The following is a 57035-nucleotide window of genomic DNA, read 5'->3' on the forward strand; positions in this document are numbered from 1 at the left end:
CCCCGCGCCGAGCCTCCTACGCCCCGCGCCGAGCGTCCTACGCCCCGCGCCGAGCCTCCTACGCCCCGCGCCGAGCCTCCTACGGCCGACTCCTAGAGCTGACCGACCGGCCGCGTCCCGGCGACGCCGCGCACGGCTGATCCGGTAGACCACGCTCGCCCGCAGCGGACCTTCCGGTACGGTCGGGTCGTCGAGGCCTCCTAGGTGCTCCCGGACCTCGGGGTCGGCGTTCATTGCCGCCCAAGGGGCGAGGTCGGCGTCGCGCCAGGGGCGCAGCAGGAGGCGTTCGGTCCGCAGCAGGGTGGGTTTCTCGGCCACGCCCGAGCCAGGGCGAGCAGCCGCTCGAAGGCAAGCGCATGGGCTCGCCGAACAGGACGGGGTCAAGACGGGTCAACGGACGGGCGAGTGGTGCCAGTGCCCGGTTCGCGGCGCATGAGGACGTCCACCGGGTGCTCGGACTCCAGGACGAAGCCGAGACGCTCGTAGAGGAGTCGGGCCCGACTGCCCTGGAGGACCACGAGGCGCACCCGGGTGCCGTCCCCGTCGCAGCGGGCGAGGAGCTCGCCCAGGACGGCGGTGCCGATGCCCGCGCCCTGGCAGGCCGGAGCGAGAGAGAAGTGCTCCAGCCAGTGGGCGTCCTCGGCCGGGCGGAGGGCGACGCAGCCGACCAGCGAGGAGGACGCTTCGATGATCCGGTTGTGTTCCGGCATGAAGGCGTCCCGGAAGCGTTGCCGGACGCGGTGGGGGTCGTAGCGGCCGAGGCGTTCCAGGTCGGGACGCATGACGACGGCACGCAGCTCGGCCAGGGGCTCGGCGTCGCCCGGCGTCGCGGGACGCAGGCGCCAGTCGGTCACGCGCGGGTCGATCATGGGCGCCCAGGCTGCGACACCGTCAGGTGGCGGCGGTGGTCACGGGCGTGAGGGAGACGACGTCGTAGCGGTCGGGCGTGGTGGGGGCCTTCAGGCAGCTCTCGGGGCGTGCCGGGGTGGCGGCGGAGCGGTGGATCCCGGCCTGCCAGATCCGGCCGTCGCTGTGGCGCACCTGGACGGTCCAGGTGTCCGGGGCGTCGGGGTCCGGGGTCTGCACGACCGTCAGCGCGTCGGCGTCGTCGATCGCGTAGTTCTGGCGGACCGCCAGCTCCGCGGCCTGGCCGGGGCGGTCCCAGAAGGAGCGGCCCCGGCAGAACTCCGGGACGACGCGGCCGTGGTGCGTCGCCTCAAGGATCTCCTTGGCGTCGGGCGGGGTGAGCCGGCCGTAGGTGAAGCCGAAGGGGAGAACCAGCATGGTCGGCGCGAAGCGGTGGCCGCCGAGGTGGGTGACCTCCCAGACCTGGGCGTGGCCCGCGGCGGCGAGTTCGCTCGCCAGCGGGCGGCCGAGCAGCGCGCAGCAGCGGTCGCGGCGGCCGTTGGTGCAGACGAGGGCGAGCGGGTCGCCGTCGTGGGCGGTGCCGAAGTCGCCGTGGTCGCCCGCGCCGATCGCGGCGAAGTCGAGGTCGCGCAGCACGTGCGGGTCGGCCAGGTGGGCGGTGCGGATCCAGCTGCGGCCGGGGGCGGTGTGAGCGAGGTAGACGGCGCGCTCACCGGTCGGCGGGCGGTCGGCGTGCTTGCCGGGGCGACGGATCAGGGCGATCTCGACGCCCGTGCCGCGCGTGAGTTCCTGCAGTTCGCGGCCGAGCTCGGGGTGGAAGTGGCTCTCGGTGAGCGCGCGGGCCCCCCACGGACCGGACTGCTCGATCAGCAGCCAGGCGGCGGCCCGCGGCGCACTGCCCGCCAGCGGTTCCGCCAGCTCCTCCGACACTCTCGCACAGATGCTCACTAGGCAAGGTTAGCCTTACCAACATCACCACTGTCCAGCCGAGTGGCCCCGTCTGAGAGCCGCCTCCGAGCCTGCCCGCCGCGATACCGTCCGTCTCCGGATCAGGCGAGCGGGTTCGGCGCCTCCGTCCACTGGTCCCCGGCCGGCAGGCCGTCCAGCCGCATCAGCGTCAGGGCCTTGACCGGCAGCGGCTCCGCGAGCAGTGCGCGGCGGTCCGCCGGATCGTGGAGCAGCTCGGTTGCCGCGCGCCGGGCCTCGGCGGCGATCACTCGCCACAGCCGGTCCTCGAGCGGGCGGTCGCCCCCGCCGAGACCGGAGACCAGGCCGCCGAAGGCGCTGCCGACCAGCGAACCCAGCAGCTTGCGCCGCAGCACCAGTGGGTCGTCGCTGATGACGTGCCCGGCGACGGGTAGGGGGTGCCCCGAGCCGCGGCCGGAGCCGGGGCCAGAGCCGGAGCCGGGGCCAGAGCCGGAGCCGGTTCGGGAGCCGCCGACCTCCGCCTGGCGGGCCAGACGCTCCGGGCTGACCCGGATGTCGTTCAGGTCCCGGTACAGGAGCCGCACCGGGCGGTCGGCGAGGTCCAGGATGAGCAGCAGGTTCTGCCCGTGCGCTTCGAGCGCGACGCCGCGGTCCCAGAGTGTCAGCAGCGGGGGCCAGGTGAGGCGGGCGAACGCGCCGATCCAGGCGGCCGGATCCTCCGTCTTCAGCGGGTGCGCGGCCAGGGCCGCCAGGGGGACGACGCGCTCGCCGGGGCGAATGCCCGCCGCCGGGGACTCGCGGATGATCACCGCGAGGTCGGCGCAGGGCTCGCCGTCGACCAGGGCGGCGGCCGCCGCGAGGTTGCGGGTGATCCGCAGGGAGCCGCCGAGGGGCGCGACCAGGCGTTCCAGCAGCGCGGAGATCGCGGGTGCGTTGCGCACCGAGCCGCCGGAGATGTCCCGGACGGCGGAGGTCATGCGCAGCGAGAGCGAGGTCTTCAGGTGCGGGCCGCCGTCGAGCGGGGCGAGGGTGCGCACGGACATCAGCGGCGCGGCGGGCAGCGTGCGGCCGCTGGGGACGAGGCCGGTGGGCGCGAGGTCGAGGCCCGGCAGCACCTCCCGGGCCTGCCAGGGGTGGACGGGCAACAGCGTCGCGCCGCGCTCGTCGCGCAGCCACCCGGGCCAGTCCCCGACGGTGAGCGTCCGCTCCGGCGGCAGCGCGAAGAGCTCCAGGGCGACGTCGGCGCCGTGCTCGGGGGCGAAGGCGAGCTGGTCGGCGACGGTGAAGCCGGGGCGGCTGCGGCAGCACGGGTGGTAGGGGTGCCCGTCGACGATCGACCGCTCGGCGGCCTCCAGCGAACCCAGCGGGCCCGCTGCGCCGAGCGGGCCCACCGCGCCGGGCGCGCCGAGCGGGCCGGACCCGTCGGTGGCGATGGCCGCCCTCACGGCGTCCGGGGCGTCCCCCCGGGCCGCCGTGCCGGCGCGCGAGAGCGCGAGCGAGACCACGCTGTGCTCGATCTCCGCGAGCAGGGTGTCGGCACCCGGCAGCGACAGGGCCTCCAGCAACGCGCTCGGGTGGGTGAAGGCGGTGCCGTCGAGGTGGACCGCGTAGCCCGAGGCCGGGGCGTCGACGTCGTAGGCACGCCGCTCGGGACCGCTCAGGCGTGCGCGCAGGCCCGGGGCGAGCGGCAGCGGCTCGATCCGCAGCGCCCGCCACAGTCGTGCCATCACCGCGGCGCGGGCGCCGGGCAGGGCGGCGGCGAACGCGGCGTCGAGATCCGGCCGCACGGCGTGGAGCTCGGCGGCGAAGGCCGCTTCGGCGTGGCGGAGGGCGGTCGGGTGCAATGGGTCCGTGGCGATGTGGCCGCTGGCGCGCATGAAGGTGAGGTACCCCGAATTGGGAAAGGATTCGTCTGGGCAGATCATCGTCTGTCGGATGCGCGGTGGACGAACGGTTCGCTGCGGCGACGGATCGGCCCGCCACAGCGGGGCCGACGGGGTGCGGAGGCAGCTATGAGCGGCGGGGCGGCGGGCGAGCGGGCGGCTCGTGACCAGGCGCGCGATCAGGAGCGCGGGCGCGCTGAGCGCGCAGGGCGCACTCGGACGGCGCACGGCGAGGCACCCGGTGGCGAAACACCGACCGGAGGCGGCCCAGCCCCAGCCCCAGCCCCGGGCGGGGGCGGTGGCGCGGGTGGCGCGCGTGGCGCGGGGCGCGCGTGGAGGGGCTGGGGGCCCGGGGAGGCGGAGGCGGGGACGGCGCTGCTCAACTGCCTGCTCCGGGAGCTGGCCGAGCCGCGTCCCGGTGGTGCGCCGAGGTACCGCCTCAGCGGGACGGGCCGGACGCTGACCGTCGGCGCCGGGCGCTGGCCGCAGCCGCCGCTGGCCGTCGACGGCGTCGCGGTGGCCGGGTTCGACGCGCTGGTGGCCCTGGTCGAGGAGGAGTCGCGGGCCCGAACCGGGGTCGACAACGCGACGCTCGGGGCGGAGATCCGCGACAGCCGCGACGTCGTGGCCGCGTTGCTGGCCGCGCGTGCGGCCGCGTCCGCGCGGGACGAGAAGCCCGTCGACGACCTGTATCTGCGCTCCGAGCAGGCGCTGCTCGCCGGGCACCGCTACCACCCGGCGCCCAAGACGCGCGGCGGCGGCGTGCCGGAGAGCTGGCTGCCGTACGCGGCGGAGGCAGGGGCCCGCTACCCGCTCACGCTGCTGGGCGTGCGCGAGGATCTGCTCGGCGGGGAGGGCACGACCAGCGCGGTTGACGCGCTGTGGGGCGACGCCGCACCGTCCGGCTATCGGGTGCTGCCCGCGCACCCGTGGCAGTTGGCGTTGCTGCGCTCGCACCCGACGCTCGCGCCGGACACGCTGACGGCTTTCGCCGACGGCCGGCTGCGGGTCCTCGGGCGCACCGAGGAGCTCGCGTTCGCGACGTCCTCGCTGCGCACCGTCTATCTGCCGGACGCGGACCTCTCGCTCAAGTTCAGCCTGGAGGTTCGGATCACCAACGACATCCGACGCCTTTGGCTGCGCGATCTGCGCTGGCTGCAGCCGCTCGACGAGGTGCTCGCGGCGCTGCCGACCGCCGCGCACCTGCTGGCCGACCAGGGCTACCGCACGCTGGCCGGGCACGGCGAGGAGGGCTGGGAGGCCTACGCGGTGCTTCAGCGCGAGGGCTTCGCGCACCGTGTGCGGCCGGGGCTCACGCCGTTGCTCGCGGCGGGCCTCAGCGAGGGCTTCGCGGGCAGTCCGCTGGACGGCCTGACGGCCGATCAGGCTCTGGCCTGGTGGTGCCGCTACGTCGAACTCGTGGCCCCACCCGCGTTGGAGGCGCTTCGGGACCACGGTGTCGTGCTGGAGTGCCATCTGCAGAACGTGCTGGTCGCCGTGGACGGCGAGGGCATGCCGGGCCAGGTCCTCTTCCGCGACCACGAGGGCGTGAAGCTGACGACCGACCGCCACGAGGCCCTGCTCGCCCGCTACGGCCCGGACGTCCCCAGCCCTGCGGTGAGCCCGGCCAAGGGCCGGGACCGGCTGTTGTACTGCCTGGTCGTCAACAACCTGTGGGAGATCGCCGGGGCGATCGGCGACCGTCACCCCTCGCTGGCCGCGGAGCTGTGGCCTGCGGCCCGCCGACTGCTGGCCGACCACGCCGACCTGCTCGCCGTCCCCCGCATCCCGGGCAAGACCAACCTCCTGCTGCGCTGGCTCGACGCGGACGGCGGCGACTCGACCTACACCCCGCTGCCCAACCCGCTTGCGGGGGAGGGCTAGGACGGTAGCCTGCCGTCGGCCCGCACGGCTGCGTGCGGGCGGTCACCGCCGCGTTGGCCGCCGCGCTGTTCGAGCGGGGCGCATGTGGTGTTTGGCTCGAGTACGACGGCGAGGGGTCGCGCCGGGTGTGGAGCGCGTCGGCTTCCGGCCGCGGGGAACCCGACTCTACGTCGCGCTGCCGGAGTGAGCGGGGCACGGTGATGGACCCGCAGGTGGTGACGGATCTGCTGGTCCGGGGCAGCCGCAGCGAACCGCTCGCCCGGCTCTCCAGCGCGAGCGGCAGGTGCTGGAGCTGATGGCCGAGGGCCGCTCCAACAGCGCGATCTCGGGCCCGCTGTTCATCAGCGGGAGCTGATCACGCACGAGGGCGGCAGGGCCCGAGAAGCCCTGCCGCCCTTGACGGTTCAGGTCACGACGGTTCAGGTCGCGACGGTTCAGGTCACGCCAGGCCGGCGACCGCCGCGATGTCCTTGGCCAGCGGGACGCCGGAGCCGTCGCGGCGCGGGTCGCGGGCCGGGAGCTCGGCGGGGGAGCCGTTGGCCGTGGCCGCGCGGGCGGGGGTGCTGCCGGCCCAGGCGAACACCAGCTTGTCCTCGCCCTTCAGGAAGCGCTGGCAGCGGACGCCGCCCGTGGCACGGCCCTTGCGCGGGTACTGGTCGAACGGGGTGGCCTTGGCCGTCGCCTGGCCCATGCCGTCGAGCGCGTCCGAGGAGCCCGCGACGGTGACGACGAGGGCGTCCTGTGCCGGATCGACGGCCGTGAAGGAGAGCACCTTCGCGCCGTCGGCCAGCTTGACGCCCGCCATGCCGCCGGCGGGGCGGCCCTGCGGGCGAACCTGGCCCGCAGGGTAGCGCAGCAGCTGGGCGTCGGAGGTGATGAACACCAGGTCCTCCTCGCCCGTGCGCAGCTCGACCGCGCCGACGATCCGGTCGCCGTCCTTGAGGGCGATGATCTCGAACTCGTCCTTGTTGTCCGGCCAGTCCGGCACGACGCGCTTGACCACGCCCTGCTCGGTGCCGAGCGCCAGCCCGGGGGAGGACTCGTCGAGCGTCGTCAGCGCGAGGACGGACTCGCCCGCCTCCAGCTTGAGGAACTCGGCGATCTTCGCGCCTCCGGACAGCGCCGGAGTGTGCGCGCTCGGCGGCAGCTGCGGCAGGTCGATGACCGGCAGCCGCAGCACGCGCCCGGCGTCGGTCACCACGCCGATGTGGCCGCGTGCGGTGGCCGGGACCGCCGAGACGATCACGTCGTGCCGGGCGCGCTTGCCGTCGCCCGCGTCGGCCTCGGCGTCCGCTGTCGGGGCCTCCGCGTCGGCGGTGCGGGCCAGCAGGCCCGTCGAGGAGAGCAGCACGCGGCACGGGTCGTCGGCGACCTCCAGCGGGACCGCGACGGCGGCGACCGAGCCGGCCTCCAGCAGCACGGTGCGCCGCTCGGTGCCGAACTTCTTGGCCACGGCGCCGAGTTCGTCGGAGACGACCTTGCGCAGCACGGTGTCCGACTCGAGGATCTCGGTCAGGGCCGCGATCTCGGCGTTGAGCTTCTCCTGCTCCGCCTCCAGCTCGATCCGGTCGAAGCGGGTCAAGCGGCGCAGCGGGGTGTCGAGGATGTAGGCGGTCTGCGTCTCGGACAGGCCGAAGCGCTCGATCAGGCGCTCCTTGGCCTGCGCCGCGTTGTCGCTCGATCGGATGAGGGAGATGACCTCGTCGATGTCGAGCAGCGCGACGAGCAGGCCCTCGACCAGGTGCAGCCGGTCCTGGCGCTTGCGCCGGCGGAAGTCGCTGCGCCGGCGGACCACCTCGAAGCGGTGGTCGACGTAGACCTCGAGCAGCTCCTTCAGGCCCAGCGTCAGCGGCTGGCCGTCGACCAGGGCGACGTTGTTGATGCCGAAGGTCTCCTCCATCGGCGTCAGCTTGTAGAGCTGCTCAAGCAGCGCCTCGGGCACGAAGCCGTTCTTGACCTCGATGACCAGGCGCAGGCCGTGGGCACGGTCCGTCAGGTCCTTGACGTCGGCGATGCCCTGGATCTTCTTGGCGCCGACCAGGTCCTTGATCTTGGCGATGACCTTCTCCGGGCCGACCGTGAACGGCAGCTCGGTGACCACCAGGCCCTTGCGGCGCGGGGTGACGTCCTCGACGGAGACCTTGGCGCGGATCTTGAAGGTGCCGCGGCCGTTCTCGTAGGCGTCGCGGATGCCGTCCAGGCCGACGACCAGACCGCCGGTGGGCAGGTCGGGGCCCGGGATGTAGCGCATCAGGGTGTCGAGGTCGGCGCCCGGGTGCTTGATCAGGTGCCGGGCGGCGGCGACGACCTCGGTCAGGTTGTGCGGCGGCATGTTGGTGGCCATGCCGACGGCGATCCCCGAGACGCCGTTGACCAGCAGGTTCGGGAAGGCGGAGGGGAGAACCTCCGGCTCCTGCTCGCTGCCGTCGTAGTTGGGCCGGAAGTCGACGGTCTCCTCGTCGATCGTCTCGACCATGGCCATCGCGGCCTCGGTGAGCCGGGCCTCGGTGTACCGCATGGCGGCCGGCGGGTCGTCGTTGCCGAGCGAGCCGAAGTTGCCGTGGCCGTCGATCAGCGGCAGCCGCATCGAGAACGGCTGGGCCATGCGCACGAGCGTGTCGTAGATGGCGGTGTCGCCGTGCGGGTGCAGGCGGCCCATCACCTCGCCGACGACGCGGGCGCTCTTGACGTGGCCGCGGTCGGGCCGCAGGCCCATCTCGTTGGCCTGGTAGAGGACACGCCGGTGCACGGGCTTGAGGCCGTCCCTGGCGTCGGGGAGCGCCCGGGAGTAGATCACCGAGTAGGCGTACTCCAGGTAGGAGCTCTGCATCTCGTCCACCACGTCGATGTCGAGGATGCGCTCCTCGAAATCCTCGGGCGGAGGGGTCTGCGAACTGCGGCGGGCCATCGCGGCGGCGCTCCCTAGGACGGTATGCACGCCTCCGGTCGGACCGGTCGGTGGGCATGGGTGGGCATGGTCGGGGACCATTCTGGACCAGCGCGCTGACAAACCCGGCCACCGCGTCCCCTGCGGGTGCAGCACAATGGGGTTTTCCGGGGTTCACGTCCCGGCGGATACGAATCTCGATCGTGCGGCAGACCGGAAGGATCGACGCGGATGGCCCAAGGATTCACCATCAGTGAGCACACTCTGGCCAACGGGCTGCGGGTGGTGCTCTCCGAGGACCACCTCACTCCCGTCGCCGCCGTCTGTCTCTGGTACGACGTAGGCTCCCGGCACGAGGTGGCCGGGCGCACCGGCCTCGCCCACCTCTTCGAGCACCTGATGTTCCAGGGCTCGGGGCAGGTCAAGGGGAACGGCCACTTCGAGCTGGTGCAGGGCGCCGGCGGCTCGCTGAACGGCACCACCAGCTTCGAGCGCACCAACTACTTCGAGACCATGCCCGCGCACCAGTTGGAGCTGGCCCTGTGGCTGGAGGCCGACCGGATGGGCAGCCTGCTCGAGGCGCTCGACCAGGAGAGCCTGGACAACCAGCGGGCGGTCGTGAAGAACGAGCGCCGCCAGCGCTACGACAACGTGCCCTACGGCACCGCGTTCGAGCGGCTGACCGCGATGGCCTTCCCGGACGGCCACCCGTACCACCACACGCCCATCGGTTCGATGGAGGACCTGGACGCCGCCACCCTCGGCGACGCGCAGGACTTCTTCCGCACCTACTACGCGCCTAACAACGCGGTGCTGGCGGTCGTGGGCGACATCGACCCGGAACAGACCCTGGCCTGGGTGCAGAAGTACTTCGGCTCCATCCCCGGGCACGACGGCAAGCGCCCGCCGCGCGACGGCTCCACCGTGGTCCGCTCCTCGGACGCGCCGCTGCGCGAGCACGTCGTCGCCGAGGTGCCCTCGCGCGCGGTGATGCAGGCCTACCTGCTGCCGCTGGACGGCACCCGCGAGTCGGACGCGGCCGACCTGGCGCTGACCATCCTCGGCTCGGGGGAGTCCTCGCGCCTGTACAACCGGCTGGTCCGGCACGACCGTCTGGCCGTCACGGCCGGCTTCGGCCTGCTGCGCCTCTCCGGCGCGCCGTCGCTCGGCTGGCTCGACGCCAAGACCTCCGGCGAGGCGACGGTCGAGGCCGTCGAGGCGGCGATCGACCAGGAGCTGACCCGTTTCGCGGCCGAGGGCCCGACGGCGGAGGAGCTGGAGCGGGCGCAGGCGCAGATCGAGCGCGAGTGGCTGGACCGGCTCGACACCGTCAGCGGCCGCGCCGACGAACTGTGCCGCTACGCCGTCCTGTTCGGCGACCCGAAGCTCGCCGACACGGCGCTGTCGCGGGTGCTGGAGGTGACGGCCGAGGAGATCCAGGCCGTCGCGCAGAAGTACCTGACGCCGGACAACCGCGCCGTGCTGACGTACGAGCCCACCGCCGGTGCCGCCGACGACCAGACCGCCGACGAGGACGAGGAGGTGCAGGCATGACCATCGCCTCCACCATGACCTTCCACCCGCGCCCCGAGCCGGGGCAGCCCACCCCGTGGAACTTCCCGGCGCCGACGCGGAGCGCGCTGGCGAACGGCCTGACCGTGCTGCGCTGCGACCGTCCCGGCCAGGCGCTGGTCGCGGCCGAGCTGGTGCTGGACGTGCCGCTGGCGGCGGAGCCGCGCGAGCAGGAGGGCGTCTCCACGATCCTGGCGCGCGCCTTCTCCGAGGGCACCGAGTCGCTGACGGCCGAGGAGTTCGCCGGCGAGCTGGAGCGGGCGGGCGCGACCCTGGACGCGCACGCCGACCACACGGTGCTGCGGCTGTCGCTGGAGGTCCCGGCCTCCCGCCTGGAGCGCGGGCTCGCGCTGATGGCGGACGCGGTGCGCGCCCCCGCCTTCCCCGAGCACGAGATCGAGCGGCTGGTCGCCAACCGTCTCGACGAGATCGTCCACGAGCAGGCCAACCCGGCCCGCCGGGCCGCGCTGGCCTTCTACTCCGAGCTGTTCGACCAGTCCGACCGCCTGTCGCGCCCGCGCTCGGGCAGCGCGGAGACGGTCGAGGCGATCGACCGGGCCGCGGTGACGGCGTTCTACGCGGCGCACGTGCGCCCGGCGACGGCCACCCTGGTCGTCGTGGGCGACTTCTCCGAGGTCGACTTCGACGCGGTGTTGGCCGCCACAGTCGGCCGGTGGACCGGCACGCCGGGCACGCACGTGCCGGCCGCGCCTGTGCGCGGGAACGACACCGGGCGGGTCGTCATCGTCGACCGTCCGGGCTCGGTCCAGACGCAGCTGCTGATCGGCCGGGTCGGCCCGGACCGGCACGACCCCGCCTGGGCGGCGCAGATCCTCGGCACCTACTGCCTGGGCGGCACGCTCACCTCGCGCCTGGACAAGGTCCTGCGCGAGGAGAAGGGCTACACCTACGGCGTCCGCGCGTTCGCCCAGCCGCTGCGCTCCGGCGCGGACGGCCAGGGCCGGGCGCTGCTGGCCATCTCGGGCTCGGTGGACACGGAGTCGACGGCCCCGGCGCTCGCCGACACCTGGACGATCCTGCGGACGCTCGCGGCCGAGGGCCTGACCGACGAGGAGCGCGACATCGCCGTGCAGAACCTCGTCGGTGTGGCCCCGCTGCGCTACGAGACCGCGTCTGCGGTCTGCGCCACGCTGGCCGACCAGGTGGAGCAGGAGCTCCCGGACAACTACCAGGCCGACGTGTACCGGCAGTTGGCCGAGACCTCCACGGCGGCGGCGACGGACGCGGTCGTGGCCGCGTTCCCGCCGGACCGGCTGGTGGCGGTGCTGGTCGGTGACGCCTCGGTGATCGAGGCGCCGCTGAAGGATCTCGGGATCGGCGAGGTCACGGTCGTCTCGGCCTGATCCTTTTTCTCGCTCAGGGGCGTGGGATTTCCCGCGCCCCTGAGTCATGTCCACGCCCTTGCGCAGAAATGTGACGTAGGTCACACCCAAGGGCGGGATTTCCGGGGAGAGATTCCCCGTTTAGGTGTTTGAATGGAAAGCGGGGACAGGCTCCCCACTTCAATCCAGCCAGACCAGTCACACCAGCCACACCGGAGGAAGGAGTCACCGTGGTTCAGGTAACCGAGACCGAGAAGCCCGCGGGGCTCCGCCGGCGTGCCGACGCGGCCCGTAACCGGGCCCGCATCCTCGAAGCCGCGCAGGAGGCCTTCATCGAGTACGGCGCGGACGTGCCGCTCGACGAGATCGCCAAGCGCGCCGGGATCGGCAACGCCACCGTCTACCGGCACTTCCCGGACCGTCGCGCGCTGGTGCGCGGCGTCGTCCTGGAGGTCATGGAACGAGCCATCAGCGTGGCCCAGCAGGCCTACGCGGAGGAGAGCGATCCGTTCGAGGCGCTCAGCCGCCTGGTGCACGACTCCGTCAACTGGAAGATCGGCGCCCTGTGCCCGATGCTCTCCGAGTGGACGGACCTGGACGAGCCCGAGGTCTTCGAGACCAAGGAGCGCCTCGACGGCGTCGCCCGGACCATCATCGGCGCCGCCCAGGCGGCCGGCAGCATGCGGGAGGACGTCGGCAGTGACGACGTCTTCATGGCGGTCGCCCAGCTGGTGCGGCCGTTCCCCGGCGCCCCCTACGACAGCCTGAAGCCTTTCGTCCACCGTCACCTGCAGCTGCTGCTCGACGGTCTCCGGGCGCCCGCCCGGACGCCGCTGCCCGGCAGCCCGCAGTCGCTGGAGGACGTCCGTCGCGAGTGCATCCTCGCGGCCGGCCGGCGCGAGTGCCGGTCGTGACGCCCGCGGTCTCGTGACGTCCCAGGGCCGCTGACTCGGTCCACCGTCCGCCCCGAAACCCCGACTTCACCGGGACGACGCCAACTGGCGTGTCCCCCGGTTACGTTCGTACGTCATCGTTTCACGTTCCACACACACAAGTTCGCTCACTGATGACGGCAGCTCTCTGCCGCGCATATACGGGGATATCCTCATGTCTGCTTCCGCACCCGCCGCGTCACTCGACAAGGCCCAGCCCGATCCAAGGCGCTGGAAGGCGCTTATCTTCATCGCCATCGCCCAGCTGATGGTCGTCCTCGACGCCACCGTCGTGAACATCGCACTTCCGCACGCCCAGGCGGACCTGCACATCTCCGACGCCAACCGCCAGTGGGTGATCACCGCCTACAGCCTGGCCTTCGGTGGGCTGCTGCTCTTCGGCGGCCGCGTGGCCGACCTGTGGGGGCGCAAGCGGGCCTTCATCGTGGGCCTGGTCGGCTTCGCGCTGGCCTCCGCCGTCGGCGGCGCGGCCGTCAACTCGACCATGCTGCTCGGCGCGCGTGCGCTGCAGGGCGTCTTCGGCGCGCTGCTCGCCCCGGCGGCCCTGTCGCTGCTTGCCGTCACCTTCACCGAGGCCAAGGAGCGCGCGACCGCGTTCGGCATCTTCGGCGCCATCGCCGGCGCGGGCGGCGCCGTCGGTCTGCTGCTGGGCGGCGCGCTGACCCAGTACACCAGCTGGCGCTGGGCGCTGTACGTCAACATCATCTTCGCGATCGTGGCCGTGGTCGGCTCGCTGGTCTTCGTCCACGAGCGTGAGGGCGAGCGCAACCGCAACCGCCTCGACATCCCCGGCGTGCTGCTGGCCACCTCCGGCCTGGTCGCCCTGGTCTACGGCTTCACCAAGGCCGAGGAGTCCGGCTGGGGCGCCGGCATCACCATCGGGCTCTTCGTGGCCTCCGCGGTGCTGCTCGCGCTGTTCGTCCTGGTCGAGTCCCGCACCAAGGCCCCGCTGCTGCCGCTGCGCGTCGTGCTCAACCGCAACCGCGGCGGCGCCTACCTCGGCCTCGGCCTCGCCATCATCGGCATGTTCGGCCTGTTCCTGTTCATGACCTACTACCTGCAGGGCATCAAGCAGTACAGCCCGGTCATGACCGGCGTCGCGTTCCTGCCCATGGTCGCCGGCATGATCACCGGCTCCACGCAGATCGGCGCCCGGCTGATGAACCGCGTCCCGGCGCGCTGGCTGATGGGCCCCGGCCTGCTGGTCGCCTCGATGGGCATGCTGATGCTCACCCAGATGCACGTGGACAGCAACTACTGGACGCTGATCCTGCCCGCCGAGGTCCTGCTCGGCCTGGGCATGGGCACCTCGTTCATGCCGGCCATGAGCCTGTCGACCATCGGCGTCCAGCCGCAGGACGCGGGCGTGGCCTCCGCGATGATCAACACCTCGCAGCAGGTCGGCGGCTCCATCGGCACCGCCCTGCTCAACACCATCGCGGCGAGCGCGACGACCAGCTGGCTGGTCTCGCACCACTCCAGCGACCCGCGCAACCCGCTGGCGGCGGTGCACGGCTACGACGTCGCCATCTGGTGGGCCGTGGGCATCATGCTCGTCGCCTCGGCGCTGGTCTTCGTCCTGGTCAACGCCGGCCGCCCGGAGCACCACACCGTGGCCGGCTCGAACGCCGAGTCGGACGCGGGCGTCCCGGTCGTCATGCACTGACGCCGAACTGACGCACGGTCGCCGTCGAAGCCCCCGGCCCGGGAAGGGTCGGGGGCTTCGACGTGCCCTGATCGAAAACCCGTTGCGACGGCTCCGCGGCGCATGGGTAGATAGGCGCAGAGACCGGACGTGACAGGCCGGTCCCCTTCCCAGAAATGGGACCGGACGGTGGAGAGGAGGCAGTCCCATGCGGGTCGAGCAGCGACCAGGGCGCTACATCGGCGCCCTCGCCTCCCCGAGGCGACGCCCCTCCACCGTCTGCGGCTTCCGCCGCTGAACCCCGCGCGACCGTGGCGCCTGTGCGCGCCGGTGCGCCCACACACTTGTAGCCTTGTTCCCAGGAGAACAATCCCCATGTCGTACACCGAGATCCCGGGCATCAACGTGCCCATCCGCATGTGGACCGACCCCGCGACGGTCGAGGGCCAGGCCCTGCAGCAGCTGCGCAACATCTCCTCGCTCCCCTGGATCCACGGCCTGGCCGTCATGCCCGACGTGCACCTGGGCAAGGGCGCGACGGTCGGCTCCGTGATCGCCATGAAGGGCGCGGTCTGCCCGGCCGCCGTCGGCGTGGACATCGGCTGCGGGATGAGTGCGGTCAAGACCTCGCTCACCGCCCGTGATCTGCCCGACGACCTGAGCCGGCTGCGCTCGAGGATCGAGCAGGCCATCCCGGTCGGCCGCGGCCTGCACGGCGACCCGGTCGACCCGGGCCGCATCCACGGCTTCGCCGTGGGCGGTTGGGACGACTTCTGGTCCCGCTTCGACGGTCTCACCCCGGCGGTGAAGGCGCGGCGCGAGCGCGCGTTGCAGCAGATGGGCTCGCTGGGCTCGGGCAACCACTTCATCGAGGTCTGCCTCGACAAGTCCGGCGCGGTCTGGCTGATGCTGCACTCGGGCTCGCGCAACATCGGCAAGGAGCTCGCCGAGCACCACATCGGCGTCGCCCGCTCGCTCCCGCACAACCAGAACCTGGTCGACCGGGACCTCGCGGTCTTCATCGCGGCGACCCCGCAGATGCGGGCCTACCGCTCGGACCTGTTCTGGGCGCAGGAGTACGCGAAGCGCAACCGCGCGGTGATGATGGCGCTGTTCCAGGACGCCGTCCGCGCCGAGTTCCGCAAGGCCAAGGTCACCTTCGACCAGATCATCTCCTGCCACCACAACTACGTGGCGGAGGAGACCTACGAGGGGGAGGACCTGCTGGTCACCCGCAAGGGCGCGATCCGCGCCGGTGCGGGGGACTACGGGATCATCCCCGGCTCCATGGGCACCGGCTCCTACATCGTCCGTGGCCTGGGCAACACGGCGGCGTTCAACTCGGCCTCGCACGGCGCGGGGCGGAAGATGTCGCGGTCGGCGGCGAAGCGCACGTTCGGCGTTCGCGACCTGGTGGAGCAGACGCGGGGCGTGGAGTGCCGCAAGGACTCCGGCGTCGTGGACGAGATCCCGGGCGCCTACAAGCCGATCGAGAAGGTCATGGCCCAGCAGACCGACCTCGTCGAGGTCGTGGCCGAGCTCAAGCAGGTTGTCTGCGTTAAGGGTTGATGACATTCACGTGAAGTCGGGCGAGGTCCGCCGTGGGCGGGCCTCGCCCGCGTGCGTGCGCACTGCAGCAGCGGCGCCCGTCGGTGAGGCTGCGTGGGCGTCGCACGGTCCTGCGGCTGGCCGGGCGACGCGCGTCAACTCCGTGAAAAGCAAGTGGAAGAGACGCATCCTCATATAGCCGTGATAGCACGGGCGGACGGTCGGCCACCCGAGCGGCCGATGATACGATCACCTCGCTTTGCGGAGCGGGCGGGTCCACCCTGCACTGGCGGGGGATCGGAGGCCGGCTGTCAGACGCCTGAAGAGAGTCTTATGACGGAATACATCGAGAACCCAGCGCTGTGGGCTCTTGTCGTGCTCCTGCTCATCGTGATCGCCGTCGTCGTCCGCCAGCGCAAGGCGGCCATGGCGTTGAGGCAGGAGATAGCGGGGCTCAGGGAGTACTACTCCGACCTGGAGCACCACTACGTGCAGTCCGTCGCTGCGGCCCAGGAGCAGGCCGAGGAAGCGACGAAGACCGTGCTGAAGTCGGCCATGCGCACCCTGCAGGGTCTGGCCGCCGAGCAGCAGCTGATCCTCTCCCGGCTGCAGACCAAGCACGGTGAGTCGGTCATCCTCCAGGACCTGCTGGAGATCGACCACACCAATTCCCAGTTCGGCCGCCGCGCCCAGTCCATCGCGGTGCTCTGCGACGGCTGGCTCGGCCGCCACCGCGACAACGCCTCGGTCTACGACGTGGTCCGCAGCGCGCAGGGGCGCGTCCGGCACTTCCGGCGTGTGGAGATCCTCTCCCAGGTGGACTTCGGCATCTCCAGCCGCGCCGTTGAGCCGGTTGCGCTGGCGCTGGCCGAACTCCTCGACAACGCCACCAGCTACTCCAGCCCGGACACGGTCGTCGAGATCAACATCCGCGCCGTCCCCAAGGGTGTGGCGATCGTCGTGGACGACGCCGGTGTCGGCATGAACGACGAGGAGCGGGCCCGCGCGGAGCGGCTGCTGAGCAGCGATCGCGTCAAGAGCGTTGCGGGGCTGGGCAATCCGCCGCAGTTCGGCCTCGCCGTCATCGGCGTGCTGAGTGAGCGATTCGGCTTCGAGGTGTCGGTGGACTCCAGTTCACCCTATGGCGGCGTGCGGGCGGTGGTCCTGCTGCCGCACGAGTTGCTGACGTCCATGCCCGAGAAGAAGGCACCGGCTCCTCCCATGACGCGCTCCTCCGTGCCACCGCCCCAGCCGAACGGGCCCGAGCCCGTGCCGGCCTCCCCGACGACCACCGACGGACTGCCGCTGAGAAGGCGCAAGCGTCCGATGGCGATCGTGCCGGGCTCCGCGCCGACCCCGATCGCCTCGGCCCGGTCCGGCGCCGAGACCGCGGCGATCATGGGAGCGTTCCAGCGGGGCACCCGGTCCGGCCGGGCCGCCCGCGGCGACGACGGGGACCAGACGATCAGCACACGTGGGTCAAGCAGTGAAGGGCATGAGTTCTCGTGAACGACGATCTGTCATGGATGCTCGACAGCGCCCTGGAGATTCCCGGGGCCCTGCACGCGGTCCTGATCTCGGCCGACGGGCTCCTCATGGCCCGTACCAAGGACTTCGACAAGGACGACGCCGACCGCGTCGCCGCCGCGATGAGCGGCGTGCAGTCGTTGAGCCGGTCGCTCGGCTTCTTCTGCGAGGACAGCAGCGGCCTGTGGCGCCAGACGCTGGTCGAGTTCGACGGCGGCTGGGTCTTCCTGATCTCCGCCGGTGAGGGCGCCTACCTCGGCGTCTCCGCCGCGCCGGACGTGGACATGCAGAACATCACTTTCCGGATGCAGCAGTTGGTCGGCCAGTTGGGCAAGGTACTGGTCGCGCCACCGCGCGAGAACCTCGGAGTGCGCTCATGAACGGGCCCGACGACTTCGAGCTCGACGCCACGGAGTTAGTGCGTCCTTACGTCATCACCAAGGGACGCCGGCTGCCGGACGACGACCAGCTCTCGCTGATCACCCTCGTGACGGCCGCACCCGAGCAGGTGCAGCGCCCCCTGCGGCTCTCGCCGGAGGAGCAACGGCTGCTGGACCTCTGCTCCGCGGGCTACCTCTCGGTGGCCGAGATCGCGGGGCACACCCGGCTGCCGCTGGGCGTGGTGCGGATCATGCTGGCCGGTCTCACCGAGGCCGGCTACCTGATCACCCGTCCGCCGGTGGCCCGCGCCCGTCTTGCCGACAAGGAGCTCCTTGAGGAGGTGCTCAGTGGTCTCCGGGCCAAGTTTGGGTGAACGACCGAGCCTGCGGTCGCGGGACTACGTCGCCGGCGGCGCCACGCAGACCGCCGTCAAGATCCTGGTCGTGGGTCACTTCGCCGTGGGCAAGACCACGTTGATCGGCTCGATCTCCGAGATCGAGCCGTTGTCGACCGAGGAGACGATGACGCGGGCGGCACAGGACGTGGACGACCTGAAGGGGGTCAGGGGCAAGACCACCACCACCGTCGCCATGGACTTCGGCCGGCTCACCATCAGCGACCGCGTCGTGCTCTACCTGTTCGGCACGCCCGGACAGGTGCGCTTCGTGCAGATGTGGGAGGACATGGCCAGAGGCGCCCTCGGCGCGCTGGTCCTCGTCGACCCGGAGCGGCTCGCCGACTCCTTCGCCGTGATCGACCTGATCGAGCAGTACGGGCTCGACTACGCGATCGCGGTCAACAACTTCGACGGCAACCCCGTGCGTGCCGAGGCCTCGCTGCGGGAGGCCCTCGACCTGCTCGAAGACACTCCGGTCGTCACCTGCGACGCGCGCGACGAGAAGTCGTCGGCGGCGGCGCTGACCACGCTCGTCAGCTACCTGCTGGCCCGCGTCGGCTAGACGCCCACCGAAGTCCCGCTGCCGGAAGGGGTCGTCCCGCGGAGGGACGGCCCCTTCCGGGCTTTGGGCGGGTCTAGGCGCGGTGGTCGCGCGGGGCGGCCGGCACGGGCTGCCTCACCGGCACGGGCTCGTTCAGCAGGCGTGCCCGCCACTGGGTGAGGCCCTGAGCCAGGTCGCTGTCCGCAGGGGCCAGCCGGGGGAGGCAGCGGTCGATGTAGAAGAGGTAGAGCGGGACGAGGTCGGCCCGGAGGAGCTCGGTGAGCTGCTCCGCCGGGGCCGGCCGTCCGTGGCGCGCACGCGTCGCCGCACGGACGAGCTCCGCCGCCACCGGCGAGAAGCCCGCGAGGTGGAGGTCGATGGCGTCGTCGGTCGAGCCCGGCTCCCCGTTGGCGCCGGTGTAGAGGAACCGCAGTGGGAGCAGGACCGCCTTGGTGAACCGCCGGGTGTCCCTCGCCAGACTCGCGGGGCTGTGGAACTCGGCCACGACGGCATCCGTCGCGAGCACCTCCAGCGCGAAGCGGACGCTGTCGGTCAGCAGCGTGTCGGCGGCCGGTCGTTCCACGTCCCGCCGCACGTCCTCGCCCAGGAGCAGGACGCCGCTGATCTTGAGGTCGAGCCGGTCGACGGCCGGGAACCTGCCGTCCTCCCGGTTTCCCCGCAGGGCCGGCAAGGAGCTCCAGAACACCGACAGGCGCTCGTAGGCGGCGTCCGTGTGCTGGAGCTCGCGGGTGACCGCCGCGATGGTCCCCTCGTCGCCCTCGCGCCGGTCCTCAAGGACGAGCCCGAGGTCGATGTCGCTGACAGCGGGCGCGAACCCGCCGTGGGCGAGGCTCCCCAGGGCGTAGGCCGCGACCAGGCGGTCGCCGAGGGTCTGTCGGAACACGCGTGCGCAGTGCTCGGCGATTCCTCTGGCGGAGTCGGAGTCGAGGGCCACGGCGGGGGCTGCGCTCATGCCGGCACGGCGGTGTCGCGGAGCGCCAGCTCGGCGATCCGGTCGGAGACCATGGTGATGATCTGCCAGGCACGGTCGAGCAGGTCGGTGACCTCGCCGAGGTCCCACTCCCCGCGCTCGGCGAGCAGGCGGTAGCCCATCTCGATGTGCTCCTCGTCCGCTTCGTCGTGCAGGGCGAAGTAGGCGTTGCCGGGGAAGGCCAGGGACCCGGCATTGCTGAAGGTGAGGCTTCCGGCCTCGAGCACGAGGTGGGCGAGGACGACCTTGTGCAGTCCGGGCAGGACGCGGAACTGGTCGACGAACCAGGCGGCTCCGGCCTCCACGACCGGGTCCCAGTCGGCGGTACGGCCGGTGTCGTGGCTCTCCACCAGAATCCCGTTGTGGCCGAGCTCCTCCTGCTGGTGCTCGACGGCGAGCTCCCTGAGTTGGGGGTCGGTCTCGAACGCGGCCCGGACGCTGATCATCCGCTGGAACGCGTCCGACCACGGTTTCACGTGGGCCAGCACCGCGTCCTTGGTGGCTGCCGGTGTCGTCGGGTCCTCCAGCAGGACGATCAGGCGGCTGGCGCGGTATGCGTGGACGTGCTGCTCGTTCCTGTCGGCGACGGCCTGCAGGGGCATGGGCAGGGTGGTGGTGGTCATGCGGATTCGACCTCCTGGAGGATTCTTCTGGACTGCCGGGTCGGCCGGCCGGACGGGGCGGTCAACGGGGGGTAGAGCGGGAACCTGAAGTAGACGGACACGTCGCCCTCGTGGCCGCGGGAGCGGTAGCTGACCAGTTCCTGGAGACCCCTGATCCGGCTCGGCGGCTTCGGCGCCACGGCCTGGACGAGGGCGTGGTGACGTTGCGGGTCGAGGCCCTCGTGCGCCATCAGCGCCCCGATCCTGCCTGCGGCCTCCGCGTCGGACCCGGTGAAACTCGACACCCGGAAGTACGTGGTCGACTCGTCGGCGCGGGTGGCGTCGGACCGGAAGGCCAGGCAGGTCAGTGGGGCGTCTCCGGCGGCTTCGGGATCCGTGCCGAGCAGGGTCCGGAAGGCCGAGAGGGCCCTTGCCGGGTCGTGCGTCCGGGCGAGCGAGGCCATCTGCTGAACGACGGCGACGCTGCTGGTGTGGTTGCGGTAGTAGACCTTGGCCCTCGCCTTAGGGCCGGAGTCCAGGTCGAGGGCGAAGAACTCGAGCTCCCGCTCGGCTCCGTCCGCCAGGGTCCCCCGGGCCACCCCTTCGGCGGCGTCGGCCCAGGCGGCGCCCATCCCGAGGCGTTCCATCGCCTCGGTCACCACGGTGAATCGTTTCTGCAGGGCCATGGTGTACAGCCCGAAATAGATCTTGAAGGCCGGCGGATGTCCTGGCCGCCAGGCCAGCGAGTGCCACACGGGCGCGGGCGCCGCCGGTCCGGCGTCGGGCGCGAACACGTCGGCCACCCTCGCGTAGCGGCCCAGGTCCACCAGCGGTTCCGAGGCCAGTCGGCCCGTCAGTTCCGCTGCGGCGGCCCGGTTGGCGGCCGCGGTGATGGGCGTGGAGGCGCCCAGCGCCTCGAACAGGATGCGCAGCTCCGGTCTCCCCCGGGACCACTTCACCGACATCTCGGCGGGGAAACCGTCGCCGGCGACGTACGAGGGGAACGGGCACGACCGCCCGACGGGTATGTCGGCCCACGGTCGGAGCAGATCCCGGACCTGGTCCGTCACCGGGCCGGTCATGGACGTCGGCAGCCCGAGCCCATCGCCCATGTCGACCCAGCGGTCGCGAAGGAACTCCCCGATGGAACGCCCTTCACCCGAGAAGATGCTGTCCACTCACCCATCCGTTCTCCAAGCGCGCCGTCCCTTCCCCGAGCGGCGATTGATCGACCGTCATACGTCGACGAAGGCCGTCGGCGCTGGGGACGGGCACGTCTTCACGGGAGCATCGACGCGACCATTTTTGGCAAACCCCGCTGATATTCCCAAGCGGAACATGCGCAAACCGATCACGATCGGCGCCCGACACGCATCATGACGCACACAAGTGAACTGTCCTGCGGCGCGCCGGAACCACTCCCTCCCCATCGGCCCCATCACTGCCCCGCGCCCCTGGAGCGCAAACCCGGGCGCCGCCCCGGGCGACGTGTGCACAACATCGGCGCCGCAAAACTACTATGGGATGATCTTGGTGGGCTAGTGTCGGCTGCGCGAGCGCCCGGGTTGGGGGCGACAGCACCCCCAACGCCCCGTCCTGGAACGGGAAACGGACGACCCGTCAACCGGTGATACGATCGCACCGATTTTGCGGAGCAGGTGGGTCCACACCCCGCGGTTGCGGGGATTGAAGCAACTGGCCCCTCTGACCAGTCTCGTCAGCTTTTGCTGGCCCGCCGGCTTAGGAGCCCCAGGCAGACATGGACGTTCGCTCTTCCGCCCCGGTGCCCCCGCCCGGCTGCCCCGCCCACTCCTTCGGCAGTCGAGTGCCCATCTACGGACCGGAGTTCGCGGCCGACCCGGAGGCCTACTACTCCTACCTCCGCCACTACGGGCCCACCGCCCCGGTCGAGCTCGCCCCCGGGGTCGACGCCACCCTGGTCACCGACTACCAGACCGCGCTGCGGCTCCTCCAGGACCCGGCCAACTTCCGCAAGGACTCCCGCCGCTGGCGCGACCTCGCCGAGGGCAGGCTGCCCGCCGACAGTCCCGTCGTCCCGACGCTGACCTACCGGCCGAACGCCCTGTTCAGCGACGGAGCCGAACACCTGAGGCTGCGTCAGGCCATCACGGACGCCATGGCCCGCATCGACATGCACCGGCTCGCCCGGAGCACCGAGCAGGTCTCCAACTTCCTCATCTCCCAGTTCGGCCCGCGCGGCTCGGCGGACCTGCTCGGCGACTACGCCAAGCAGGTCTCCCTCATGGTCTTCAACGAGCTGTTCGGGTGCCCCGCCGAGATCGGCGACCGGGTGATGTTCGGCACCTCGGGCATGTTCGAGGGTGTCAACGCCGAGCAGGCGGTCGGCGTGCTGTTCGGCGCCTGCGGCGAACTGGTGGCGCTCAAGCGCAGCCGGCCGGGCGACGATGTCACCTCCTGGCTGCTGCAGCACCACGCCAAGCTCACCGACGAGGAGATGGTGTACCAGCTCGCGCTGCTGCTGGCCTCCGGTTCCGAGCCGCTGCGCAACCTCATCGGGAACACCCTGCACCGGGTGCTCACCGACGACGGGTACGCCAACAAGGGCGGCCTGATCGACGAGGCGATCGACGACACGCTGTGGGAGAACCCGCCCATGGCGAACTTCATGGCGCACTACTCGGCGAGCGACCTGGAATTCGCCGGGCAGCACTTCCCGGCCGGCGACCTCTTCCTGGTCAGCATCGGCGCCGCCAACACCAACCCGGCCCTCACCGCGGCGCGGCAGTCGGGCAGCCGGGCGCATCTGTCGTGGAGTGCCGGGCCGCACGCCTGCCCGTCCAAGGAGCCGGCCCGCCAGATCGCGGTCACCGCGATCGAGAACCTGCTGAACCAGCTCCCCGACGTCGTCCTCGCCGTCCCCGAGCAGAGCTTGGCGTGGCGTCCGGGGCCGTTCAGCCGGGGCCTGGCCTCCCTGCCGGCTCGCTTCACGCCCGTCGAGATCGCGCACCGGGCCGCGCCGACGCAGGCTCCGCAGCCGACGGGGCCGATCGCTCCCCAGCCGGACAAGGCGGACCGCGGCGGTCGCTGGAGCCAGTTCCTCAACTGGCTCAAGGGGTAGTCCGCGGAGCCGGGGGCGCCCCGGGCGCACCCCGTTCCCCCGGGAGCGGCAGCGTGAGCGACGCCCCATGGCTCAGTGTGACCGTGTACTGACTTTTAGTAGCATGTCGCGCGTGGAGAGCGACGGGGACCGGAACGGGACCTCGGGCGTGCGGGTGGTCGTCGTCGACGACCACCCGCTGTTCCGGGAGGGGCTGCGCGCCGCCTTGGAGAGCACCGACGACGTGCGGGTGGTCGCCGAGGCCGAGACGGCGGCGGCCGCGCTGGAGGCGGTGGGGGCCCAGCGGCCCGATGTGGTCGTGATGGACCTGTCGCTGCCGGACGCCTCCGGGATCGAGGCCACCAGACGCCTGGGCCAACTGCACCCCACCGTCCCGGTGCTGATGCTGACCACCTCGGACGACGACGGCAGCCTGCTCGGCGCACTCCAGGCGGGCGCGCGCGGCTACCTGGTCAAGGGCGCGGGCCGGGACGAGGTGCTGCACGCGGTGCGGACGGTGGCGCACGGCGGCGCGGTGTTCAGTGCGGACGTCGCCACGCGGATCTCCGCCCTGCTCACCGGCGGCGTCCGCCGGGAGGCCGAGCAGCTCTTCCCGGGGCTGACCTCGCGTGAGATCGAGGTGCTCGACCTGGTCGCCCGGGGGCTGGACAATCGCCGCATCGCCCGTGAGCTCTACCTGGCCGAGAAGACGGTGCGCAATCACATCTCGCACATCTTCGACAAGTTGCACGTCGCCACCCGGACCGAGGCCGCCGCGCGGGCCCGCGACGCCGGTCTCGGCGAGCCGCCGCGCCCGGCGGGACAGCAGGCGCCCGGCCCGTCGGGCGCCGCGAGGTGACCGGTGCGGGACCGCTGCCCCATGCGCCCGGGACGCCGGGCGCGCCACGATGGACGCTCGCCACGGCGGACGGGGGAGGTCGTAAGAGGGGCCAGGGACAGTGATGGCGGAGCTGAGCGGGACGCCGCGCACGGCGTGGGCCGGGAGCCGACAGATGGGCGCCGCCTACGCGGCCTGCGGCGTGGCGCTCGGCGCGTGCTTCGTCTGGCTGGCGCTGGCCTACACCGGCCTGGGCGGATCGCGCCTGGCCTCGGTGGACTTCGGCATCTTCGGCTCGCACATCCTCTTCATGCTGGCCTGCGCCCTCGCGGGGACGTTCAGCCTCGCCCACCCCTCGGGAGGAACGGTCGGCCGGCTGCTCCTGCTGACCAGCACCGGGGAGCTGGTCGGTCAGGCCATCGGCATCGCGGCGGCGGCCGTGGGGTGCGGCATCGTGGTGCGCACCGGCGTCGTGCTGGTGGGCTACGCCGGTGACTGCCTGTCCATCTTCCTCCTCTACAGCCTGCCGTTCTGGCTCCCTGACGGGAGGCTGCCCGGACGGCGCTGGGGGCGGGCGCTGGTTGTCGGGATCGCCGTCTGGACGCTCTGCGAGGTCTATCTCGACACCGGGACCCAGAGCGACTGGTACGGGATGGCCAACCCGCTTGCCACCGGCCGACCCTGGGTCACCGTCAAGAGCGCCCTGTCGTCCGTCGTCGGCGCGGCCCTGGTCTACGTGCCGGTCAGCCTCTCCGCGTTGGGCTTCCTGGTGCTCGCCGTGAGGGCGTGGCGGTGGCGGGGGCGTCGTCGTCGGGGGCCGGTGCGCAGTTCGGGCCGGTCGCCCCTGCTGCCCGGCGCGCTGCTGCTGGTGGTGGTCCCGTTCCTGCTGCTGACCGTGGGGAGTTACGTGGACTACTTCTTCCCGCTGCCGAGCGCCGCGACCCTGGTGCTCTTCTACAGTCCGCTGGTGCTGCTGCCGTTGGGCCTCGTCTTCTTCTTCGCACGGGACCGCTCCGCGCACCTCGACCGGGCCACCCGCCGGGTGCTGGCCGTGCTCGTCACGCTGGCCGTGCTGGTGGTGGGGTACTTCGCGCTCGCGATCGGGCTGTCCGACGTGCTGCCGGGCACCCGCACCCCCGGCGCGCTGGTGCTGGCCGTGGGGTCGCTGGCGATCGGCCTGCTGCTGCGGGCGACCGGCGGCTGGGCGGTGCGGGTGGTGGACCGCTCCTACTACGGCGACCGGGCCCGGCCCTACCACGTGGTGCGCGAGCTGGCGGGGCGGTTGAGCCGGACGGTGACACCGGGGGAGGCGCCGCGGCTGCTGTGCGAGAGCGTCGTCACCACGCTGCGGTTCCCGGCGGCGCGGGTCCTGGTGCACACCAGCGGCGGCAGCCGGGAGACCGCGACGCTGGGGGAGACCGCCGCCGCCCGCTTCTGGCACCGCTTCGAGCTGGTCTTCGAGGGCGAGGAGGTCGGAGCCCTGGAGGTCGCCGCCCGTGTGGGCGAGCCGGAGCTGGACCAGCAGGACCACGACGTGCTGCGGCTGCTCGCCGACCAGGCCGCGCCCGCGATCGCCTCGCTGGGCCTGTACCAGGAGCTCCAGGCCAGTCGGGAGCGGATCGTGCTCGCCCGCGAGGAGGCGCGGCGGCGGCTCCGCCGAGACCTGCACGACGGCCTGGCGCCGGCGCTGTCCGGCCTGCGGCTCCAGGTCGACACGGCCCGCGCGGGCCTTGCCGGGGACGACCCGGCCGGCGGGCGGCTCGGCGGCGTCTCCGAGGGGATCGCGGACGCCATCACCGAGCTGCGGCGGATCACCGCCGGGCTGACCCCGGCGGTGCTCGACCGGGACGGGCTGGGTCCGAGCCTGCGCGGCCTCGCGACCGGCCTCGGTGGCCGGAACCTGCTGATCGACGTCGAGCTGCGCCCGGACCCGCTGCCCGAGCTCCCGGCGGCCGTAGAGGTGGCGCTGTACCGGATCGCCTCCGAGGCCCTGCACAACGTGGTCCGGCACTCGGGCGCCCGCCGAGCGCGCCTCTGCCTGGGCGTCGCCGACGACGCGGTGCTGCTGGAGGTCAGCGACGACGGCCGCGGCCTGGACGGTCCGGCGCGCCAGGCCGCGGCCGGCGGTGTCCACGCGGGCGCTGTCCACGCAGGCGGTGTCCGGCCGGGCGGTGTCGGGCTGCGGTCGATGTCCGAGCGGGCGCAGGAGCTCGGGGGCACGCTGTGCGTGCAGGGCGGTCCGGACGGCGTCGAGGGGTGCGCGGGCGTGGTCGTACGCGCCGAGATCCCGGTCCGCCCGGGTGGGTAGCGGTCGCGCACCGGTCGCCTCCGCTGGTCATTGAAGTTGAAGGTGTGACGGATTCACGCCCGGGTGCCCGACCGGGACCTGCCCGGGACTCTGGACTCATGTGCCCGGGACGCCCGGCGACGCACATTCGATAGCGAAAGCCGCCCCTGCCTCCCGGGCAGGGGCACGAGTGACAGGAGCACCCGATGACCGCGAATCCCTCACCCACCCCTCGCGGCGGCCTCGCGACCGAGTGCAAGCACCCGGGCTGGTGCCAGCCGGAGGCCGAGCAGCCGCCGTCGGCGGCGGCGGCGCTGACCGCACGGGCGATGTCGACCGCACGGGGGGAGCAGTCCGCGCCGCAGGAGACCCCGGTGCCGGAGGACCCCCCGGACACGTGCCTGCACCCCGGGCAGTGCCCGCCCCTGCCGCACCCGCCGCAGGAGGCGCACCAGCCGGACGACTGAACCAGCGCGGACGCCTCGCGAAAGGGCCTCGCCGGTGGATCCGCCCAGGGATCCACCGGCGAGGCCGTTCGCGTGCACGGGAGCGGGCGCGGGCGCCCGGCCGGGCCTGCGTCACATGCCGCCCATGCCGCCCATCCCGCCACCGCCCATGCCGCCACCGCCCATGCCGCCCATCCCGCCGACGTCCATGACGGCCCCGGGCATCACCGCGAACTCCCGCATCATCCCGGCGTCCTCGTGCTCCAGGATGTGGCAGTGGTACATGTACCGTCCGGACGCGCCGCGGAACTGGCCGGCCACGGTGACCATCGTGCCCGGCGGCACCCGCATCACGTCCTTCCAGCCCGTCAGGGACGGGTCGATCGGCAGCGAGTCCAGATGGGCGACCGGGGCGCCGGGCGCGGTGCCGCCCTGGGCCTGGACGAACCTGGCGGTGTCGTAGCCGTCGAGGGACAGCGGCTGGAAGCGGGTCAGGTGGATGTGGATCGGGTGCAGGATCCCGCTCAGGTTGAGGATCCGCCACACCTCCCACCCGTCCTGGCGGGCCCGCCAGTTGAGCTGGTCGTCGAAGTGGCGGGCGAGGCGCTGGTAGGTGGTGGTCACCCCGTCCTGGTCGGTGACCTGGATGATGCCGTCCCTGACGCCGCCGGTCGCCGCCGCCGGGGCCGGGACCTCGCCCAGCTCCCACAGCCCCAGCGTGCCGTCGGCGTCGGCGGCGAGCGCCAGCATCCGGTGCATGTGGTCGGGCGGGAGCCGGTCGTGGGTGAGCCGGCAGTAGGTGGGGGAGAGAGTCGGCGGCAGCCGGAACGTGTCCGTCAGCGGGATGTCCGCGACGCGGAACTGCATCACGTCCGGCTCCGGCAGGCGGGCGGCGGGCAGCGGGTCGCCGGGCTTGACCCCCGGCGGCAGCGGGTCGCCGCGGAAGGGCGCCTGCGCGGAGTTGACCAGCCGCAGCGACTGCCCTCGGAAGGCGCCGAAGTCGACCAGCACGTCCGCTCGTTCGGCCGGGGCCAGGGTCAGCCCGTCGGCGGGGACGGGCAGCGGCGCGCCGAGCAGCCCGCTGTCCGTGCCGATGAGCCACGCGCAGCCGGTGACCACCGCGCCGCTCTCGTCCAGCAGGTGCAGCCGGTAGGTGCGCGAGTTGGACGCGTTCAGCACCCGGAACCGGTACCAGCCGGGCCGGACCTCCAGGTGGGGCCAGATCGTGCCGTTGACCAGCGTGTAGGGCCCGACGAACGGCAGCGTGCCGGTGGTCTTGTGCAGCAGCCGCCCGGTGAAGCGCCCCGACGCGTCGGTCTCCAGGTTGCGGTCGCAGACGATCAGCGGGATTTCGCGGTCGCCGCCCGGCAGCCCGAGGGCCTCCTCCTCGTCGTCCCGCAGCAGGTACATCCCGACCAGCCCGGCGTATACGTTGAGCCGGGTGATGTTCATGGCGTGGTCGTGGTACCAGAGCGTCATCGCGGGCTGGTCGTTCGGGTACTCGGAGAGCTGCGCGTCGCCGCGCAGCACGGCGTTCTCCATCCACCCGTCGTTGTTGCCCCCGGTCACCGCGCCGTGCAGGTGCGTCACCTGCCAGGCGGGCAGCGCGGCCACGCCCCTGACGGGCTGGGCCAGGCCGATGCCCGGATCGTTCATCGCGAGGGAGGGGTTGCCAGGCGCGTCCGCGAGGAACGCGGCCACGGCCGGGTAGGGCGTGGCCGTGCCGTTCTCCCAGGTCACCCGGGTGCGCTGGCCGCGGTGCACGTCGAGGACCGGGCCGGGGAAGTGCCCGCCGTAGGTCCACAGCGGGGTCGGCGGCAGTTGCGCGTGCAGCCGCAGGCTCACGCCCTCGGTCCGGAGGGTGAACCGCGCCGGCGAGTCGGCGCGGTCCGCGCGCAGCCGTGGCGGGATCCGCAGCGGGTCGGTGAACTTGGTGAGGGCGGTCGTGGTCGTGGGTGTCTCGGTCGCTGTCATGACGCCTCCTCGGAACCGGCGACGGTGGTCGTCCGCGGCCGCAGTGCGGCGGCGGCTGCCTGGGGGAGCAGGGGCAGCGCGGCGAACGCCGCGCCGAGCAGGCACACGCCGGACCACCCGGCGCGGGCCCAGACGACGGCGGAGAGCGCGGAGCCCGTCGCGCCGCCGGCGAAGTAGCAGGTCATGTAGACGGTGGTCACCCGGCTGTGGGTGCCTGCGGGCAGCAGGGCGTAGATCTCCTGCTGGTTGGCGGTCTGCACCCCGCGCAGCCCCAGATCCAGCAGCACGGCTCCGACACCCAGCAGCACCAGGCTCCCCCGGCCCAGGGTGAGCGGCAGGAACGCCACGACCATCAGCCCGTTGAAACCGAAGCGCGCGGGGCGCACATGCCCGTGGTCGCACCACCGCCCGGCGGGCTGCGCGAGCAGCACGCCGGCGATCCCGGTCAGCCCGAACAGCCCGATGGCGGCTTCGCCGAACCGGAAGGGCGACCGCGCGAGCAGGAACGCCGTGGGCGTCCAGAACACGGAGAACGCCGCGAACACGGCGAAGCCGCTCATGCAGTAGCCGCTCAGCCGCACCCTCCAGGGGCACCGAGCGTTCCGCCCGGCGGCGGAGCCGCCAGTCTGTCGAGCCGTCTGTTTCGCGCCCGGAGTTGGTTGTACCCGCCAGGGGCGCGGGGCTCTACCGATGTGCGGCTCCGCCGCCGGGCGCGAGAACCGCCCGGGGAGGACGGCCCTGCTCGTTCGGCGCTCCAGGTACCAGGGATGGGCGTCCCCCCGCCTGAAGGCCGGATGGGTGTACCCGCGTCTGAAGGCCGGGTGGGTGTACCCGCGTCTGAAGGCCGGGTGGGTGTACCCGCGTCTGAAGGCCGGGTGGGTGTACCCGCGTCTGAAGGCCGGGTGGGGGTCCCCCCGGCCGGAGGCTGGGGGAATGTCGCGCCCCGCGGCGGAGTCGTGCGTCGGAGCGCCCTCGCGCTCCTGGGGAGGTGCAAGCTCCCCGTCGTTCAGAAGCGCCCGTACCAGGGCGGCGGCAGCCGCCAGCAGCACTGCCGCCGCCGCGTACACCGCGCGCCAGCCGCAGAGCGCGGCAAGTTGGCCGGAGACCACCCGGGCGAGCAGGATGCCGGCCGTCAGGCCGCCCATCACGGTGCCGACCGCGCGGCCGCGTCGTTCGGGGCCGGCCGTCGAGGCCGTGCGGGCGACCAGGACCTGGGCCGCGCTGCCGGTGAGGCCCAGCAGCACGACCGCGACCGCCAGGACCGGCAGGGCCGGCGCCGTCGCGGCCAGGACCGCCGCCGGCACGGCGAACCCCAGCAGCGCCGTGGCCAGCCGGCCCCGCGACAGCCGGTCGCCCAGCGGGACGATGAGCAGCAGCCCCGCCGCGTAACCGAGCTGACCCGCCGACACCACCGCCGCCGCGCTCGCACGGTGAGCGTGGAAGCTCGCGGCGAGCGCGGGCAGCAGCGGCTGGGCGTAGTAGATCCCGGCCACGGCGACGCCGCAGGCGAACGCCGTCACCGCAGGCTCTCCGCGCCGCAGGGCCGGGGTCATCGGGGTTCCACGTCCGAGGGGCGGCGTGCGTCCAGCCACCGGCCGTCCGCCGCGCCGAACGCGGCGTCGGCGCGGTCGTCGGACAGCCGGTAGACCGTCTCGCCGCGCCGGGCCGTGTGCAGCACCCGGCCGGTCATCGTCCAGCCCTCGTAGGCGGACCAGCCGCACTTGGAGCGGATCGTGCCCGGTTCGAGCATCCACCGCTCGTCCGCGTCGAAGAGCACGAAGTCCGCGTCGAGCCCGGCACACAGCCGGCCCTTGCGCTCGTCGAGACCGAACAGTTCGGCCGGGCGCTCGGCGAGCATCCGCACCAAGCACGAGAGTTGGGCGTCCGGCGAGTCCTGGGGGCCGCGTCGGCGCAGGCCGGTGTGCACGGCAGGGAGCATTTCCTGCACGCCGGGCAGCCCGGGCGGAGCCTCCGCCGGGACGCGGAGCTTCTCCGCCCGCGTGTGCGGAGCGTGGTCGCTGCCCAGCGTCGCGGCGTGGCCGCCCAGGACCGCCTGCCAGAGCCGGTCCTGGTCCGGTGCGTCCCGCAGCGCGGGACTGAGGCGCGCCCGCGCGCCGACCCGGCACGTCTCCGCTGCGGTGAAGGAGAGATGATGCGGCGTCACCTCGAAGGTCACCGGAAGGCCCGCGTAGGCGGCGGCCGTCAGCAGGTCGGCCTCCTCGGCCGTGGAGGCGTGCAGCACGTGCACGGACGTGCCGTGGCGGCGGACCAGCTCCACCACCCGGGCCACCGCGACGATCGCGCCGCTGCGCGGACGGTGCCGCTCGTACTCGGCGTAGCCGGACGGCTCGCCGCGCCACCCGTCCAGCAGCCCGAACACGCCGTCGTCCTCGGCGTGCAGCAGCAGTCGCAGGCCGGACTCGGCGGCGGTGCGGAAGATCTTCTCCAGCTGCACCGGGTCGCGCACGACGTGCGGGGCCGTGTGGTGCCCGGCGAGGAAGACCTTGACGCTGGTCGCCTCGCGCGGGCCCACCTCGCGCAACGGGGAGGGGTCCTCGCCCGCCACGCCGAGGTGGAAGCGGTAGTCCACCAGGGAGGCGCCCTCGATCAGCTCGGCCTTGCGGTGCGCCTCCTCGCCGGTGCGCAGCGGCGGGACCGTGTTGGGCATGTCGATCACCGTGGTGATCCCGCCCGCGACGGCGGCCCGGCTCGCGTGCGCCCAGTCCTCCTTGTGCGTCAGCCCCGGGGCGCGGAAGTGCACATGGGAGTCGATCAGGCCGGGGAGCAGATGGCGTCCGCCGCCGTCGAGCGTCCGCCGCGCGGGCGGGCGCTCGTCCGGCCCCAGCAGGCAGGCGATCCGGCCGCCCGACACGGCCAGCCCTCCGGTCGCCACCCCGTCCCCGCTCACCAGCCGCACGCCGGTGACGACCAGGTCGTAGGGCTGTTCACGCCGCGGTGCGCTCGTTGTCTCACTCATCGCCGACACCCACCGCGACCGCGCCCAGCGCCTGCGTCTCCTTGCCGCCGACGCTCACCCACAGCAGCTCGTCGTCCTGGGTGTCGCCGGACGCGGCGTAGGAGGCCACGACCTGCCGTGCGGGCGTGTCGATGACGAGCCGTCCGGGGACGGCCGACGCCCCGGCCAGCAGCCGGTGAGGGATCGTGCCGCGCAGGGCCGAGGCCGCCGCGAGGCAGACCGCGCCCGTCAGGGCAAGCTCGGGATGCCAGCCGCCGACGGTCAGCGCGCGCACGGCCAGGTGCCCGGGGGCGACCGGGACCACGGCCGCGACCTTCGGGAACGCTCCGTTCGGCGGCCAGCCGAGCCGGGCGGCCTGCCGTCGGCGCATCCGTTCCAGCGTCGCGTACAACTCGGGCTGCTCACCCCGGAAGAGTGCCTCCCGGTCGCGCACGCCCAGCCGTGCGCCGTCGACGAACAGGTAGGGGTTGGCCATCCGCACCACCCGGCCGCCGTCGCGCAGCAGCGTGCCGAGCCGGGTGCCGGGCGGGGCGACGAAGTGCGCGGTGAAGACCGTGTGCCGGGGCGAGGCGTGGTCGACCTGGCAGACCACCTGGTCGCCGTTGTTGAGCACCCGCGCGCGGACCCGGTCCCCGGCGCGCAGCGCCGGCAGTCGGCCCGCCTGCGCGGCGGCCGTGACGGCGGCGAGCAGCGAGTGGCCGCAGGTGCCGTTCAGGTCGAAGTGGTCCGGCGCGTCCGGCATCGCCTGGACGAAGCGGTAGTCCACGTCGAACAGCGGGTGCGCGGAGGGCGCGATCAGCGCCCACTTGAGCACCTCGCCCCCGCCGCCGGCGTCCGGCAGGTCCGGCAGCCGGCGGCGGATCCGGGTCAGCGCGGCGACCAGGGCCTCGCTGTCGCGGGGGAGGGCGTCGGCGTCCAGGACCAGGGTGGGTCCGGGGGCTCCGATCGCGCGGGCGAGGGCGGCGAAGCCGACGTCGGCGGTGGGAGCGGTGAGGACGGTGGACGCGGTCAGGTCCGTGGCGCTCATGACGCCACCTCCAGCAGTTCTCGTGCCTCGGCCGGGCGGGAGGCGGCGCGGCGCACCGCGAACTCCTCACGCCACAGCTCGAACATCAGCAGCGACCAGGTCGCCAGGGCCAGGCAGTCGGCCGGCCGGGTCCGCTGCGCCCGCAGCAGCCGCTCGACGGCCGTCGGGTCCAGCTGTCCGCCGGTGCGCAGCCGGGCGGGGGAGAGCACCTCGCGCGTGTACGCCCACAGCGGCGTCCCGGGCGCGAGCATCGCAGTGATCGGCAGGGTGAAGGGTTGCTTGGGCCGCTCCAGCACGCTGCGCGGCAGCAGTCCGCGCGCGGCCGCGTACAGCGCCACCTTGCCGCGTCCGCCCTCCGGCGACAGCCGGTGGCGCTGCGGCAGGGCGCGGGCGAGCTCGCGCACCGACCGCTGGCAGAAGGGCAGCCGGACTTCGACGGCGTGCGCCATGCTCAGGTGGTCGACCCGCCGCAGGTGGTAAGCGGGCAGCCGGACCTGGGTCTCGAAGTCGGTGAGGACGTCGAGCCGTGACCGGTGCGCGGCCTCCTGGCGCAGCCCTTCCGTGATCGCGTCCGAGGCGCTGCCCCGGTCGGAGACGAACGCCCGGTAGTCGGCGCTGTAGAGTCGCGGCCGGGCCTCGGCCGGGATCGCCGCGAGCGCGTCCACGTACGCGGGCAGCCAGGTCCCGCGTGTGGTGACGGCGGCGTGGATCCGGCCGTACCCTGCGAACACCTCGTCGGCCGCGTCGCCGGTCAGCGCCACCTTGAACCCGGCCTGGTGCACGGCCTCGAAGAGGCCGTAGGTGCTCAGGGCGATCGGGTCCGCGTTGGGCTGGCCCAGGTGCCAGGCCACGGCGGGGAGCAGCTCGGGGAAGCGGGCCACGTCCAGCTCGACCTGGTGGTGCACCGTTCCGGCCCGCTCCGCCACCTCACGGGCGAAGTGCCTTTCGTCGTGCGGCCATTCACCGCGGTAGGCGATGTTGAAGGAGTGCACGCCGTGCGCCTGGCGCGTCGTCGGCCATCAGCGCGGTGACCAGGCTGGAGTCCAGCCCGCCGCTGGTGATCGCGCACACCTTGGCGTCCGCGACCGTCAGCCGCCGTACCTCCTCCGCCAGGGCCTCCCGCACCTGTTCACCCGGCTCCCCTCCGGTGACGGCCGGGCGCTCGGGGGCGGGCCTGCGGTGCAGCCGCAGCCCGCGCGAGCGCGAGCAGACGGCGGTGGTCCCGGGCGGCAGCACCTGCACGCCCTCGACGAGGGTGTGCTCGCCGAACGGCGTCTTGGTCGCCAGGTAGCTGTCCAGCCCCGGCTCCCACAGCGTCGGCCGCTCCCGTCCCAGGGCCAGCAGCGCGGGCAGCTCGGAGGCGAAGTGCAGCCTGCTGCCGTCCCAGCGGTAGTAGATCGGCTTCATTCCCGCCTCGTCGGTGGCCAGGACGAGCGTCGGCTCGGCGCGCAGGTCGATCAGCGCCACGGCGAACATCCCGTCGAGCCGTTCGGCGAACGCCCTGCCGTGCTCCTGGTAGAGGGCGGGCAGCACCGCGCCGTCGCAGCGGTCCGCGAACCGGTGGCCGCGCGCCTCGAGCTGAGCACGCAGCCCGGTGTGGTTGTAGATCTCGCCGTTGAAGACGGCCTTGACCCGTCCGCCGTCGCCCTCGTAGGGCTGCCGCCCGCCGACCGGGTCAGTGATCGCGAGCCGGTTGCTGCCCAGCGCCCATCCGGCGCCGTGGGCGAGCCGGGCCTCGTCGGGCCCGCCGTGCCGCTGCAGCGCGCCGGCCGCGCGCATGTCGTGGGGTGAGAGATCGGCGTCGAAGTGCCCGTGGATTCTGCACATGATCGCTGGTGCCTTCTGCTCGGGGTGGATCGATGCCTCCACGTTCGGCAGCCCGTTGTCCCGCCCGCCTGAGCCCGTTGTCCCGCACCGGCCCCGCACCCGTCCCGGGCTCCGAACCGCTGTGCGGACCGGGCCACGGACCGGAGTGCGGGCGGGTGGTGCGCCGGGGGTCGGGGCTGTGTCACCATGTGCCGCGTGGTCGAGGTTGACAATTTGTTGAAGCCCGGTCGTCCGCGGGGCGCGCGATGACCGGGCCGACGCCGGAGCCGATGCTCCACCCCTTGGCGCGGCGTCTGGGCGGCGAGTTCGTCGGGACGCTCGCGCTGGTGGCCGTCGTGGTGGGCTCCGGCATCCAGGCGCAGCGGCTCACCCCGGACACCGGTGAGCAGTTGCTGGCCAACGCGCTGGTCAGCGCACTGGGGCTGGGGGTCCTGATCGCGCTGCTCGGGCCGGTGTCCGGCGCGCATCTGAACCCCGTGGTCACGCTGGCGGCGTGGTGGACGGGACGCCGCGACGGGCGCGGGCCACGTCCCGCCGAGGTGGCCGCGTACACGGCCGCGCAGGTCGCCGGGGCGATCGGTGGCGCGCTGCTCGCGGACGGGATGTTCGGCGGACCGGTGGCGCGGTTCTCCCGGCAGGGCCACGACGGCGTCCACCTCTGGCTCGGCGAGGTCGTGGCCACCGCCGGGCTGGTGCTGCTGGTCGTCGGGCTGGGCCGGACCGGGCGGGAGGCGGCCGCGCCGGTGCTGGTCGCCGCCTATATCGGTGCGGCGATCTGGTTCACCTCGTCGGGCAGCTTCGCCAATCCCGCCGCGACGGTCGGACGTGCCTTCACCGACAGCTTCACCGGTATCGCGCCCCGCTCCGTGCTTCCCTTCGTTTTCGCCCAACTCGTCGGCGCCGCCGTGGGGCTGGCGCTCGCGCCGATGCTGTTCGGCCGCACCGCCGTGGCCCGGTGGAGGCGAAGCGGGGTCGGCGTCGACGCCGACGCGTGCCCTCCGGGGCCGCGACCGGCTCCGGACGGTCGGGCGGTGTGAGCCCCCGCCCTCCCGTGGGTGCGGTGGGTCGGGGCGCGGCGGTGCTCCGGTGCGTTACGGCAGGCCGACCCGGTCGGCGAGCAGCTGCAGAGCCTCCCCCAGGGCGGCGCGCTGAGCGTCGGTCAGCTCCGCGGTGAGGTCGGCGTCCAGGTCCCGGCTCGCGGTCTCGCAGCGGTCGAGGAGGCGACGGCCCTCGTCCGTCAGCGTCAGCACCTGCCGTCGGCGGTCCTGCGGGTCCCGGACCCGTCGCACGGCCTGGAGCTCCTCCAGGTGGTCGGCGAGCGAGACCACCAGGCTCGGTGCGACGCCCATCCGCGCGGCCAGCTCCTGCTGGGACGTCGCCGCGCCCGCGCCGAGCGCGACCAGCAGGCCGATGTGCTTGGGCTTGAGCCCGAGGTCGAACGTCTCCAGCGCGCGGGTGAAACGGTCCGTGGCCACGGTCCCGAGGGTGCCGAGCTTGAAGACCAAGGTCGCGCTGAGGCCCGGGAGCCGGGGGGACGCCGTGCCGGTGACATCGCTCATGCGGGGAACGATACCGCCCGGATATCGTTCAGTGATCGAATGAAGCGGCGCTCATAAACAAGAGCAGTGCTCTTGACTGCGATCGACGCTCTCGCGCACACTGTTCTCAAGCGAGAGCGGTGCTCTCGGAACGGTTGGTTCCCCGCCACGAGGAGCGCGTCATGATCCCCAAGCCGCTGCACCACGCCAACGAGCTGCTCGCGTTCCTCCTCGAACTCGTCGCCCTCGGCGGCCTGGTCTGGTGGGGCTTCCGCACCGGTCACAACCCGGCCGTCCACCTGGTCCTCGGCATCGGCGCACCGCTGGCCGTGGCCGTCCTCTGGGGTCTCTTCGCGGCGCCCCGGGCCCGCCACCCGCTGCCGGTCCCGGCGCTGGTCGTCTTCAAGCTGATGGTCTTCGGGCTGGCCGCCGCCGCGCTGTACGCGGCCGGCGCCCACACCTTCGGCCTCGTCTTCGCCGTCGTGGCGGTGGTCAACACCGTGCTGGCCACCGCCGACCGCGAGTCGCTCGCCCGCCTGACCCACTGAGGGCCGCGGCCGACTCGCCGACTCAGCCGCGCGAAAAGTCCTCCTCCCAGAACTCCAGCTTCCCGCGCACGGGGGTCTCCGCGCCGCCGGTCAGCCCGCTGCCGCCGTGCAACTCCTGCTCCCGGCCCCGCAGTTCCACGCGCCGGATCTTGCCGGAGACGGTCTTCGGCAGCTCCGCGAACTCCAGTCGCCGCACCCGCTTGTACGGCGCCAGCCGACCCCGCGCGAACTCCAGGATCGACCGCGCCGTCTCCGCGTCCGTGACGGCCCCGGGGACCAGCACCACGTACGCCTTCGGCACCGACAGCCGGACCGGGTCCGGCGACGGCACCACGGCCGCCTCCGCCACCTGCGGGTGCTCGATCAGGACGCTCTCCAGCTCGAACGGCGAGATCCGGTAGTCCGAGGACTTGAAGACGTCATCGGTCCGCCCGACGTAGGTCAGGTAGCCGTCCGCGTCACGGAACGCCACGTCGCCGGTGTGGTAGAAACCGCCGGCGGTCGCCTCCGCCTGGCGCTCCGGGTCCTGCTGGTAGCCCGTCATCAGGCCCAGCGGGGCGGTGTCCAGCGGCAGGCAGAGCTCCCCCTCCGCGCCGGGCTCGGTGACCACCTCGCCGCTCACGGCGTCGACCAGCGCCACCTCGTAGCCGGGAAGAGGCACGCCCATCGAGCCCGGCTTGACCACCAGGCCGGGCGGGTTGCCGACCTGCGCGGTGGTCTCGGTCTGCCCGAAGCCGTCGCGCAGCGTCACACCCCAGGCGGTCTGCACCCGCTGGATGATCTCCGGGTTCAACGGCTCACCCGCGCCGACGAGTTCGCGCAGCGGCGGACGCCACTGGGTCAGGTCTTCGAGGACCAGCATCCGCCACACGGTCGGCGGCGCGCAGAACGAGGTGACCTGGTGGCGGACCATGGCGTCCAGCAGCGGACGAGCGGCGAACCGCGGCTGATTGACGATCAGGATCTCCGCTCCGGCGTTCCACGGTGCGAAGAAGTTGCTCCACGCGTGCTTGGCCCACCCGGGCGAGGAGACGTTCAGGTGCACGTCGCCCGGCCGCAGGCCGATCCAGTACATCGTCGACAGGTGGCCGACGGGGTAGGAGCGGTGGGTGTGCTCCACGAGCTTGGGGCGGCTGGTGGTGCCGGAGGTGAAGTAGAGCAGCATCGGGTCGTCGGCGCGGGTCGGCCCGTCGGGGGCGAAGCCCTCGGGAGCCGCGGCGGATTCCGCGTAGGAGAGCCATCCGGGCACCGGCTCGCCCACGGCGATCCTGGTCCAGTCGCCGCCGATCCCGGCGAAGCCGCCGGTCAGCCCGGATTCGGCGATCACGTGGCCCACCTCGCCGCGCGTCACCCGGTCGGCGAGGTCCTCGGGGGAGAGCAGGGTGCTGGCGGGGATGACGACCGCACCGAGCTTGATCGCGGCCAGCATCACCTCCCACAGCGGGACCTGGTTGCCGAGCAGCAGGAGCACCCGGTCGCCGCGGGCCACGCCGAGGCCGCGCAGCCAGTTCGCGACCTGGCCGGAGCGGGCGCTCAGCGCGGCGAAGCTCAGCGCGGTCTCGGCGCGGACCTGGCCCTCCGGTGTGAGGTCCACGACGCGAAGGGCGATGTCGTCGTTGCCGTGCGCCTCGGGGTCGAACCAGTCGAGGGCCCAGTTGAAGTGGTCGCCCTGCGGACGCGGGAGCCGCCGGGCCGCCTCGATGTCGCCGCGGTGACGCAGCAGATGGTCGCGCGCGGCGCGGAATTCGGCTGTCGCCTCCTTCGGGGGCGTGCTGTCCGGTGCCATCGCGATCTCCTCCCGCGGGGGCGCACAGCGGCGTGCGCCGAACGGATCACACCGTTTCAGCCGCCCAGGGGCGGGTCAAGGAGGCCAAGCCGTCGGCCGTTTCGGAGGAGCGGCAGGGGCGGGGCACGGTGCCGCGCCGCCTCGGCGGCGCGGCGGGCCCCAGCGCCCGGAGGCTCAGGCGGCGGGCAGCTCGTTCAGGCCCTCGCCCACCAGTTTCGCCAGGCGGTCGAGCGCGGCGTCGGCGCCGTCGGCGTCGGAGGCGAGAACGACCTCCTCGCCGCCCTGGGCGCCGAGGCCCAGCAGCGCGAGCATGGACGCGGCGTTGACGGGGTCGCCGCCGTTCTTGGAGATGGTCACCGGTACGCCCACCGCGCCGGCGGCGCGGACGAAGATGGAGGCGGGACGGGCGTGCAGGCCCTCGGGCCAGCCGATGGTGACGCGGCGCTCTGCCATGGTGCGTGCCTTTCGCGTGGTGCGTGGTGCGTGTTGATCCGCGATGCGGTGACTCGAGGATTCGGACCACTCAGGTTATTCGTAGCATTCGGCTCCGGTCCGGACCCGTCGGCTCTCCTGTTGTCTAGACCATTCTGACACGCCTTCGCGGGGACCGGGCGCGGCCCCTCCACGACCCCTTCTGCGTCGCACGCTACCCATGCCGGTTCCGCGGTTAACCTGAGCGAGTGAGCGAGAGCTACCCGGCCCACTGGGAGGCCGACATCGTGCTGCGCGACGGCGGCACGGCCCGGATCCGCCCGATCGTCCCCGACGACGCGGACCGTCTCGTCGCCTTCTACCAGCGCGTCTCCGACGAGTCGAAGTACTACCGCTTCTTCGCTCCCTACCCGCGGCTGTCCGCCAAGGACGTCCGGCACTTCACCCACCACGACTTCGTCGACCGCGTGGGCCTGGCCGCACTGGTCAACGACCAGTTCATCGCAACCGTCCGCTACGACCGCATCGACGCCACCGGACGCCCCTCCGGCTCCGGCACCGAGGCCGAGGTCGCTTTCCTCGTGCAGGACGCCCACCAGGGGCGAGGCGTGGCCTCCGCGCTGCTGGAGCACATCGCCGCGACCGCCCGCGAGCGCGGCATCCGTCGTTTCGTGGCCGAGGTGCTGCCCGAGAACCGCAAGATGGCCAAGGTCTTCACCGAGGCCGGCTACACCCAGCAGCGCAGCTTCGCCGACGGCGTGCTGCACTTCGAGTTCGACCTCGCGCCGACCGAGGAGTCCCTCGCGGTCATGCGCGCCCGTGAGCACCGGGCCGAGGCGCGTTCGATGCAGCGGCTGCTCGCGCCCCGGTCCGTCGCGGTGATCGGCGCGGGCCGCAACCCCGTCGGTGTCGGTCGCACGGTGCTGCGCAACCTGCTCTCGGGCGGGTTCACCGGCCCCCTCTATGCGATCAACCCGGCCGCCGCCGATCCCGGGACCGGCCTCGCCGAGCTGGACGGCGTACCGGTGCACGCCTCCATCGCCGACGTGGCGGACCCGGTGGACCTCGCGGTGATCGCCGTCCCCGCCGAGCAGGTCCCCGAGGTGGTGGCCGACTGCGGCGCGGCGGGCGTGCACGGGCTCGTGGTGATCACCGCCGGCTACGCCGAGACCGGCCTCGACGGTCGCGCCCGTCAGCGCGAACTGGTCCGGCAGGCGCGCGCGGCGGGCATGCGCGTGCTCGGGCCGAACGCGTTCGGCCTGATCAACACCGATCCGGCGGTGCGGCTCGACGCCTCCCTCTCTCCCCAGCTGCCCCGGCGCGGACCGCTCGGGATCTTCACGCAGTCGGGCGCGATCGGCGCGGCACTGCTGGAGGCCGCGCACCGGCGCGGCCTCGGCATCTCGGCGTTCGCCTCCGTGGGCAACCGCGCCGACGTCTCCGGAAACGATCTGCTGCAGTTCTTCGACGAGGACGAGGCCACCGGCGTCGCGCTGCTCTATCTGGAGTCCTTCGGCAACCCGCGCAAGTTCAGCCGGCTGGCGCGGCGGGTAGCGGCGCGCAAGCCGCTGGTGGTGGTGAAGGGCGGGCGCGACACCCGCAGCATCCCCGCCGGGCACGCCGCGGCGCTGACGCGCATCGCCGACTCGACGGTCGACACCCTCTTCGAGCAGGCCGGGGTGATCCGCGTCGACACCATCACCGAGCTGTACGACGCCGCCGACCTGCTCGCCCACCAGCCGCTCCCGGCGGGCCCGCGGATCGCGATCGTCGGCAACTCCGACTCCCTCGGCCTGCTCACCCACGACGTCGCCCTGGGCATGGGCCTGCGGCCGCTGCTGCCGCACGACCTCACGACGAGCGCCACCCCGGACGACTTCCGCAACGGCCTGCGGGCCGCGATCGACCGCCCGGACAGCGACGCCGTCGTCGCCGTGGTCATCCCGCCGATCGGCGCGGGGGGCTTCCCGAGCTTCCCGGGCTCCGGCCTGATCAGCCGCACCAGCCCGCCGACGGCGGCCACCGCCCCGGCCCTCGACCTCGCCCCCCTCGCCGCTGCCCTCCGCGACAGCGCCGCCCGCGCCCGCCGGGCGGCCAAGCCGCTGATCATCGTCCACCTCGCCATGCCCGAACTCGTCGACCAGGTCAGCGCCCCCGCCGCCGAGGCCGACGCGGAAGCGGACGGCCCGAACGCGTTCGAGGACACAGCCGCGCCAGCCGCGCCGACCTCCGTCCTTGCCGGCCGCGCGGGCACGCCGCAGGCCCTGGCCACGCCGACTGCCGCCCCTGCCACCTCGCCCGGCTCCGATCGGCTGAGCGCCCCCGGCGGAGGCGGCTCGGCCGGGGGCGGCAAGGACGGCGCGGCGAGTGCTGAAGCGGGGTCGGCGACCGGGTCCGGAACCGGCGCGGGTTTCGGCAGCCACACGGGTGACGGCCAGGACGGCAGTCCGGCGGTTGCCGGGGGGCGGGTGCCGGGGTATCCGCGGCCGGAGCGGGCGGTGCGGGCGCTGGCGCACGCGACGCGGTACGCGCAGTGGCGGGCGCGGAGCGCGGAGCCGCGGACGATCCCCGAGTTCGACGACGTCGCCGAGCAACAGGCGCGAGCCCTGGTCGCCGAGGCGCTCGGCCGGGGCCAGGAGGCCGTGCTCGACGCGGCCGCCGCCGCCCGGCTGCTGGCCTGCTACGGCGTGCGGGTCGAGCCCGAGGCCGGACAGGCGCTCGTGACCGACGGCGTCTTCGTGGACACCACCGTCTCCGCCTCCGTCGATCCGGCCGTCGGCGCGATCCTCTCCTTCGGGCTCACGGGCGTCGCCTCCGAGCTGTTGGGGGATGTCGCGCACCGGCTGATTCCGGCCACGGCGCCCGAGGCCGCCGCGCTGATCCGGGAGATCAAGGCGGCCCCGCTGCTCTTCGGCTGGCGCGGCTCCGAACCGGTCGACACCGCCGCCCTGGAGCTGCTGCTGCTGCGCGTCTCGCAGCTCGTGGACGACCTGCCGGAGGTGGCCTCGCTCACGCTGGAGCCGGTCCGGGTGGGGCGTAAGGGCCTCGTGGTGCTGGGTGCGGACGTCCGTTTGGCCCGACTGCCCGCACGGACCGACCTCGGACCGCGCGCGCTGGCGTGAGCCGGGCCCGGGTCATGCCAGGATGGTAGGTATGGCGAAGACCGGTACGACGACCACCACCCAGGGGCTGCGCTCCGCGATCGAGCGCAGCGGCTACTACCCGACCCTCGTGTCCGAGGCCGTCGAGCAGGCCGTGGGGAGCGAGAGCGTCGAGGCCTTCCTGGTGCACCAGGAGACCACCTTCGACGCCAACGAGGTCCGCCGCCACGTGACCGTGCTGGTGCTGACCGACGCCCGCTTCATCGTCAGCCACACCGACGAGCAGGGCGCCGACGACTCCTCGCCGGTGCCGTACGCGACGACCTCCACCGAGAGCGTCAAGGTCGGCCGGATCTCGTCGGTCGTGGTCAGTCGGGTCGTCGCCAACCCGGAGACGTACGTGCGCGGCTCCCTGCCGCGCGAGGTGGTGCTCACCATCGGCTGGGGCGCCGTCTCCCGGATCGACCTGGAGCCGGCCGCCTGCGGCGACCCGAACTGCGACGCCGACCACGGCTACACCGGCTCGACCACCGCCGACGACCTCTCGCTGCGGGTCAGCGAGGCGGGCGACGGCCCGGAGACGGTCGCGCAGGCGCTCGCCTTCGCCCGGGCCCTGTCCGAGGCCACGGCGCGCACCACGGACCAGTAGGCCCGGCCGTGCCGAGAGGCGCCACCGCCCCCGCCTGCGGACGGGAGTACCTCCGTCACGGGCCCGTCCCGGGCGCCGCCTCTTCCCCCGGCCCCATACCACCGGATCCCCACGGCCGGATCCGCCGAGCCCTTCGCCCCTCGCCGCCTGCCCGCGTCCTGTAGAAACGACTCGATGACTCTCCCTCACACTGCCGCGCCGGTCCCCGCCTACGGCTCGGCCGCCCTCGCGGACGTGCTGCCCGCGGTCGCGGTCGGCCTCGGTCTGACTGAGGCCGACGGCGTGCCCGCGACTGGCCTGCGGCTGCCGGCCGCGGACCGCGTCTGTGTCTTCTTGATCGACGGACTCGGCTGGGAGCTGCTGCGCGGTCACCCGGACGAGGCGCCGTTCCTCACCTCGCTGCTGTCGAGCTCGCTCGCGGGCAGCGGGCGTCCGCTCACCGCCGGCTTCCCGGCGACGACCGCGACCAGCCTCGCCTCCTTCGGCACGGGACGTCCGCCGGGCGAGCACGGCCTGGCCGGCTACCTGGTCCGCATCCCCGGCGAGCGGCGGCTGATGAACCAGCTGCGCTGGCAGCCGCACGTCACCCCGCGCAGCTGGCAGCCGTATCCGACGGTCTTCCAGCGCACTCACGCGCACGGCGTGGCGACCTGCCAGGTCTCCTCGCCGACCTTCGAGTTCACCCCGCTGACGGAGGTGGCCCTGTCCGGCGGCGAGTTCGTCGGGCGGCTCACCGGCGAGGAGCGGATGGACCTGGCCGCCGAGCGCCTGGCCGCCGCGGACCGCGCCCTCGTCTACACCTACTACAGCGAGCTCGACGGCATGGGCCACCGCCATGGCGCGGCCTCCGACGCCTGGCGCGGCCAGCTCATGGCCGTGGACCGGCTCGCCCAGCGCCTCGCCGAGCAGTTGCCGCCGCGCTCCGCGCTCTACATCACCGCCGACCACGGCATGGTCGACGTGCCGACGGACCCGGCCGCCGGAGCCCGTGTCGACATGGACGCGCCGGAGCAGGAGGACCTGCGCGCCGGCATGCTCCTGCTCGGCGGCGAGGGCCGCGCCCGTCACCTCTACGCCCAGCCCGGTGCGGAGGCCGATCTGCTCGCCGCCTGGCGCGAGCGCCTCGGCGACCGCTTCTGGATCGCCTCCCGCGACGAGGCGATCGAGGCCGGCTGGTTCGGCCCCGTCGTCGAGGACCGTGTCCGCGGCCGCATCGGCGACGTCGTCGCCGTCGCGGCCTCCGACGCGGCCGTGACCGCGACCCGCCGCGAGCCGGGGGAGTCGTCCATGGTCGGCATGCACGGCTCGCTGCTCGACTCCGAACTGCTGGTGCCGCTGCTGGAGGTGCGCCGTGGCTGAGCTGGTCTTCTTCTCCGGGACGATGGACTGCGGCAAGTCCACGCTGGCGCTGCAGATGGACCACAACCACCGGGCCCGCGGCCGCCGCGGCACCATCTTCACCCGCAACGACCGCGCGGGCGCGGCGACGCTCTCCAGCAGGCTGGGCCTCAGCACCCAGGCCGTCGAGGTCCGCGAGGGCCTCGACTTCCACCACTACGTGGTGAAGGCCCTTTCCGCGGGGGAGCGGATCGACTACCTCATCTGCGACGAGGCCCAGTTCTTCGAGGCCGGCCAGGTCGACCAACTCGCCCGCGTCGTCGACGACCTGGCGATCGACGTCTACACCTTCGGCATCACCACCGACTTCCGCACCCGGCTCTTCCCCGGCTCCGCGCGCCTGATCGAACTCGCGGACCGCGTCGAGGTGCTGCAGGTCGAGGCCCTGTGCTGGTGCGGCGCGCGGGCGACGCACAACGCCCGCACGGTCGGCGGCGTCATGGTGGTCGAGGGCGCCCAGGTCGTCGTCGGCGACGTGGTCGTCAACGACGACCAGATCGGCTACGAGGTCCTGTGCCGCCGACACCACCGCAAGCGCATGACCTCCGCCACCTCCCGCGCCGGCGCCCTCTCCCCCGACGTCCTCCCCTTCGACGCCGTCTCCCCCGTGCCGGGCCAGCAGTAGTAGGACTTGTCCGGTCGATCACGTACGAAGCCAGATCACGACGGTAATCCCGTCGATCACCTGTCGATGGTCCCGCCACCGGCCACAACGCCTGTTGCTGACGGGCAGGAACGGCCTCAGCCGCTCCCACTCGGCATCTGTCAGATCACCCCGCCGCATGCCAGAACCGACGAGCAAGTCAGCTGACAGTCACATGATCGACCGACAAGTCCTAACCTCGCCGCCGCCGGTGGGCGCGTCGGAGCAGGGGTCTCAGCGGCAGAGCAGGACGCCGACCTCGTTCCCCTCGGAGTCGAGGCAGGGCAGCAGTTGGTGACCGTCCGGGTCGACGAAGCACCCGAGCGCCGCCACCTCCGACCGGCCGTCAGCGGAGAGCAGCCAGCCTTCTGCGTAGTCACCCGGCTCGGCGCCGTCGGAGGCGAGCGTGTCGGCATCGATGCCCGCTTCCGCGAGGCCCTGCTCCAGGTCCTCGGCGCGGTCCCAGCCACCGTCCTCGACCGGCGGCCGCCGCTTCAGCGCGGCCAGCGCGCGGGCGACCGCCGGAAGCACACCCTGCACGCCGGAGTCCAACTCTCCGCCGCGCACCACGAGGAACCCGGAGTTGGTCATCAGCCCGTCGCCCAAGTCACCCGCCTCCACGGGCAGGGCGTCGCCGGAGCGGACGAGCACGGCGGACACCTCGGGCACAGACTCGCCGTCGCCATCACCGTCGAGCAGCAGATACACCGCGTGCGGGCCCGCCCCCACCGGGACACCGAACGCGTCATCGCTGAACGGATCCTCGAACCAGGCGGTGTCACCGCCGAAGTCCACTTCGACCCGGCGGTACCTGGCCGACTGCTCACCGGCATCCAGCGCGGGCAGTGCCGCGAAGAAGTCGGCCAGGTGGTCCTCGTCTTCGAACGTCCAGTCCATGCCCTGCTCTCCATTCCCGTCCGGTGATTTTCGGCCACGAGTTCGACGTGCCGTCAGCGAGGCTGAGCGTAGCCCGCCGGTCGGACAGGGCGGTTGGGCAGTGTCCCGGAGATCAGTTGAGTCGTTGACAGGACCGTGGGACATAGGGGTGATCTGACGGATGCCCAGTGGGAGCGATTGGAGTCGCCCACGTCCGCAGGGAGTTGCCGGATTCAGGCGGGCTGGAGGTCTGCCGAGGCGCGGGCCGCGGAGGCGGCGAAGGGGAGGCCGTCGAGGGTCCAGTGGCGGTCAGGCCGGAGCCCGAGGGAGGCGAAGACCTGGGGGGCCACGTCGACGTGGCGCAGCGGGGCGGTGATCGAGCCCGGGGCGAACTCCGGTCCGCTGCAGGCGATCCAGGCGGTGCGCTCGAGCACGCTGTCGCCGCCGTGGCCGCCCTCGTCCACGTGCCCGTGGTCGGTGACGACGATGACCGTCCAGTCCTCATCCGCGTAGGTGGGCCGGGCGCGGAGCGCGTCGAGGAGACGCCCGAGGCGTTCGTCCGCCCGCAGGACCGCCTCGCGGTAGTCCGCGCCGCAGCCGCGCAGGTGCGCGGTCTCGTCGACGGCGCCCAGGTAGACGAAGGACGCCTCGGGGTCCTCCTCGCGCAGGACGGTGACCGCGTCGCGGACCATCCGCTCGTCGACCGCCTCCCAGTCCTCGCACGTCTCCGCCGCCGGGGCGACGAAGCTGAGGCGCCCGGGCCCGTTGAACAGCGGACCGCCGCTGCGCGCCAGCACCAGCGGCTCCCACGCCGCCGCGACGTAGGTGCGGCGGCCGAAGCCGTGGGTGAGGCGGGTGAGGAAGTCGGGGAAGACCGCCAGGCGGTGGCCGGTGAAGTCGTTGTTCCACACCGCGTGCTTGGTGACGTGGACGCCGGTGGCGATCGTGGCCCAGCAGGGGCCGGACATGGTCGGAGTGCCCGCGTCGATCACGACGGGCGCGAGGAAGCCGGCGTCGGCGACCTCGTCCAGGCGGGGCGTCTCCAGTTCGGCCAGGACGTCGAGGCGGACGCCGTCGATGCCGACGACGAGGACACGGCGGGCGCGCTCGCCCCGGTCGGACTGGTGCGGGAGTGCCATGCGGTGCCCCTGAGCTGGGTCGTGCGAACGGTTCCCGTCACCCTAACGGGGGACGCCGCGCCGCGTGAGCGCGTACCACACCTCAGGGCCGATGAACTTGTCGGGACAAGTCGGTGAACGCCCGGGGCTGCCGCGCCCGTTCACGCCTCCGCGAGCCGCACGAGCGCGAACGGACCGCCCTGCGGGTCCCGCAGGAACGCGCCCTCGCCGTAGCGCGCGGGCGGCAGCGACCGCTCCAGGCTGCCGCCGAGTTCGATCGCCGTCTTGACCGCCATGTCGAGGTCGGCGACCGCGAAGTAGACGCGCCAGCGCGGACGCGGGTCCCCGGGATCGGCCGCACGGATGCCCGCGACGCGGTGGCCGCCGTAGCGGAGCAGTATGGCGTCCTCGTCGCGACCGATCTCGGCGCGGCCGTCCTCGACGGCCGCGAGGCCGAAGACCTTGGCGTAGAAGTCGGCGGAGTCCAGCACCGAGGGGGTGCGCAGCTCGCTCCAGACCACCGCGCCCGGCTCGCGCCGCACCTGCCAGCCCTGGTGCCCGCGGGGCTCCCACGCGCCGAACACGGCGCCCGCCGGGTCCGCCGCGAGCACGAGCCGTCCGGCGTCGGCCGAGTCCAGCGGGCCGAGCGCGACGGTGCCGCCGCAGTCGCGGATCCGGTTCGCCACCTCGTCCGCGCTGTCCACGGAGAAGTAGGTGACCCAGTCCACCGGGAAGCCGGCCGTCTCCTCGAACTGTCCGATTCCGGCGACGAGGAGCCCGTCCAGCGTCGCGCGCAGGTACGGACCGAGGCGGTCCGGGCCGCCCTGGTACTCCCAGCCGAGCAGGCCCGAGTAGTACGCGCAGGCCGCGTGGAGGTCATGTGCCATCAGGCTCACCCAGCAGGGAGTCCCCTGTGGCTGCCGCAAGCTCTCACTCACGCCCCCGATGCTCCCACCCCGGGCCCCCGAGCGCTGCCGTTGGCACGACAATGTCCCTATGAATGAGCCTGCCACCACCCTGATCGGCCCGGCCGGTCTCGCGGACCTGCTCGCCGGGGAGCAGCCGCCGACGCTGCTCGACGTCCGCTGGAGCCTCGGCGGCCCGCCGGGGGACGAGGAGTTCGCCAAGGGCCACCTGCCCGGCGCGCACTACGTCGACCTGGACCGCGAACTCGCCGGCGCGCCGGGCGTGGCGGGCCGTCACCCACTGCCCTCGCCCGCGGTGTTCCAGGCCGCGCTGCGGCGCGCCGGGGTGCGCGCGGACCGCGACGTCGTCGTGTACGACGCGGCCACCTCCATGTCCGCGGCCCGCGCCTGGTGGCTGCTGCGCTGGGCCGGGCACACACGCGTGCGCGTGCTGGACGGCGGCCTGCGGGCGTGGACCGAGGCGGGCCTCCCGCTGTCGGCGGAGGAGCCGGCGGAGGAGTCGGGCGACTTCACGGTGGTGCCAGGCGGCCTCCCGACGATCGACGCGGACGGCGCGGCGGCGTGGCCTGCGGCGGAGGGCCCCGCGCGGGTCCTGCTCGACGTGCGCGCGGGGGAGCGCTACCGCGGCGAGACCGAGCCCGTCGACCCCCGCGCCGGCCACATCCCCGGCGCGCTCTCCGCGCCGACCTCGGACAACGTGGACGCCTCCGGCCGCTTCCTGCCTCCGGCGGAGCTCGCCACCCGCTTCCGCGCCCTGGGCGCGACGGCGGACACGGACATCGCGGTCTACTGCGGATCCGGGGTGACGGCGGCCCACACCGTCCTCGCCCTCGAGCTCGCGGGCCTCCCGGCCACGCTCTACCCGGGCAGCTGGAGCGAGTGGTCCACCGACCCCTCCCGACCCGCCACCACCGGCCCCAACCCCCGCTGACGCGCCCTCAGGGCGCGACGCCGACCGGAGCGATCACGCACGCTCCCGCGGCTTGTCGCACTCTCCCAGGGCGCGGGGAACTGCGCGACAAGCCGCCCGCGTGCGGATAGTCCTCTTCGTGCAGGGCCATTCGCACGCCGGTGGTTGCCCGCGCCCATGCGGCGGAGCCGCACATCGGCAGAGCCTCGCGCCCCTGAGGCACTGCGTGGGTGTCCGCGTGGCCGCCAGGCTGAGGAGGCGTCAGTCCTGCTTCTTGCGGCGGGTGCCGAAGACGATCTCGTCCCAGCTGGGCACGGCTGCCCTGCGGCCGGGGCGGACGCCGTCAGCCTCGGCCTGGCGGTCGGTGGAGCCGATGAGGCGGTCGCGGTGCGGCGTGGCCATGCGGGGCATGAGGACGTCGGCGTAGGCCGCGCCCGCGCCCGCGGCTGCCGCCGCCGGGGGGACCTCCGTCTCCTCGGCCAGCGAGGACTCGTCCGGCAGCGCGGACGGCAGCGGCGTCTGGACCGCGTCGAGGTCGAGGAAGTCCACGGAGTCCAGCTGGTCCGCGACACTCGACGCGGCAGCGGACGCCGCGGCTGCGGTCGCAGCGGGCGCCGTCGGCTCGGGAGCCCGCTCCACCCGCTCGACGCGTTCCACCCGCTCCACGCGGTCGAGCGACGGGCGCTCCAGCGAGAGCCGCTCCAGCGGCGGCCGCTCGGGGGCGAGCGGGCGCATGCCCATGCCGCGGTCGGCTCCGGGGAGCCGGGCGATGCGGGGGACGAACGGATGCGTCGGCTCGGCCGCCAGCGCGGGCGACTCGCCGATCAGCGCGCGGGCCTCGTCGTCGCAGGGCTGGACCAGGCGACGCGGCGGGTCGTAGGTCCACCGGGCCTGCCGCGCCGCGGAGTCCGCGCGGAAGCCGAGGATGATCTCCCAGGTGCCGTCGTCGCGACGGTAGGAGTCCCAAACCGTGCTGTCCTTCTCCGCGCCGCGCAGCAGCAGGCGCTCGGCGACGGCGTCGCCGAGCTGCGGGCCGGTGGACTCGCCGGCGCGGCGCACCGGGGTCTTCCGGGCGCGCTCGGCCATGAACGCGCGCTCGGCGAGGACGGGGCCCTCGAAGCGGCGGACCCGCTCGACGGAGATGCCGGCCTGCTGGGCGACCTCCTCGGCCGTCGCGCCGGCACGGATGCGCGCCTGGATGTCACGGGGGCGGAGGTGGCTCTCGACGTCGATCTGACCGAGACGCGGCCGGTCGCCGCGGACCGCGGCACGCAGCCGCTCGTCAATCGGAAGGAAGTATTCCGTCGAATCGGCAGCCTTGAGCACCAGCCGTGAGCCGTCATTGCTGACGGCTACGACGCGCAGTTCGGGCACGGTTACCTCCCGGGTGGTGCCTGCCGACGTCACCTGCGTCGCTGCTCCCGTAACGAGTGTGGCGTGCCGACGTCCCGGCGGACCACAACATTGCAGAGTTACCCGGCGGGTCAGCCTCGGTCCGCGACTCACCGTTATGGCACAGTTACTTCTTTTGACTACCTGTCACTGTTCCCATTGTTCCGACCCCCGGATCCGCGCCTTTCGCGGCGAGCACCCCGGGACGAGCGTCGCCGACCGCGCGCAGCCGGGCTTCACGCCACACTACTCCAAACGTGGCCCCCGGATGGTGCGGCTCGCGGCTCAAGTCTGCCCCGAATCGCTGGATTCTCAAGGGTCGCCACTCCGATGGCGGTCGTCCGCGCGGCTTACGGTGATCATCTTCACACATTTCGGCCATCCGGAACTGTGGGGTCCTTCGAACGGTCGTACCTGGTGCACCATGGACAAAGGCAGCATCGAGGGGCATTGATGGAGGATTTGGAAAATCAGGGCGGAAAGCCCACGCGCAGGACCCTCGATCTGAGCCTCGCCCAGGTGGCGGCGAGCGCGCTCGCCGCGGTGGTCGGCGCGGTCCTCGCGTCGCAGTTGGGCGTCTACGGGACGATCCTCGGCGCGGCCGTGGTCAGCGTCGGCGCGACCACCGGGACGGCCGTGTTCCAGCACCTGTTCCGGCGCACCGGCGAACAGCTCCGGGAGAGGGCGACGACGCCGACGCCGATCGAACAGGCGCCTCCGGCGGCGGGACCCGCCGGAGCGGCGGAGGCGCAGGTCTTCGACCCCTTCGACCGCGGCGGCGAGCACACGCGGATGATGGCGCGAATCAACCCCCCTGACCAGGCCGAGGCCGTCGCCGTGTACCGCGGGCGGCCCAGTCTCAAACCCAAGAGCTGGAAGGTCTACGCCGTCACCGCCGCCATCGTCTTCGCGCTGGCGATGGGCACGGTCGGCGTGATCGAACTGGCGTCCGGCAAGCCTGCGGCGAATCTCTTCGGAGGCGGCGACGAGGGCGGCGCGCGGCCGAAGGGCGGCACCTCCGCACCTGTCGACCCGTCACCCGGCGCGTCCACCGGCCGCGGCGCCGGCACCGGCGGTACCCGCGACACCGCGGAGAAGAGCGACAGCCGCACCTCGGCCACTCCGGGAGCCTCGGGGGCCTCGGCCGGTCCGGAGCCGAGCGGAAGCGCCGGCACGAAGCCCGACCCGGCGACCCCGAAGCCCACCCCCGACGACTCCGCCGCCACGGACGGCAGCGGCTCGGGCGCGTCCCCGTCCGTCTCAGCCGCCCCGCAGACCGCGCCCTCCCCCTGAGCCGCCGCACCCCGCGCCGTCCGCTGCGGCGGTCAGTCGCCCAGGACCCGGCGGAGGTAGTCGTTGGCGAAGCGCCTCTCCGGGTCGACCCGGTCCCGCAGGGCGGTGAAGTCGCCGAAGCGCGGGTAGACGCCCGCGAGGTACTCCGCGTCGCGGGTGTGCAGCTTGCCCCAGTGGGGGCGGCCCTGGTGGGCCGTCATGATCTGCTCCACCTCGGTGAAGTAGGCCGGCTCGGCCGTGCCCTGGTACAGGTGCACGGCGATGTACGCCGTGTCCCGGCCGCTCGCGGTCGAGAGCCAGAGGTCGTCGGCGGGGGCGACGCGGACCTCGACCGGGAAGGAGATCTTCCAGTCCGAGCGCTCGATCCTGCGCTTGAGTTCGCGCAGCGCCGTCGTCGCCGCCTCGCGCGGGACGGCGTACTCCATCTCGACGAAGCGGACCCGGCGCGGGCTGGTGAAGACCTTGTACGACGTGTCCGTGTAGGTCCGCTCGGACCAGGCCCGGCTGGAGATCTTCGCTATCGCCGGGATGGTCCGCGGGAAGGCGCGGCCGACCCGGCAGGCGCCCTCCCAGACGGTGTTGGAGACGAAGTCGTCGTCGAGCCAGCGCCGGAACCCCGGCAGTGGCGCGGCCGGCCCCGTGCTGCGGTTGTTGCGCTTGGTGGTGCAGCCCTCGGTGTGCGGGAACCAGTAGAACTCGAAGTGCTCGTTGTCGTTCGCCAGTTCGTCGAAGCGGCCGAGCACCTCGTCGAAGGGCATCGGCGCCTCGTGCGCCGTCAGCAGGAAGGCCGGCTCGACGCCGAAGGTGATCGCGCTGACCACGCCCAGCGCGCCCAGCCCGAGCCGCGCGCCCTCGAACAGCTCCGGGTCCTCGCTCGGGGAGCACCGGGTGACCGTGCCGTCGGCGAGGACGATCTCCAGGGCCCTGATCTGTGCGGCGATCGAGCCGGAGTCACGGCCGGTGCCGTGGGTGCCCGTGCCGGCGGCCCCGGCCACCGTCTGCACCATGATGTCGCCCATGTTGGTCAGGGCGAGTCCCACCGAGTGCAGCAGCAGGTTGAGCCGCTCCAGCGGCAGGCCGGACTCGACGGTGACGGTGCCGCCCTCGCGGTCGATCTCGCGGACCGCGGTCAGCCCGTCCGGCCGGACCAGGACGCCGTCGGTCACGGCGATCGGGGTGAACGAGTGGCCGCTGCCGACGGCCTTGACCGGGAGCCCCTCGGCCCCGGCGGCGGTGATCGTCTCGGCCAGCTCCGCCACGGAGCCGGGCGTCACCACCCGGCTCGGCCGGGCGGTCTGGTTACCGGCCCAGTTGTTCCACAGGCTCGGCTGGGTCGTCGGACTCGACACGTGCACGCTCCCGCTGCTCCGGCGCCGACCGCAGTCGACGAGACCCGAGGAACGCCGCGGCCACCGAGAGCCCCGCGGCGGCCACCGTCACCCAGTAGCCGCTGGAGGCGCCCGCGGCGTCCACCGTCCAGCCCGCGGCGGAGGAGCCGAAGGCCACCCCCACGGCCAGCCCGGTGGTGGTCCAGGTCATGCCCTCGGTCAGCTTGGCCGTCGGCACGATCCGTTCCACCAGCGCCATGGTGGTGACCATGGTGGGGGAGATGGACAACCCGGCGACGAACAGCGCCACCGCCAGGGCCACGAGGTTCTTCACGAATAGGAGCGGCAGCATACTCAGCCCCAGCGTGACGATCCCCACCAGGAACCGACGCGAGAGCGGGCCCTTCAGGTGGAGCGCGCCGAAGACGATGCCGGCGACGCAGGAGCCGAGGGCGTAGATCGCCAGCACCACGGAGGAGAGCGCCTTGTGGTGCAGGTGGTCCGCGAAGGCCACGGTCACCACCTCGACACTGCCGAAGACGGCGCCGACGCCGACGAAGGTGAGCACCAGCACCAGCAGTCCGCGGGTGCGCAGCGCGGAGCCGGCCGCCGTGGCGTGGGTGTGCGGGTGCACGGGCGGCTCGGTGCGGCCCTGGGCGCAGAACATCAGCGTGCCGACGGCCAGCAGGATCAGCGCCGACAGCGGGCCGGCCTCCGGGAACCAGGAGGTGGACAGACCCACGGCCAGGATCGGCCCGACGATGAAGACGATCTCGTCGACGACCGACTCGAAGGAGTACGCCGTGTGCAGCAGCGGTGAGCCCTGGTAGAGGTTCGCCCAGCGGGCGCGCACCAGCGAGCCCACCGCGGGCATGCAGCCGACCACGGCGGCGCAGACGAAGAGCGTCCAGTCCGGCGCGCCGAAGGCGGCGCAGAGCAGCAGCGCTCCCATCGCGGCCACGGTCACGCCGGTCGCGCGCAGCGCGATCCTGCTCTGCCCGTACCGGTCGACCAGTCGCGCCACCTGCGGACCGAGCAACGCGGCCGCCAGCGCGATGGTGGCCGAGACCGCGCCGCCGAGCGCGTAGTCGCCGCGCAGCGAGGAGAGCATGGTCACCATGCCGATGCCCATCATCGACATCGGCATCCGCGCGATGAACCCGGCGGCGGAGAACGCGAGGCTGCCGGGGGCCTCGGCGAAGATCCGCCGGTAGGCGGAGAGCGCGGACAGCGCGGAGGGCACAGGAGCTCCGTAAGGGATATGGGTGGTTTAGACAGCTTACGCGGCTCGGGGCGGGCGGCCCAGCGGATATCTCAGGGGGTGAGCACGTCCTCGGCCGCCTCCGCGTCGAGGGCGGTGCGCATGTAAAGATCAGGGCATGTCCGACGCGCATGCTCCGTACGACGCCCTGCTTCTGCTCTCCTTCGGCGGCCCGGAGGGCCCCGAGGACGTCGTGCCCTTCCTGGAGAACGTCACCCGGGGACGCGGTATCCCCAAGGAGCGCCTGGCCGAGGTCGGGCAGCACTACTTCCTCTTCGGCGGCGTCAGCCCGATCAACGCGCAGAACCGCGAGCTGCTGGCGGCGCTGCGCGCCGACTTCGCCGACCACGGCCTGGACCTGCCGGTCTACTGGGGCAACCGGAACTGGGCCCCCTACCTGGTCGACACCCTGCGCGAGATGGCAGCCGACGGCCACCGCCGCGTCCTGGTGCTGGCCACCAGCGCCTACGCCAACTACTCGGGCTGCCGCCAGTACCGCGAGAACCTCGCCGCCGCGCTCACCGCGCTCCGCGAGGAGGGCGCGCCCGGCGCGGCCGAGCTGCGGCTGGACAAGCTGCGGCTGTTCTACAACCACCCGGGCTTCGTCGAGCCGATGATCGAGTCCACGCTCGCCGCGCTGGACACCCTCCCGGAGGGCGTGCGCGCGGGCGCTCGGCTGGCCTTCACCACCCACTCCATCCCGGACGTGCTGGCCGACTCCTCGGGCGCGCCCGGCGATCCGGCTCGGGGCACGCACGGCGGCGCCTACGTCGCCCAGCATCTTGAGGTCGCCCGCCTGATCGCCGAGGCCGTCGCGGAGGCGACGGGAGTCGCCGACCGCCCGTGGGAGCTGGTCTACCAGAGCCGCAGCGGCGCGCCGCACATCCCGTGGCTGGAACCCGACATCTGCGACCACCTGGAGGCCCAGCACGCGGACGGAGCCGCGGCGGTGGTCATGGTGCCGATCGGCTTCGTCTCGGACCACATGGAGGTCAAGTACGACCTCGACACCCAGGCCCGCGAGAAGGCCGACGAGCTCGGCCTGCCCGTCGCCCGCGCCGCCACCGTCGGGGCGGACCCGCGCTTCGCCGCGGCCGTCCGCGACCTGGTCCTGGAGCGCGCCGCGCGGACCCGGGGCGAGCAGGTCACCCCGTGCGCGCTGGGCGCGTTCGGCGCGTCCCACGACGTCTGCCCGGTCGGCTGCTGCCCGGCGGCCCGCGGCGCGGCGCCCGCCGCGGCCGGCGAGGACTGGACCGACTGACGCGCCGTCCGCTCCACCTCACGTGTCGCTCGAAGGGGAACGCGCCATGACGGAACATCAGAAGCTGTACGCCGAACTTCTCGACGTCGCCGTCGAGGCCGCGTCCCGTGCGGGTGCGCTGCTGCGCGACGGCCGCCCGGCCGACCTCGGCGTCGCGGCGACGAAGAGCAGCGCGGTCGACGTGGTGACCGAGATGGACCTCGCCGCGGAGAAGCTGATCACCGGGCTGATCGCCGAACGCCGTCCGGAGGACGGGCTGTTGGGAGAGGAGGGCGCCTCCCGCGAGGGGACCAGCGGGGTGCGCTGGATCATCGACCCGCTGGACGGGACCGTCAACTACCTGTACGGCCTGCCGGCCTGGGCGGTCAGCATCGCCGCCGAACTCGACGGCGAGGTGGTCGTCGGCGTCGTCGAGGTCCCGCCGCGCGGCGAGCGCGTGCACGCCGTACGCGGCGAGGGCGCGTACCTGGACGGGCGCGCCCTCACCGTCCGCACCGCGCCCCCGATGGACCGGGCGCTGATCGGCACGGGCTTCGGCTACCTGCAGCAGCGCCGCGCTCGCCAGGCGGAGGTGCTCGCCTCCCTGCTGCCCCAGGTCCGCGACATCCGTCGTGGCGGCTCCGCCGCGGTGGACCTCTGCGACGTCGCCGCAGGACGCCTGGACGGCTACTACGAGCGCGGCCTCAACCCCTGGGACTACAGCGCCGGCGCGCTGATCGCCGCCGAGGCCGGCGCCGTGGTCTCCGGCCGCCCGGGCCTGCCGCCCAGCCCCGAGCTCACCGTCGCCGCACCCCCTGGCCTCTTCGAGCCCCTCCAGGCCTCCCTGGAGCACCTGGGCGCCTGGCACGACTGAGCCCCCGGCCACGCCGCCTCCACCCGGCCTCCGCGAGCGGCCAGAAGCGACTCGCCCCGCACACGAAGGCGCCCCGGACTGGGTCCGGGGCGGGCGCGGGTGCGGGGCGAGGGGTTGGGGCGGGCGAGGGCGGGGTGGGCCGGGGAAGGGTCAGGCCGCGGTGCGCGGGGCGGTCGGCATCAGTTCGATGCCGTGCTCCGCCGCGAGACGACGCAGGTCGTCAAGCTCGGACTGCTCGACCTCGGCCAGGAAGTCGTCCCCCGACTCCAGGGCTCGGTGCAGGTCCTGCTCGGCGTTGCGGATGCGCTGGAGGATGCCGGCGGTGAAGGCGTCCATAGGTTGACCCCCTTGCTGGTGTCGTGGCGGCCCCGGGTTACGGGGGACCCGGCGCGGATGGCCGCACGGCGGGCGGGTGCGAAACACATGACACACATGTGCCTGCAGCGCACATTGCGCTGGTGCATCGCGGGTGTAATCAGCGTCCTCCCCAAGCGTCTGAGCGGGGAAACCTCGGACCGGAAGCGAATTGGGTCACATCCGGGCCGAGCGCGGCCGCGCCTGGTCACGCGCCGCTTACCAGTGCTTTACGGCGGGTCGAGGCAGGATGGAAGCCTGCCGGACACGGTGGGATGACTCCGTGCGCGCGCCCCCTTCCGGCGCGTGCCGCCCCGAAAGGACCTTTGGTGCGAGTACTCGTGGTCGAGGACGAGCAACTGCTCGCCGACGCTGTCGCCACCGGCCTGCGCCGCGAGGCCATGGCCGTGGACGTCGTCTACGACGGCCAGGCCGCGCTGGACCGGATCGCGCTCAACGAGTACGACGTCGTGGTGCTCGACCGGGACCTGCCCCTCGTCCACGGCGACGACGTGTGCCGCAAGCTGGTCGAGGAGGCGCTGCCGACGCGCGTGCTGATGCTGACGGCCGCAGGCGACATCAGCGACCGCGTCGAGGGCCTGGAGCTGGGCGCCGACGACTACCTGCCGAAGCCGTTCGCCTTCAGCGAACTCGTCGCCCGGGTACGGGCGCTCGGCCGGCGTGCGACGACGCCGCTGCCGCCGGTGCTGGAGCGGGCCGGGATCACGCTGGACCCTGGCCGCCGCGAGGTGCTGCGCGAGGGCAAGCCGATCTCCCTCGCGCCGAAGGAGTTCGCCGTGCTGGAGGTGCTGATGCGGGCCGGCGGGGCCGTCGTCTCCGCCGAGCAACTGCTGGAGAAGGCCTGGGACGAGCACACCGACCCGTTCACCAACGTCGTCCGGGTCACCGTGATGACGCTGCGGCGCAAGCTCGGCGAGCCGGCGGTGATCATCACGGTGCCGGGC

General features: G+C 73.2%; 49 protein-coding genes and 1 pseudogene (1 of these 50 cut by a window edge). 26 read left to right on the forward strand and 24 right to left on the reverse strand.

Annotated elements, in window-relative coordinates; genetic code table 11:
- Positions 1–380: 380 nt before the first annotated feature.
- The 3 genes from TR48_RS00205 to TR48_RS00215 all read right to left on the reverse strand — a co-directional run bounded on the left by TR48_RS00205 (position 381) and on the right by TR48_RS00215 (position 3671).
- On the reverse strand, positions 381–869 hold the full coding sequence (locus TR48_RS00205; protein ID WP_042363699.1) for a GNAT family N-acetyltransferase: 489 nt from the start codon (positions 867–869) through the stop codon (positions 381–383).
- Positions 870–891: 22 nt separating this feature from the next.
- Positions 892–1815: a ferredoxin family protein gene (locus TR48_RS00210; protein ID WP_042363700.1), complete on the reverse strand. Its 924-nt coding sequence runs from the start codon at positions 1813–1815 to the stop codon at positions 892–894.
- Positions 1816–1916: 101 nt separating this feature from the next.
- Positions 1917–3671 (reverse strand): IucA/IucC family protein, encoded by a 1755-nt coding sequence (locus TR48_RS00215; protein ID WP_042363701.1) that lies wholly within the window; start codon positions 3669–3671, stop codon positions 1917–1919.
- A 522-nt stretch (positions 3672–4193) separates the two neighbouring features.
- Here TR48_RS00215 and TR48_RS00220 point away from each other — a divergent pair.
- Both TR48_RS00220 and TR48_RS45070 read left to right on the forward strand, forming a co-directional pair.
- Positions 4194–5561 (forward strand): IucA/IucC family protein, encoded by a 1368-nt coding sequence (locus tag TR48_RS00220; protein ID WP_369405552.1) that lies wholly within the window; start codon positions 4194–4196, stop codon positions 5559–5561.
- A 295-nt stretch (positions 5562–5856) separates the two neighbouring features.
- Entirely contained in the window at positions 5857–5916 is a 60-nt protein-coding gene (locus tag TR48_RS45070; RefSeq protein ID WP_084728678.1) for a hypothetical protein, read from the forward strand.
- Between the two features lie 84 nt (positions 5917–6000).
- Here TR48_RS45070 and TR48_RS00230 read toward each other — a convergent pair whose 3' ends face one another.
- Complete coding sequence (locus TR48_RS00230; protein ID WP_042363703.1) at positions 6001–8469, reverse strand: DNA gyrase/topoisomerase IV subunit A; 2469 nt, start codon at positions 8467–8469, stop codon at positions 6001–6003.
- A gap of 210 nt (positions 8470–8679) precedes the next feature.
- Here TR48_RS00230 and TR48_RS00235 point away from each other — a divergent pair, with 210 nt between their 5' ends.
- The 9 genes from TR48_RS00235 to TR48_RS00275 all read left to right on the forward strand — a co-directional run bounded on the left by TR48_RS00235 (position 8680) and on the right by TR48_RS00275 (position 18376).
- Positions 8680–10002, forward strand: a complete 1323-nt coding sequence (locus TR48_RS00235; RefSeq protein WP_042363704.1) for a M16 family metallopeptidase — start codon at positions 8680–8682, stop codon at positions 10000–10002.
- Positions 9999–11384: a M16 family metallopeptidase gene (locus TR48_RS00240; protein ID WP_042363705.1), complete on the forward strand. Its 1386-nt coding sequence runs from the start codon at positions 9999–10001 to the stop codon at positions 11382–11384. The genes TR48_RS00235 and TR48_RS00240 overlap by 4 nt, the downstream gene beginning before the upstream one ends.
- Positions 11385–11593: 209 nt before the next feature.
- Entirely contained in the window at positions 11594–12277 is a 684-nt protein-coding gene (locus TR48_RS00245) for a TetR/AcrR family transcriptional regulator (RefSeq protein WP_042363706.1), read from the forward strand.
- A gap of 193 nt (positions 12278–12470) precedes the next feature.
- Positions 12471–13982, forward strand: coding sequence for an MFS transporter (locus tag TR48_RS00250; RefSeq protein WP_042363707.1), 1512 nt, complete (start codon positions 12471–12473; stop codon positions 13980–13982).
- A 354-nt stretch (positions 13983–14336) separates the two neighbouring features.
- On the forward strand, positions 14337–15530 hold the full coding sequence (locus tag TR48_RS00255) for an RtcB family protein (protein ID WP_042363708.1): 1194 nt from the start codon (positions 14337–14339) through the stop codon (positions 15528–15530).
- 312 nt (positions 15531–15842) lie between these two features.
- Positions 15843–17018, forward strand: a complete 1176-nt coding sequence (locus tag TR48_RS00260; RefSeq protein WP_042363709.1) for a sensor histidine kinase — start codon at positions 15843–15845, stop codon at positions 17016–17018.
- Entirely contained in the window at positions 17015–17416 is a 402-nt protein-coding gene (locus tag TR48_RS00265) for a roadblock/LC7 domain-containing protein (protein WP_042363710.1), read from the forward strand. The genes TR48_RS00260 and TR48_RS00265 overlap by 4 nt, the downstream gene beginning before the upstream one ends.
- The gene (locus TR48_RS00270; RefSeq protein ID WP_042363711.1) at positions 17413–17790 is read left to right on the forward strand and encodes a DUF742 domain-containing protein; all 378 of its coding nucleotides are present in this window, start codon (positions 17413–17415) and stop codon (positions 17788–17790) included. The genes TR48_RS00265 and TR48_RS00270 overlap by 4 nt, the downstream gene beginning before the upstream one ends.
- On the forward strand, positions 17783–18376 hold the full coding sequence (locus tag TR48_RS00275; RefSeq protein WP_042363712.1) for a GTP-binding protein: 594 nt from the start codon (positions 17783–17785) through the stop codon (positions 18374–18376). Before TR48_RS00270 ends, TR48_RS00275 begins: the two co-directional genes overlap by 8 nt.
- Positions 18377–18449: 73 nt before the next feature.
- Here TR48_RS00275 and TR48_RS00280 read toward each other — a convergent pair whose 3' ends face one another.
- The 3 genes from TR48_RS00280 to TR48_RS00290 are packed head-to-tail and all read right to left on the reverse strand — an operon-like array spanning position 18450 to position 21126.
- Entirely contained in the window at positions 18450–19328 is an 879-nt protein-coding gene (locus TR48_RS00280; protein WP_152627724.1) for a hypothetical protein, read from the reverse strand.
- Positions 19325–19969, reverse strand: a complete 645-nt coding sequence (locus TR48_RS00285; RefSeq protein WP_201777075.1) for a hypothetical protein — start codon at positions 19967–19969, stop codon at positions 19325–19327. Before TR48_RS00285 ends, TR48_RS00280 begins: the two co-directional genes overlap by 4 nt.
- Complete coding sequence (locus TR48_RS00290; protein WP_052442294.1) at positions 19966–21126, reverse strand: tryptophan dimethylallyltransferase family protein; 1161 nt, start codon at positions 21124–21126, stop codon at positions 19966–19968. Before TR48_RS00290 ends, TR48_RS00285 begins: the two co-directional genes overlap by 4 nt.
- A 581-nt stretch (positions 21127–21707) precedes the next feature.
- On the opposite strand from TR48_RS00290, the gene TR48_RS00295 reads away from it, so the two are divergent.
- From TR48_RS00295 to TR48_RS00310, 4 genes are all read left to right on the forward strand, one after another.
- On the forward strand, positions 21708–23048 hold the full coding sequence (locus TR48_RS00295) for a cytochrome P450 (protein WP_042363713.1): 1341 nt from the start codon (positions 21708–21710) through the stop codon (positions 23046–23048).
- Between the two features lie 112 nt (positions 23049–23160).
- Positions 23161–23886 carry a response regulator transcription factor gene (locus tag TR48_RS00300; RefSeq protein ID WP_236651935.1) on the forward strand — a complete coding sequence of 242 codons (726 nt, stop codon included), beginning with the start codon at positions 23161–23163 and terminating at the stop codon, positions 23884–23886.
- 103 nt (positions 23887–23989) lie between these two features.
- The gene (locus tag TR48_RS00305; RefSeq protein ID WP_042363893.1) at positions 23990–26173 is read left to right on the forward strand and encodes a sensor histidine kinase; all 2184 of its coding nucleotides are present in this window, start codon (positions 23990–23992) and stop codon (positions 26171–26173) included.
- Positions 26174–26358: 185 nt separating this feature from the next.
- Complete coding sequence (locus TR48_RS00310; protein WP_042363714.1) at positions 26359–26619, forward strand: hypothetical protein; 261 nt, start codon at positions 26359–26361, stop codon at positions 26617–26619.
- Positions 26620–26730: 111 nt separating this feature from the next.
- On the opposite strand, the gene TR48_RS00315 is transcribed toward TR48_RS00310, so the two are convergent.
- The 6 genes from TR48_RS00315 to TR48_RS45080 are packed head-to-tail and all read right to left on the reverse strand — an operon-like array spanning position 26731 to position 34403.
- A complete protein-coding gene (locus TR48_RS00315; RefSeq protein ID WP_052442296.1) occupies positions 26731–28572 on the reverse strand; it encodes a multicopper oxidase family protein in 1842 nt (613 codons plus the stop codon).
- Complete coding sequence (locus TR48_RS38490) at positions 28569–30125, reverse strand: MFS transporter (protein ID WP_052442297.1); 1557 nt, start codon at positions 30123–30125, stop codon at positions 28569–28571. The genes TR48_RS00315 and TR48_RS38490 overlap by 4 nt, the downstream gene beginning before the upstream one ends.
- On the reverse strand, positions 30122–31549 hold the full coding sequence (locus TR48_RS00330; protein ID WP_042363897.1) for a dihydroorotase: 1428 nt from the start codon (positions 31547–31549) through the stop codon (positions 30122–30124). The genes TR48_RS38490 and TR48_RS00330 overlap by 4 nt, the downstream gene beginning before the upstream one ends.
- The gene (locus TR48_RS00335; RefSeq protein ID WP_052442298.1) at positions 31542–32576 is read right to left on the reverse strand and encodes a PrpF domain-containing protein; all 1035 of its coding nucleotides are present in this window, start codon (positions 32574–32576) and stop codon (positions 31542–31544) included. Before TR48_RS00335 ends, TR48_RS00330 begins: the two co-directional genes overlap by 8 nt.
- Positions 32573–33568 carry an asparagine synthetase B family protein gene (locus tag TR48_RS45075; RefSeq protein ID WP_236651936.1) on the reverse strand — a complete coding sequence of 332 codons (996 nt, stop codon included), beginning with the start codon at positions 33566–33568 and terminating at the stop codon, positions 32573–32575. The genes TR48_RS00335 and TR48_RS45075 overlap by 4 nt, the downstream gene beginning before the upstream one ends.
- Complete coding sequence (locus TR48_RS45080; protein ID WP_236651937.1) at positions 33537–34403, reverse strand: asparagine synthetase B family protein; 867 nt, start codon at positions 34401–34403, stop codon at positions 33537–33539. Before TR48_RS45080 ends, TR48_RS45075 begins: the two co-directional genes overlap by 32 nt.
- A gap of 269 nt (positions 34404–34672) precedes the next feature.
- On the opposite strand from TR48_RS45080, the gene TR48_RS00345 reads away from it, so the two are divergent.
- On the forward strand, positions 34673–35440 hold the full coding sequence (locus TR48_RS00345; protein ID WP_084728680.1) for an aquaporin: 768 nt from the start codon (positions 34673–34675) through the stop codon (positions 35438–35440).
- A 54-nt stretch (positions 35441–35494) separates the two neighbouring features.
- On the opposite strand, the gene TR48_RS00350 is transcribed toward TR48_RS00345, so the two are convergent.
- The gene (locus TR48_RS00350) at positions 35495–35962 is read right to left on the reverse strand and encodes a MarR family winged helix-turn-helix transcriptional regulator (protein WP_042363715.1); all 468 of its coding nucleotides are present in this window, start codon (positions 35960–35962) and stop codon (positions 35495–35497) included.
- A gap of 161 nt (positions 35963–36123) precedes the next feature.
- On the opposite strand from TR48_RS00350, the gene TR48_RS00355 reads away from it, so the two are divergent.
- Entirely contained in the window at positions 36124–36489 is a 366-nt protein-coding gene (locus tag TR48_RS00355) for a YrdB family protein (RefSeq protein WP_042363716.1), read from the forward strand.
- Between the two features lie 22 nt (positions 36490–36511).
- Here the strand turns inward: TR48_RS00355 and TR48_RS00360 are convergent, their stop codons facing one another.
- Together TR48_RS00360 and TR48_RS00365 are read right to left on the reverse strand one after the other, a co-directional pair.
- Positions 36512–38275: an AMP-binding protein gene (locus TR48_RS00360; protein ID WP_042363717.1), complete on the reverse strand. Its 1764-nt coding sequence runs from the start codon at positions 38273–38275 to the stop codon at positions 36512–36514.
- Positions 38276–38449: 174 nt separating this feature from the next.
- Complete coding sequence (locus TR48_RS00365; protein WP_042363718.1) at positions 38450–38728, reverse strand: HPr family phosphocarrier protein; 279 nt, start codon at positions 38726–38728, stop codon at positions 38450–38452.
- Between the two features lie 227 nt (positions 38729–38955).
- On the opposite strand from TR48_RS00365, the gene TR48_RS00370 reads away from it, so the two are divergent.
- From TR48_RS00370 to TR48_RS00385, 4 genes are all read left to right on the forward strand, one after another.
- Positions 38956–41829, forward strand: a complete 2874-nt coding sequence (locus TR48_RS00370; protein ID WP_042363719.1) for a bifunctional acetate--CoA ligase family protein/GNAT family N-acetyltransferase — start codon at positions 38956–38958, stop codon at positions 41827–41829.
- A gap of 31 nt (positions 41830–41860) precedes the next feature.
- Positions 41861–42457 carry a DUF5998 family protein gene (locus TR48_RS00375; RefSeq protein ID WP_042363720.1) on the forward strand — a complete coding sequence of 199 codons (597 nt, stop codon included), beginning with the start codon at positions 41861–41863 and terminating at the stop codon, positions 42455–42457.
- A gap of 174 nt (positions 42458–42631) precedes the next feature.
- Entirely contained in the window at positions 42632–43816 is a 1185-nt protein-coding gene (locus TR48_RS00380; protein ID WP_042363721.1) for an alkaline phosphatase family protein, read from the forward strand.
- Positions 43809–44480, forward strand: a complete 672-nt coding sequence (locus TR48_RS00385) for a thymidine kinase (RefSeq protein ID WP_042363722.1) — start codon at positions 43809–43811, stop codon at positions 44478–44480. The genes TR48_RS00380 and TR48_RS00385 overlap by 8 nt, the downstream gene beginning before the upstream one ends.
- 21 nt (positions 44481–44501) lie before the next feature.
- Here the strand turns inward: TR48_RS00385 and TR48_RS45085 are convergent.
- From TR48_RS45085 to TR48_RS00400, 4 genes and pseudogenes are all read right to left on the reverse strand, one after another.
- Positions 44502–44639, reverse strand: a pseudogene (locus tag TR48_RS45085) (IS5/IS1182 family transposase); the annotation flags it as partial.
- A 93-nt stretch (positions 44640–44732) separates the two neighbouring features.
- The gene (locus TR48_RS00390; RefSeq protein ID WP_042363723.1) at positions 44733–45395 is read right to left on the reverse strand and encodes a hypothetical protein; all 663 of its coding nucleotides are present in this window, start codon (positions 45393–45395) and stop codon (positions 44733–44735) included.
- A gap of 212 nt (positions 45396–45607) precedes the next feature.
- The gene (locus TR48_RS00395) at positions 45608–46513 is read right to left on the reverse strand and encodes an alkaline phosphatase family protein (RefSeq protein WP_042363724.1); all 906 of its coding nucleotides are present in this window, start codon (positions 46511–46513) and stop codon (positions 45608–45610) included.
- Between the two features lie 140 nt (positions 46514–46653).
- Positions 46654–47379, reverse strand: a complete 726-nt coding sequence (locus TR48_RS00400; protein WP_152627726.1) for a VOC family protein — start codon at positions 47377–47379, stop codon at positions 46654–46656.
- 109 nt (positions 47380–47488) lie between these two features.
- Here TR48_RS00400 and TR48_RS00405 point away from each other — a divergent pair, with 109 nt between their 5' ends.
- Positions 47489–48349, forward strand: a complete 861-nt coding sequence (locus TR48_RS00405) for a sulfurtransferase (RefSeq protein WP_042363726.1) — start codon at positions 47489–47491, stop codon at positions 48347–48349.
- 240 nt (positions 48350–48589) lie between these two features.
- Here the strand turns inward: TR48_RS00405 and sepH are convergent, their stop codons facing one another.
- Positions 48590–49735: a septation protein SepH gene (gene sepH / locus TR48_RS00410; protein WP_084728650.1), complete on the reverse strand. Its 1146-nt coding sequence runs from the start codon at positions 49733–49735 to the stop codon at positions 48590–48592.
- A 438-nt stretch (positions 49736–50173) separates the two neighbouring features.
- Between sepH and TR48_RS38495 the strand changes: the two genes are divergently transcribed.
- Positions 50174–51013, forward strand: coding sequence for a hypothetical protein (locus TR48_RS38495; RefSeq protein WP_152627727.1), 840 nt, complete (start codon positions 50174–50176; stop codon positions 51011–51013).
- 32 nt (positions 51014–51045) lie between these two features.
- Here the strand turns inward: TR48_RS38495 and TR48_RS00420 are convergent, their stop codons facing one another.
- Complete coding sequence (locus TR48_RS00420; RefSeq protein ID WP_236651938.1) at positions 51046–52362, reverse strand: D-arabinono-1,4-lactone oxidase; 1317 nt, start codon at positions 52360–52362, stop codon at positions 51046–51048.
- A complete protein-coding gene (locus tag TR48_RS00425; RefSeq protein ID WP_236651939.1) occupies positions 52313–53584 on the reverse strand; it encodes an MFS transporter in 1272 nt (423 codons plus the stop codon). The genes TR48_RS00420 and TR48_RS00425 overlap by 50 nt, the downstream gene beginning before the upstream one ends.
- A 136-nt stretch (positions 53585–53720) precedes the next feature.
- Here TR48_RS00425 and TR48_RS00430 point away from each other — a divergent pair, with 136 nt between their 5' ends.
- Positions 53721–54863: a ferrochelatase gene (locus tag TR48_RS00430; protein WP_042363729.1), complete on the forward strand. Its 1143-nt coding sequence runs from the start codon at positions 53721–53723 to the stop codon at positions 54861–54863.
- A gap of 46 nt (positions 54864–54909) precedes the next feature.
- A complete protein-coding gene (locus TR48_RS00435) occupies positions 54910–55716 on the forward strand; it encodes an inositol monophosphatase family protein (RefSeq protein ID WP_042363730.1) in 807 nt (268 codons plus the stop codon).
- Positions 55717–55866: 150 nt separating this feature from the next.
- On the opposite strand, the gene TR48_RS00440 is transcribed toward TR48_RS00435, so the two are convergent.
- Positions 55867–56052 carry a hypothetical protein gene (locus TR48_RS00440; RefSeq protein WP_042363731.1) on the reverse strand — a complete coding sequence of 62 codons (186 nt, stop codon included), beginning with the start codon at positions 56050–56052 and terminating at the stop codon, positions 55867–55869.
- A 347-nt stretch (positions 56053–56399) separates the two neighbouring features.
- Between TR48_RS00440 and TR48_RS00445 the strand changes: the two genes are divergently transcribed.
- Positions 56400–57035: the 5' portion of a response regulator transcription factor gene (locus TR48_RS00445; protein ID WP_042363732.1), read on the forward strand. The gene runs 18 nt beyond the window's last position; only the first 636 of its 654 coding nucleotides appear in the window; it begins with the start codon at positions 56400–56402; the stop codon falls past the right edge of the window.

The organism is Streptacidiphilus neutrinimicus (assembly GCF_000787815.1).
GTDB lineage: Bacteria > Actinomycetota > Actinomycetes > Streptomycetales > Streptomycetaceae > Streptacidiphilus > Streptacidiphilus neutrinimicus.

Coding starts and splice junctions, on each gene's coding strand:
- TR48_RS00405 (WP_042363726.1), top strand. CDS start 47,489: ATGAATGAGCCTGCCACCACCCTGATCGGCCCGGCCGGTCTCGCGGAC.
- TR48_RS00380 (WP_042363721.1), top strand. CDS start 42,632: ATGACTCTCCCTCACACTGCCGCGCCGGTCCCCGCCTACGGCTCGGCC.
- TR48_RS00235 (WP_042363704.1), top strand. CDS start 8,680: ATGGCCCAAGGATTCACCATCAGTGAGCACACTCTGGCCAACGGGCTG.
- TR48_RS00305 (WP_042363893.1), top strand. CDS start 23,990: ATGGCGGAGCTGAGCGGGACGCCGCGCACGGCGTGGGCCGGGAGCCGA.
- TR48_RS38490 (WP_052442297.1), bottom strand. CDS start 30,125: ATGACCCCGGCCCTGCGGCGCGGAGAGCCTGCGGTGACGGCGTTCGCC.
- TR48_RS00240 (WP_042363705.1), top strand. CDS start 9,999: ATGACCATCGCCTCCACCATGACCTTCCACCCGCGCCCCGAGCCGGGG.
- TR48_RS00375 (WP_042363720.1), top strand. CDS start 41,861: ATGGCGAAGACCGGTACGACGACCACCACCCAGGGGCTGCGCTCCGCG.
- TR48_RS00270 (WP_042363711.1), top strand. CDS start 17,413: ATGAACGGGCCCGACGACTTCGAGCTCGACGCCACGGAGTTAGTGCGT.
- TR48_RS45080 (WP_236651937.1), bottom strand. CDS start 34,403: ATGTGCAGAATCCACGGGCACTTCGACGCCGATCTCTCACCCCACGAC.
- TR48_RS00285 (WP_201777075.1), bottom strand. CDS start 19,969: ATGACCACCACCACCCTGCCCATGCCCCTGCAGGCCGTCGCCGACAGG.
- TR48_RS00315 (WP_052442296.1), bottom strand. CDS start 28,572: ATGACAGCGACCGAGACACCCACGACCACGACCGCCCTCACCAAGTTC.
- TR48_RS00330 (WP_042363897.1), bottom strand. CDS start 31,549: ATGAGTGAGACAACGAGCGCACCGCGGCGTGAACAGCCCTACGACCTG.
- TR48_RS00205 (WP_042363699.1), bottom strand. CDS start 869: ATGATCGACCCGCGCGTGACCGACTGGCGCCTGCGTCCCGCGACGCCG.
- TR48_RS00360 (WP_042363717.1), bottom strand. CDS start 38,275: ATGGCACCGGACAGCACGCCCCCGAAGGAGGCGACAGCCGAATTCCGC.
- TR48_RS00230 (WP_042363703.1), bottom strand. CDS start 8,469: ATGGCCCGCCGCAGTTCGCAGACCCCTCCGCCCGAGGATTTCGAGGAG.
- TR48_RS00250 (WP_042363707.1), top strand. CDS start 12,471: ATGTCTGCTTCCGCACCCGCCGCGTCACTCGACAAGGCCCAGCCCGAT.
- TR48_RS00215 (WP_042363701.1), bottom strand. CDS start 3,671: ATGCGCGCCAGCGGCCACATCGCCACGGACCCATTGCACCCGACCGCC.
- TR48_RS00280 (WP_152627724.1), bottom strand. CDS start 19,328: ATGAGCGCAGCCCCCGCCGTGGCCCTCGACTCCGACTCCGCCAGAGGA.
- TR48_RS38495 (WP_152627727.1), top strand. CDS start 50,174: ATGGAGGATTTGGAAAATCAGGGCGGAAAGCCCACGCGCAGGACCCTC.
- TR48_RS00345 (WP_084728680.1), top strand. CDS start 34,673: ATGCTCCACCCCTTGGCGCGGCGTCTGGGCGGCGAGTTCGTCGGGACG.
- TR48_RS00400 (WP_152627726.1), bottom strand. CDS start 47,379: ATGGCACATGACCTCCACGCGGCCTGCGCGTACTACTCGGGCCTGCTC.
- TR48_RS00355 (WP_042363716.1), top strand. CDS start 36,124: ATGATCCCCAAGCCGCTGCACCACGCCAACGAGCTGCTCGCGTTCCTC.
- TR48_RS00260 (WP_042363709.1), top strand. CDS start 15,843: ATGACGGAATACATCGAGAACCCAGCGCTGTGGGCTCTTGTCGTGCTC.
- TR48_RS00395 (WP_042363724.1), bottom strand. CDS start 46,513: ATGGCACTCCCGCACCAGTCCGACCGGGGCGAGCGCGCCCGCCGTGTC.
- TR48_RS00350 (WP_042363715.1), bottom strand. CDS start 35,962: ATGAGCGATGTCACCGGCACGGCGTCCCCCCGGCTCCCGGGCCTCAGC.
- TR48_RS00295 (WP_042363713.1), top strand. CDS start 21,708: ATGGACGTTCGCTCTTCCGCCCCGGTGCCCCCGCCCGGCTGCCCCGCC.
- TR48_RS00255 (WP_042363708.1), top strand. CDS start 14,337: ATGTCGTACACCGAGATCCCGGGCATCAACGTGCCCATCCGCATGTGG.
- TR48_RS00390 (WP_042363723.1), bottom strand. CDS start 45,395: ATGGACTGGACGTTCGAAGACGAGGACCACCTGGCCGACTTCTTCGCG.
- TR48_RS00430 (WP_042363729.1), top strand. CDS start 53,721: ATGTCCGACGCGCATGCTCCGTACGACGCCCTGCTTCTGCTCTCCTTC.
- TR48_RS00335 (WP_052442298.1), bottom strand. CDS start 32,576: ATGAGCGCCACGGACCTGACCGCGTCCACCGTCCTCACCGCTCCCACC.
- TR48_RS00440 (WP_042363731.1), bottom strand. CDS start 56,052: ATGGACGCCTTCACCGCCGGCATCCTCCAGCGCATCCGCAACGCCGAG.
- TR48_RS00310 (WP_042363714.1), top strand. CDS start 26,359: ATGACCGCGAATCCCTCACCCACCCCTCGCGGCGGCCTCGCGACCGAG.
- TR48_RS00365 (WP_042363718.1), bottom strand. CDS start 38,728: ATGGCAGAGCGCCGCGTCACCATCGGCTGGCCCGAGGGCCTGCACGCC.
- TR48_RS00435 (WP_042363730.1), top strand. CDS start 54,910: ATGACGGAACATCAGAAGCTGTACGCCGAACTTCTCGACGTCGCCGTC.